Here is a 57,671-nt window from a genome sequence, read left to right as displayed (position 1 = left end):
TGAGCATGTACTGCAGCCGCGTAATCCGAAGGTCAGTCAGCTTCTGGCTGAGTTTGGTGATGTCGGCAACACGGTCGCTGCGGTAGGTCATATTGCCCAGGCTGTTCCAGCCCACCAGAGCCAGCAGGGCAGTCAGTACAAGCACGACACCGAAACCGAGGGCCAGCTTCATGTTGACGCTAATGTTCGCGAACCAGCTGTTCATTCCATTTCTCCAGATCCGTAAATATTTGAAATCGTCAGCTGGAGGGTTTTTGTTATGGAGCCAGCAAAACATTCATGTGTACGAATGCATCGGCAGATTCGCGAGAATCTGAAACCGATGTCGGAATTGTCCGACAGTCGTGTGCGAGCGGAGGTATAGGCAGGAGAAAAAACGCGGGGCCCAGAAACAATCAAGCCCGGCAAAGGCCGGGCTGGGGGAGGAGCAGAGTGTCGATCAGCTCAGGCGGCTGGCACCGACGTGGTCTGCACCGTCAGCGGCAACACGACCCAGTTGGGTGTGCGACGAACCGTTTTCAGCAACGCGATTTGCACCGACGCGGTCGGCACCGTCAGCAGCAACGCGGTTTGCACCAACGCGATCAGCGCCATCGGCAGCAACGCGGTTTGCACCAACGCGGTCGGCACCGTCAGCAGCAACGCGATTTGCACCAACGCGGTCAGCGCCGTCGGCAGCAACACGATTGATGTTGGTGTGGGAAGAGCCGTTTTCAGCAACGATTGGCGCGTTTACAAATGGGCTGGCATCAACAGCAGGGAGGGCGAAAGCGCTGATTGCCAGTACAGAGAAGGCCAGGCCAAGAATCAGTGTGTTGGTTTTCATGGGGGTTGCTCCAGTACGTTTGATGAGTGGGTGACTCGGTATGGAGCTGATGTTACTCGCCGCAAAATTAATCAGAACTCAATACGATTGGTAGCGAACATTGTCGGCGTTGATAGTTGATTCAGCGATGGCTTGCCCCGCTGCTCGTCAAACGCTGGCGTCAATCTTTGCGCTGTCCTTTGTACCGGACATGAAATATTTCAACTGTTGATAAGTCCACCATCCCCCTACCGTGTAAAGGCCGCGAGACTTCACTGCCGCCGCGGGCGTTTTCTCACTCAGGACGGGACGTTGGGCCATGGGATCAGTTCAGCGATTCACCACGCTAGATAGTTTCAGGGGCGTTTTCGCGTTGTTGGTGGTGTTCTATCACCTGCACGTGGTGGGCGCTTTCATCGAGCTGCCGTTTTTTCGCAGAGCGGACATCCTCCTCAACTTCTTCTTCGTGCTCAGCGGCTTTGTCCTGGCCCATTCCTATGGGCTGAAGCCGCAATTCGGCTTCAAGCGTTTCGTCATCTCGCGCCTGTTCCGCCTGTACCCACTGCACGTCGTGATGCTGCTGGTGTTTATCCTCTTCGAAGGGGTGCGCTGGGCGGCCTGGAAGAAAGGCTTCACCTTGAACAACGTGCCGTTCACCGGTCTCTTCGCCCCGTCGGAGATCCTGCCCAATCTGCTGCTGGTGCAAGCCTGGACGACGCTCACCGAAACCATGTCGTTCAACTACCCGTCGTGGAGCATCAGCATCGAGTTCTATATCTACATGCTCTTCGGCGGGCTGTGCCTGCTCTCACTGAGAAGCCGCTTTCTGATGTTTGCCTGCGTGGCCGTCGTCGCATTCACGATGATCTTCACCGAAAACGAACCGCTGGTCTGGCGCGCGATGCTGGGTTTGTCCTGCTTCTTCGCTGGCAATATCACGTACCTCGCCTACCTGTTGGTTCGCGACCGATTCGTGCCGGTGCGCTGGCTGATGACGGTGCTCGAAGTGGCGCTCACGTGCACAACGTACTGGATGGTGATGAACGACTACAGCGACCGCTCGCCCATTGCCAGTCTGACGTTCTGCGTGTTGGTGCTGGTGTTCGCATTCGAAGCCGGGCTGGTATCGACGTTCCTGAAAACCGCCGTGTTCAGGCTGTTGGGCAAGTTGTCGTACTCCATCTACATGACCCACGCTGCGCTGCTGTTTTGCCTGTCGACGATGTTCATCGTGGCGCAGAAGCTCACCGGCCGCGATCTGTCGCCGATGATCAACGGCCAGCGTTTCATGGACACAGGTTCCGAGCTGGGCAACAACGCGCTGGTGGTTGCCGTCACCCTCGCAGCGATCGGCCTGGCTGCTCTGGCTCATAAGTACATCGAGCTGAAGGGCGTCGAGTTGGGCAAGTGGGTCACCGGAGCCTCGAACGGCAAAGCGCCGGTCAAGCAGGGTATTGGCGGTGGCCTGAAGCCGCAGGTTGATCGCGCGGCGTGAATCCCCTTTGGTTGCGCTGAGCCTTAACTGCGGCGCAACCACTCAACCATCCCCAGCCCTGCCGCGCGGCCGCTGGCGAAGCAGGCGGTCAGCAGATAGCCGCCGGTAGGCGCTTCCCAGTCGAGCATCTCGCCAGCGCAGAAGACGCCGGGCAGCGACGGGATCATCAGGTGCTCGTTCAGTGCTTCGAATTTCACTCCGCCTGCCGTGCTGATGGCCTCATCCAGCGGGCGCGGCGTGATCAGTGTCAGCGGCAAGGCCTTGATCGCACGCGCAAGCAGGGCTGGATCAGCGAATGTCGCAGCGGGGGTAAGCTCACGTAACAGCGCCGCTTTCACCCCGTCGAGGCCCAGCTGGCTGTGCAGATGCTTGGACGTCGAGCGGGAACCGCGGGGTTTGCTCAGGGCCTTTTGCACCTCGGCAACGCTTTTGCCGGGCAGCAGATCAATCTCGACCGTGGCCGACCCCGACTGATTGATCGCCTCACGGATCTGCGCGGACAAAGCGTAAACGAGGCTGCCCTCGACACCGCCCTGCGTGACCACGCCTTCCCCCAGCCGCAGGTTTTGCCCCTCCAGGCCCATCGCGATGTTCTTCAGCGGCGCGCCGGCGAATTTGCTGCGCAGCAGTTCGCTCCAGGCCGAGACTTCGAACCCGCAATTGGCGGCTTGCAGCGGCGCGACGTTGACCCCGCGTTGTTCAAGCAGCGGTACCCACGCACCGTCCGAGCCCAGCCGCGACCAGCTTGCTCCGCCCAACGCCAGCAGCGTGGCGGCAGGGTTCAGGGTGACTTCACCTTCGGGACCGTCGACTCGCAACGTATTGTCGGCATTCCACCCCAGCCACCGATGACGGGTGTGGATAACGACGCCGGACTCGCGCAGTCGCTTGAGCCAGGCGCGCAGCAGCGGCGCGGCCTTCATGTCGGTGGGGAACACACGCCCGGAACTGCCAACGAACGTCTGGATGCCCAGGCCGTGAATCCACTCGCACAGCGCCTGGGCGCCGAAGCTGCGCAGCAAGGGCGCGATTACCGGGGCGCGTTCGGCGTAGCGGGCAACGAACGCAGGCGACGGCTCGGAGTGGGTGATGTTCATGCCGCCGACGCCCGCCAGCAGAAACTTGCGCCCGACCGAGGGCATGGCGTCGTAGAGGTCCACCTTGAAACCGGCGTGGCTCAGCACTTCAGCGGCCATCAGGCCGGCAGGGCCGCCGCCGATGATGGCGACTGTCTGGGTGCTTGAGGTGGCGGTTGACGTCATGGCTAAGCGAACACCGGTTGGGTAGGGGGCGCGCATTCTACGCGAGCTTCGTGAAACGCGGCCAGCCTGTGGAAAACTTATCGATCAAAAAACGTACAGTGCGCGCGAGCCCCATTGATATCAGGGGATCACGCCCTTGCACTCAGGTTATCCACAGGCGGTTCCACAGGGGATGTGGGTAAGTGATGTCATCACTCAAAGCCCGCGCTCTATCCACATCCGCTGCGCACTGTGGTGCAGAATCCCGTGCCGTTGAGCAAGTGCTTGCCGGTCCTTGCTGTAGCCACCGCCAATCACGCCCATCACCGGAATGTCCCGGCCCAGGCAATGACGCATCACCGCCTCGTCGCGGCGGGCAACCCCCGCATCGGTCAGCTGCAAATAGCCCAACGCGTCGTCCTTGTGCACATCCACGCCGGCGTCGTACAGCACCAGATCGGGCTGATACAGCGGCAGCAGGTAATTGAGCGTGTCGTCGACCACCTTCAGGTAGTCGTCGTCACCCATGCCCATCGGCAGCGGAATGTCCCAGTCACTTTGGGCCTTGCGCGCAGGGAAGTTCTTTTCGCAGTGCAGCGAGACGGTGATCGCGTCATCGGTGTGTTCGAGAATCCGCGCAGTGCCGTCACCCTGGTGCACGTCGCAGTCAAAAATCAGCACCCGGTCGACGCGTCCGCTTTGCAGCAGGTACTGACTGATGATCGCCAGGTCGTTGAAGATGCAAAACCCCGCCGGGTAATCGTAATGGGCATGGTGAGTGCCGCCGGCAAGGTGACAGGCCAGTCCGTGTTGCAGCGCCAGTTCCGCTGTCAGCAAAGAGCCACCTACCGCGCGTACCGTACGTCGGGCCAGATCCTGGGTCCAGGGCAGGCCAAGGCGACGTTGATCTTCCCGCGACAGCGCGCCTTCCATATAACGGCTGATGTAACCGGGGTCATGGGCCAGCACGAGGATGTCCGTTGGGCAGACCAGCGGGCGAAACAATTGAGCATCTGTGGTCAGGCCGGTGTCGATAAGGTGGTCGCGCAGAAGCCGGAACTTGTCCATCGGGAAGCGATGGTCGGGCGGAAAGTCCGGGCTGTAGTCTTCGTGGTAAATGAGGGGCAGGGGCATGGTGAGCACGCGTCTGGTTCGAAGGGGAATCTTGCCAGTTCTGACGATCACCGCACAGCGATTTGCCTGGGCGGGGAGATCGCCAGCCGGCGGGCATTTTGAGAGGCGAGGCAACAGGGAGACGATCGATGGAGCCGATTCTTGAGCTCAACAGCGCACGCTTGTTGATGCGTCAATGGCGAGATGATGATTTGCCAGCCTTCGCGAAGATGTGCGCCGATCCACAAGTGATGCGCTACTTTCCGCAGCCCTTGAGCCGCATGGAAAGCGCCAAGCTGATCGGCCGAGTGCGCGGGCATTTTGCCGAGTATGGTTTCGGCTTCTGGGCCCTTGAACGCAGGGACACCGGTGAATTCATCGGTTTCACCGGCCTGGCCGTGGTGGGCTTCGAGGCAGGATTTACGCCAGCGGTAGAGATCGGCTGGCGCCTGGCCCGCGAGCATTGGGGCCTGGGTTATGCCAGCGAAGCCGCCTGGACGGTCCTTGGCTGCGGATTCGAGCACCTGGACATGGACGAAATCGTGGCATTTGCGGCGGTCAATAATCTGCCCTCGCAGAAGGTCATGCAGGCCATCGGCATGCGCAACGATCCGGCTGACAACTTCGATCATCCGAAATTGCCCAACGGCCATCCACTCAGGCCCCACGTGTTGTATCGCATCGACCGGGCGGGCTGGTTGGCGACGCTTTAAACAGCTGCGGGAATCGGGCTACAAACCTCTGTATCATTTCGTCCCACTTCCATATGCGCCGGCCTACGGCGCCCATGGCCTGATTGATGCGATGACGGTTGGCGAGACGACCGTGTGAGGAACCCTGAATGAGTCACGTGCTGGATGATCTGGTGTCGCTGTTGAGTCTGGAGCCGATCGAAGAAAACCTCTTCCGCGGACGCAGCCAGGACCTTGGCTTTCGCCAGCTGTTTGGCGGTCAGGTACTGGGTCAGTCGCTGTCGGCGGCGAGCAAGACGGTTGAAGACGCGCGCCATGTGCATTCGCTGCATGGCTATTTCCTGCGCCCCGGCGACGCGCACTTGCCCGTGGTGTATCAGGTGGACCGGGTCCGCGACGGCGGCAGTTTCAGCACGCGCCGGGTGACGGCCATTCAGAAAGGCCATCCGATTTTCACCTGCAGCGCGTCGTTCCAGTACGACGAAGAAGGCTTCGAGCACCAGACCCATATGCCGCAGGTGGTCGGCCCGGAAAACCTGCCGTCGGAGCTTGAATTGATGCGTCAGCGCGAGCACCTGATTCCCGAGCACATGAAGGACAAACTGCTGTGCCCCAAGCCCATCGAATTCCGGCCAGTCACCGAGTCTGATCCCTACAACCCGAAGCCTGCTGATCCGGTGAAATACATCTGGTTTCGCGCCGACGGCACCCTGCCCGACATCCCCGCCCTGCACCGCTACATGCTTGCTTACGCGTCGGACTTCAACCTGCTGACCACCTCGCTGTTGCCCCATGGCAAGACGGTCTGGCAGAAAGACATGCAGATCGCCAGCCTGGATCACTCGCTGTGGTTCCACGGTGAACTGCGCGCTGACGACTGGCTGCTTTACGCCATGGACAGCCCATGGGCCGGTAATTCGCGCGGGTTCTCCCGAGGCAGCGTATTCAATCGCGAGGGCAAGCTTGTGGCGTCGGTCAGTCAGGAAGGTTTGATTCGCCACCGTAAGGATTGGTCATGAGCCTCAATCAAGTACGCCACTGGGTATTCGACATGGACGGTACGCTGACCGTTGCTGCCCATGATTTTCCGGCGATCAAGCGTGCGCTGGATATCCCTCAGGAGGACGACATCCTTGGGCATCTTGCGGCGCTGCCGGCTGATGTTGCGGCGGCCAAACATGCGTGGTTGCTGGAGCACGAGCGCGCGTTGGCGATCGAATCCAAACCCGCGACAGGTGCTGTCGAGTTGGTGAGGGAGCTGGCAGGGCGGGGTTATCGTCTCGGCATTCTGACCCGTAACGCCCGCGAGCTTGCCCACGTGACGCTGGACGCAATCGGTATTGCCGACTGCTTTGCCGTGGACGACGTGCTCGGCCGTGACGAGGCCGCGCCCAAACCCGATCCGGGTGGCCTGCTGAAGCTCGCGAGCGCCTGGAACGTGCAGCCTTCGGAAATGGTGATGGTGGGTGACTATCAGTTCGACCTGGCCTGTGGTCGAGCGGCCGGGGCCCGGACGGTGCTGGTCAATCTCCCGGAAAACCCGTGGCCGGAATTGACCGACTGGCACGCAGCGGATTGTGTGGCGTTAAAGAAGATGATTGGCGCAAAGAGCTGATTCCACTCTTTCGGTAGAACCGGCTTCAGCCGGGAGCGCGTTCGGCAATTCACCACAAAATTGATGGTGTACAGGCCGGCCTCTTCCCGGCTAAAGCCGGTCCTACGTAGTGCCGCTTCTAGACAGTAGGACCGGCGGCTGTGTTCATTTGTAGGACCGGCTTCAGCCGGGAAGGCGTCTGGCGCTACACCGCAACATTGACGCTGCCCATGCTGGCCTCTTCCCGGCTAAAGCCGGCCCTACGTAGTGCCGCATCTAGACAGTAGGACCGGCGGCTGTGTTCATTTGTAGGACCGGCTTCAGCCGGGAAGGCGTCTGGCGCTACACCGCAACATTGACGCTGCACATGCTGGCCTCTTCCCGGCCGAAACCAGTCCTACCAAACGCGCGGATATCAATTCGCCTTGAACAACGCCGTCTGCCCTTCAGGCGAAGTGAAGATCGCATCGCCGTTGTGCCCGACGTTTTTCACTTCCACCAGACGCTGATTCAAGCCTTCAGGGTGGCGCTTGGTCAGGTAATCGAAATAGTTGTGACCCCGGGCCAGGCGCTGAGGCCCCTGAGCTTCCGCGCCACAATCCTTGTCCAGCGCCGGGTGCTCCGGATCGGTGTCCAGCTCGCCCAACAGATAAGTAATGTCCCGCTTCACGTATGCGGCCTCAAGCTCAGCCGGTGTTTCCTTGCCAGCGTAGGCGGGCAGCTTGTTCAGACCATACTTCCAGGTGTCGAAAGTCGGGCAGCTCCCCGCATCAACCGGCACAGGGCGCGTCGCGTCGAAATAGGCATAAGAGGACGGGTTGGCGATCACATAGCGCAGCTTGATGCCTTCCTTCTTGAGCAAGGCATCTTCCTTGCCACCAATCATCGCGTAGCGCTGCACCACCTGCGCACCGCCGGAATGGCCCGCGATCACGATTTCCTTCAGGTTGGGGAACAGCTTACTGTCGCTCAGACGCTTGAGGATGTGGTCGATGACCACAAAGGAGCTGACCGGCTTGGGCCCCAATGACTTCTCGCCCGCCATCCAGTCATTGGTGTGCCAGCGAAGTACCGACTCAGGCAGGCGGTGTTCTGCGATGTCCTTTTCGTCGAGAAACTGCGGCGCGATCAGCAGGGTTTTCGATCGCTGCCTGGACTGGTTGGCTGCGCGCTCGACACTGCGCAGGTAGGTTTGCGCGTTACGCAGCCGACCGTGGAAAACAATGACCACCCGCTGGACCTGCGGGCTGGGACGAACCCAGTTCTGACTCAGGCCGAGGGTGGCCTGGGTCGTTCCGTTGATCTGCAGCCGGTCGGGGCTGATGGCTTTAACCGCCTGATCCGCCGCATGAGCATTGAGGCTCATCAGGGTGCCCAACAACAGGATCGAAAGCGGTTTCATCATGTGATCAGAGGCTCTTGGCGGCGAACGTATCGCATTGGTTGATTTGTCCCTGGGCAAAACCTGTCTTGAACCAGCGGACCCGCTGGGCAGAAGTGCCGTGGGTAAACGAGTCCGGCACGACCCGGCCCTGACCCTGTTGCTGCAAGCGGTCGTCGCCAATGGCATTGGCGGCGTTCAGCGCCTCTTCAATATCACCCGGCTCCAGCCAGTTCAAACGCTTTTGTGCGTTGTTGGCCCAAACGCCTGCCAGGCAGTCAGCTTGCAGCTCCTGACGCACCAGCAAACCGTTGTCACCTTCCATTTTCATGCCGCGTTGGCGGGCGGCGTCAACTTTAGCCGAAACCCCCAATAAGGTCTGCACATGATGGCCAACTTCGTGAGCAATCACGTACGCCTGAGCGAAATCTCCCGCCGCCTTGAAACGCTGACTCATCTCACGGAAAAACTTCATGTCCAGGTACACGCGCTGGTCAGCCGGGCAATAGAACGGGCCGCTCGCCGAAGACGCCGAGCCGCACGCCGATTGCACCCGGCCACTGAACAGAATCAGGGTCGGCGCCTTGTACTGGCTCCCCATTTGCTGGAACACCTGCTGCCACGTGTCCTCGGTGTCGCCCAGGATCGCGCGCACGAAGTCGGCCTGCTCGTCATTGGCCGGTGGCGCCTGGCGCGTTTGCGGATTGACCGCTGCGGTCTGCTCCGAACCCATCTGGCCGGTAATCTCGCCCAGAATTCGCATCGGGTCCTGCCCGGTCAGCAGACCGATCGCGACAATGATCACGATCCCGCCAAGCCCCAGACCCTTGCCGCCAATGCGCATCCCGCCGCCACCGCCACCCCCGGAATCGCCGCGTGCGTCCACGACGTTGTCACTGCGACGTCCTTTTTTCCATAGCATGGGGGAATCCTCTTTTGGTCGTGTGGGAAGTGTAGACGGCGGGCGTACGACGTCTGGTCTGCTGGACTAAGAGAGGAGGGGAGGGGGAATAGTTCGCGAATCGGTTCTTCAGAGGTATTGCTCACCTGCAGATCTGTCTGGTGGGGGTTGGCAGCTTGGAACCTTATTTGTGTTTTTCGAGCTGGGGAGAAGTAGACCCATGCCAAGGCAGCGCCCTTTGAGTGCGTTAATGAGGCGCGCGAAAATAGTAGAGCAGTCCGCTACTCACGCCGATGAGAATCATCGAGCCATAAATTATCCGCACTCCCCACAGCAGTCGGGGAGGCAGTTTGAGAAGTTTTTGCCTGGGAATGCGCTTCTGCCTCCAGAAGATTTCAGGTGCGACTGCGACCAGCATTACAAAGGTTTCCCTCATTCTTCGTCCGAAAAGGCTGTCTCCGTAGAAATCTCTGTTCAATGAAAACATTTCAATATCGCATAGGTAGTTTTCGATTTTTTCCAAGTTGATGTAGAAGAAGATGTAGTAGCCGGCGAGATGCAAGGCCGTGATCACTGTCAAAATGAGTGCCAGTAGTCCGGTAGGGATATCTACCATTACTGCGCCCATTCATAGAGATATTCGTCGGTCATTTCTTTCATTTCTCTCACTGTGCTGTGATAAAGGCATAAAGCCCGATCATGCATGCAAATACTGTATTTAGATTGATGTAGAGCCAGAGTATCCAGACCCTTAAATCTGGTGGCACTCTTAAGTTTGCATCTTTTGAAATATCTCCACGGAGGTACATCAAATTCGGAAAAATAAGGACGACAGTCACCATGTTCATACGCATCTGTCTTCCGATAATGCCGTCGCCCCACATCCTTCAAGCATCAGATATGCATCTGCAGTCATTCAGATAGCTTTCAATTATTACTATCTTTCTGCAGCAAAAAATTGTCATCGTCAAGATGGTCGCAAACATCCAAAAGGACATTGCCAGTGAAAGTAGGCCGATTAAGTAGTGCATTGGTGAAGCAGCTCCAAATTTCTTCCCTAATGAGGGTCAAAAGGTCTCGCAGAGCACTGTCAAGCTTGTTCAGTCTAGGGAGAAATAAACCCAAGCTAAAGCGGCGCCGTTTGCATACGAGAAAAAATAGAGCGCCTGAAGTTGAAGCCTGAGCGCCGAAGACAACCGCTTATCTGCATCGGGAGGTATCTCACCCCGCCTGCACATAAGCTTATGCATGATGATAATCATCGCTAATCCATTCAGCCTCATCTGCCTGCCAATGAGGCCCCCGCCCCACACGCTTTTGTTCCACTGCACGAGTTTTACGTCTGATAGCAGTTCCTCCATGGCGGTTAACTTATTTAGCTGGAAGTAAATCATTATGATGATATTGACGAATATGCTTCCAAACACCGCCATCACCCACCAGACTTTCTCAATCATCATTAGTGTGCGGGCTCCATTCATAAAGTTTGGTTCCTATGAACTCTCCGCTTTTCTCACCTGCCAACCCACCTCCATACCCTCCAGCAACTGCGCCCACGATCAAACAGGCAAGTGCCACCGGGCCGCTTGTTGGACCCAATACCGCGAAGCATGCAGTAGCCGCCGCTGTGCCACCTAGCGTTCCGCCTAAGGAGCCGCCGCTGACATTGCCCACCAGTTTCACGCCTTCGACGAATTTCGCTCGCGTGCAAATATCCTCCCTTCCGGTCGAGCAGGCTTCCTTAATCTCAAGCGCGGTAGATGCTAAGTTCAGCCCGATCCCAATTGCTGTCCCATGCTTCAACAACTTCGCCACCTTGGCGTTCTTCCCGACCCGCGCCGCATATCCCTGGATCTCACCTGTGTGCAGATAACTCTTGGTCGACAACCCCAGCATCTTCTTAAGCGGGCCCTTTTTCCGTAGCCCGGTACCCCAGCGAGCAATGCCTTCCAGTTGCTTATCAAGCGTGGCGAACAGCGCTCGCCGCTGGTTGATGAACTCCTGCCGGGCAATGGGTGTTCCGCGCGCCAGCGACAATTTGTAAAGCCGCTCGATCTCTTCCAGAGTTTGCTTCACGCCCTCAAGGTGCTTGCCCCAACTCCCGGTGGCAGCGCCAATACCCAGCGATCCATAACTGAGCATGTTCTGCAGCAGGTCATAGTTCTCGATGAGCTGGCTCCCCGCGCCTTTCACCTGACGATGGACGTTACGCGCCAGGTTCATCAGCTCGGTTTCTTCGGCTGTGAGAGTGCCGTTTGAACCGTCGCTGACAATAACCAGTTGGCCCGGCATCACCACAACGTTTCGGATATGCGCGTTCAGCACATCGAACTTCGCACCCCCGCTCACCCGTGCCTTGAGTGTGAAATAGGTCTGTATGCGGTCATTGATAAACACATATGGCTTGGACACGTGCTGTCCTCAACTAAAGCGCTTGTTGGCGATGCGGTCCCAGCCGCCGGTGACGTTGCCGGCTGCCGCCCCGTCGCTGCGTTTCTGCTGGGTGTACAGAATGCGAACGCGGCCGAAGTTGATTTGCACGTGTTCCAGGGGCTCGCCGCTTTCACCGCTTTGGCTGAAGTCAGAAATGATCACTTCTTCGAGGCGCACTTCGTAGTACTTCAACTTGTCTCCACCGGCCCGGTACAGACACAAAGTCAGGTCCTTTATGTGCGTACCCGCGCAACTCGCTTCAAACAACGAAGCGCTGGATTTGTCCAGGCGCTTGCTGAAGCTGAAGTCGCTGAGGCTGGCCCGACCCGAGCCTGCGCCGCCGTTCGAGCTGGCGGTGGCCGAAGTGCTTTGGCTGACGCCGAAGTCGTAGGCCACGATTTCGATCCAGCCACTGTTGCGCTCATCCAGCGACTCGCCGTCTATCCCGTCCAGCTTGATGAATCCGTCAAATGCCATGCTGCATGTCCTTGCTGAGTTCAGATGCAGCAAGGATAGGGAGCGTATTCCTGGCTTTGAAGCGTCAAGAGGGGGGGCAAAAGTACGATTCGGATCGGTCCTACGCTGGAGCCATAGCCCGTCTTACGGAAGATTCCGTAACGGGTGATGTTCGTCGCAGTAGTCGTTCAAAAGGGGCTGGAAATCGCCGTATTCGCGTGGCGCGCAGAGGGTACGCGCCAGCAGCACATACTCATGACGGCTTACATCAAACCCGCGCCGTCTGCTTCTCGGTGGTTTCGACCGGCGAGGCGTCGGCAAAGTGGTTGACCTGGCGCAAGGCCTTGAAACCCACCATCCAGGCGCCCACGACACCCAGTGTGCACAGGCCGCCGATGATCGCGGCGGGCACGGCACCCCAGAGCGCTGCGCTGCTGCCGGCGCGGAATTCGCCCAGTTCGTTGGACGAACCGATAAACAACATATTCACGGCGTTTACCCGCCCGCGCATGTCGTCCGGCGTTGAGAATTGCACCAGTGTGGAGCGAATGTAGACGCTGACCATGTCCGCCGCACCGGCGATCATCAACGCCAGCAGCGACAGCCAGAACAGCGTCGACAGGGCGAACACCAGATTGGCGATACCGAACACCGCGACGGCGATGAACATGACCAGACCGACGTGTCGATCAAAAGGTCGGAAGCTCAGGTACAGACCGGTGCTGACCTCCCCCAGACTCATCGCGCTGCGCAGCGCGCCTAGGCCTTGGGGGCCCAGGTGCAGCACTTCGTGGGCATAAATCGGCAGCAGCGCCACGACGCCACCGAGCAGCACGGCGAACAGGTCGAGGGAAATGGTGCCGAGGATGATCGGCCGCGATCGAATGAACGCGATGCCGGCGGTGAAGCGCTTCCAGGCCGTGGACTCGAGGATCTGCTTCTTCCCGGCATAGAGCACCGGCACGCGGATCAGCAGCAGCACGCCAGCGATGAAGCTGGCCATGCACACCGAGTAGGTCAATCCGCCGCCGCCCGCTGCATATAAACCGCCGCCGACCAGAGGCCCGGCGATTGTGGCAATGCGCATGATCATGCTGTTGGTGGCGATGGCCGAGGCGAGTTTTTCGCGGGGGACGACTTGCGGCAGCAGGCTCTGCAACGCCGGCCCGGTAAAGGCGCGGGCGCAGCCGAACAGGGCGAGGGTGGCGTAAATCAGCCGCGTGTCCTGATGGTGCGTGACCGAGAACAGCATCAGCATCAGGCTGCACACCGCTTGCACGGACCAACTGATGGTCAGGATCATCTTGCGATCGTAGCGGTCGATCAGATCGCCGGCCGGCATCAACAACAGCAGCATGGGAATGAACTGCGCCAGGCCCACATACGCCAGCGAAATGGGGCTGCGGGTCATGTCGTAGACCTGCCAGGCGACCACGACCGCCTGGATCTGCATGGCAAAGACGGCAGCAAGACGCGCGGTCAGGAAGGCGAAAAAGCCGGGCAGCCGCAGGGCGCTTTTAGCGGAGGATTCAGAGGACGGGGCGGGCGATTCGGAGCTCAAGGCTAGGCATCCATCGAAGCGAGAGACGGCCGAGAGTTATACACCGGTCTGGCGCAGTTCGCCGCTAGCTGTCAGGAATTTAATGATGGGTGGTGAGGGATATGCTGCGTGCGCATGGATGTCATGTGGAAAACGCGGTTGTTGAAATAAGTGAAACCCTGTTCCCGGCTGAAGCCGGTCCTACCGACGATAGTAGGACCGGCTTTAGCCGGAAATGACCGATGTCGCGCTGTCAGCGCCGAACCAGCAATACCCCCGACTCCATGTGATGGGTATACGGGAACTGATCAAACAGCGCGCAGCGCTCGACCCGGTGGGTGTCGTGCAGTTGGGCGATGTTTGCGGCCAGGGTTTCCGGGTTGCACGAGATGTACAGAATGCGTTCGAAACGTCGCGTCAGCTCGCAGGTGTCCGGGTCCATGCCGGCGCGGGGTGGGTCGACGAACACGCTGCCGAAGTCGTAGCTCTTCAGATCGATGCCGGCCAGACGACGGAACGGGCGCACCTCATTCAGCGCTTCGGTCAGCTCTTCCGCCGAAAGGCGCACCAGCGACACGTTATCCAACGCGTTGTCAGCCAGGTTACTCAGCGCCGCGTTGACCGAGGTCTTGCTGATCTCGGTCGCCAGCACCTTGCGCACGCGGGTCGCCAATGGCAGCGTGAAGTTGCCGTTGCCGCAATACAGCTCCAGCAAATCATCGTCGCGGTCGCCCAGCGCGTCATACGCCCAGCTCAGCATTTTCTGGTTCACCGTGCCGTTGGGCTGGGTGAACGCGCCCTCCGGCTGGCGATAACTGAAGGTCCGGCCGGCGACTTCCAGCTGTTCGGTCACGTAATCGCGACCGATCACCAGACGCTGCCCCTTCGAACGGCCGATCACGCTCACCTTAAGATCAGACGCCAATTGCTCGGCCTCGACTTGCCAGGCTTCATCCAGCGGGCGGTGATAGCACAGAGTGATCATGCCGTCGCCGGCCAGCGTGGTCAGAAAATCCACCTGAAACAGTTTGTGATTGAGCGTCTTGCTGGCTTCCCAACGCTCCCGCAGCACTGGCATCAGCGCGTTGATCTGCTGGCTGGCGATGGGGAAATCGTTGATCAGAATCGGCGTGTGCTTGTCGCCCGGCGCGAACATGGCGTAGTGACGCTTGCCATCGTCGCGCCACAGGCGGAACTCGGCGCGCAGGCGGTAGTGCTCGCGCGGCGAGTCGAAAACCTGAGGTTCCGGCGCCTCGAAAGGCGCCAGCAGCTCGCGCAGGCGCGCGGCCTTTTCATCGAGCTGAGCGGTGTAGTTTGCAGGGTCGAACGTAGAACTCATGGATAAAAGCCCAGCTTGATCACGAACAGAATCGACAGCACGACCAGTGCCGAATTCAGCTCGCGGCCCCGGCCCGACAACAGCTTGATCACGGTCCAGGAAATGAAGCCAAAGGCGATGCCGTTGGCGATCGAATAGGTGAACGGCATGGCCAGCGCGGTGATCACCACCGGTGCCGCTTCAGTGATGTCATCCCAGTTGATTTCGGCAAGGCCGGAGGTCATCAACACGGCCACGAACAGCAGGGCAGGAGCGGTGGCGAATGCCGGAACGCTGCCGGCCAGCGGAGCGAAAAACAGCGCCAGCAGAAACAGCACGGCAACCACGATGGCCGTCAGACCGGTCCGGCCACCGGCGCTCACGCCCGCCGCCGATTCGATGTAACTGGTGGTGGTCGACGTGCCCAGCAGAGAGCCCGCCATCGCGGCGGTGCTGTCGGCGATCAGCGCACGGCCCATTTTCGGCATGTGGCCGTCCTTGCCCATCAGGCCCGCGCGCTTGGCGACGCCGATCAGAGTGCCGGAGTTGTCGAACAGGTCGACGAACAGGAAGGAGAAAATCACGCTGACCAGACCGATGTTCAGTGCGCCCGGAATATCCAGCTGCAGGAAGGTCGGCGCCAGTGAAGGCGGCATCGACACCACGCCGCCAAACGGCGAGAACCCCATTACGATCGAGATGATGGTCACGGCCAGAATGCCTATCAGCACGGCGCCCCGCACTTTCAAAGCTTCCAGCGCCACGATCAGCGCGAAGCCCAGGGCGGCGAGGATCGGTGCCGGTTTGGCCAGATCGCCCAGGCCGACCATCGTGGCAGGGTTGCTGACCACGATACCGGCGTTGTGCAGCGCAATCAGCGCCAGGAACAGACCGATACCCGCGGCGATGGCCGAGCGCAACGGCAGCGGGATGCTGTTGATGATCCATTCGCGGATGCGGAAGATCGACAGCAGGAAAAACATCACTGCCGAAATGAACACCGCGCCCAGCGCCACTTGCCAAGTGTGGCCCATGTGCAGCACGACGGTGTAGGTGAAGAAGGCGTTCAGGCCCATGCCCGGCGCGAGGGCGATCGGGTAGTTGGCGATAAGGCCCATTACGGTGGAACCGATGGCCGCGGCCAGACAGGTGGCGACGAAGATCGCGCCCTTGTCCATGCCGGTCTCGCCAAGGATGCTCGGGTTCACGAACAAGATATAGGCCATGGCCAGAAAGGTCGTGACCCCGGCCAGAATTTCGGTGCGCACATTGGTGTTATGTGCCCTGAGTTGAAACAACCGCTCCAGCATTTAAGGCTCCCCGGTGACGCTCCGCGTCATTTATGTAGTCGACTGAAACAGCAAAGCACTGCTCACCGAAACGGCTTGCACAAATTCTGCCAGTTGCAAAAAGCCGCGCATCATACCAGCAGCTCCGGGCGATGGGGCCTGGCGCTTGTCGCCGGATTGCAAATGTCCGGATCGGCCTTGCGCCAGGCCGGCGCTACGCTGCGTCAAAACGCCCGTCATAAACCCTGAACGTTTCCGAAACCACACAAGTCGTACCCCTTAAGACGCAGATCACTGCGCTGATCGAGTACCTACCGTGAGGCTTCCCATGAGTGCAACCAATGAACAGGCGTTCGCAGGGCATTCCATCGCCCTGACGTTGAACGGCCAGACCCGACAAGTGGACGTACAGCCCTGGACCACGCTGCTGGATCTGCTGCGCGAGCAGCTCGATCTGGTCGGCACCAAAAAGGGCTGTGACCACGGCCAATGCGGTGCATGCACCGTGCTGCGTGACGGCAAACGCATCAATGCGTGCCTGACCCTGGCGATCATGTGTGACGGCGCCGAGCTGACCACGATCGAAGGGCTGGCCAACGGCGACACCCTGCACCCGATGCAACAAGCGTTCATCAAGCACGACGCCTTTCAGTGCGGCTACTGCACGCCCGGGCAGATCTGCTCGGCGGTGGGCCTGGCCAACGAAGGCCGCGCCAGCACCGATGACGAAGTGAAAGAACTGATGAGCGGCAACCTGTGCCGTTGCGGCGCCTACAGCAACATCCGTGCGGCGGTGGTTGAAGTCTTGCCATCGATGAATGCCGCACCGGATCAGGGAGGGCGCGGCCAATGAATCCCTTCAGCTACAGCAAACCGTCCGACATCGCACAGGCGGTCAATCTTGCAGGCCCTGCCAGCCGTTTCATCGCTGGCGGTACGAACCTGCTGGATTTGATGAAAGAAAACATCGCCCGTCCCGAGCACTTGATCGACATCACTGGGCTGCCGCTCAAAGACGTTCGCGCAACCGACAGCGGCGGCCTGATGATCGGCGCGCTGGTGAGCAACGCTGATCTGGCGTGGCACCCGCTGATCGAACGTGACTATCCATTGTTGTCTCAAGCCATTCTGGCGGGCGCCTCGCCGCAGTTGCGTAACATGGCGAGCACCGGCGGCAACCTGTTGCAGCGTACCCGCTGCTACTACTTCTACGACTCAACCGTGCCGTGCAACAAGCGCGAGCCTGGCACGGGTTGCCCGGCTAAAGAAGGTCTGAACCGCATCCACGCGATCCTTGGTGCCAGTGATGCCTGCGTCGCGACGCACCCGTCGGACATGTGCGTGGCCTTGGCTGCGCTCGAAGCCCGCGTGCACGTTCAAGGGCGTGCCGGTGCGCGGGTCATCGAGTTTGCCGACTTCCACCGCTTGCCGGGGGATGCGCCCCAGCGCGACAACCAGCTGGCCGACGATGAACTGATTACGGCTGTCGAACTGCCTGCGCCGCGTTTCCAGCAGCACAGCCACTATTTGAAGATCCGTGACCGCGCGTCTTACGCCTTTGCCCTGATCTCGGTGGCCGCTGCCGTCGAACTCGATGGCGACGTCATTCGTGATGTGCGCATCGCCTTGGGTGGCGTGGCACACAAGCCTTGGCGCGACACGGCGGTTGAGCAGTCGCTCAAGGGTCAGCCGGTCTCGCGTGAAAACTTCGTTGCTGCTGCCGACGCGATGCTGCGCGACGCTCAGCCGCTGGCGCACAACGCTTTCAAGATCAAGCTGGCCCGCCGCGCGATCGTTCGCGCCTTGAGCGACGCCACCTTGGGAGGGACTGTTCAATGAACGCCAACACACCAATCCCGGGAAGCTCCGCGCTGGGCCAACCGATGGACCGCGTCGACGGACGCCTGAAAGTCACCGGCCAGGCCCGCTATGCCGGTGAGTACCCAGAGGCCGGGTTGCTGCACGGCAGCGTGGTTTCCAGCACTATCGCCTCAGGCCGGGTTGTCAGCATTGATGCCTCCCAGGCGCTGGCGGTGCCCGGCGTGGTGGCGGTCATCGATCACACCAACCGCCCGCATATCGCCAGTTATGACGAGGACTATCAGGACGCCGACTCTGCGGAAGGCTCACCGTTTCGGCCGTTCTACAACGACCGCGTGCTCTACAGCGGCCAGCCCCTGGCGCTGGTGGTGGCGGACACCCTTGAGCTGGCGCGGCATGCCGGTTCCCTCGTGCGCATCGAATACGAAACCGATTCGCACCAGACCGACCTCAGCGTCGGCCAGAGTGACGCACACACCGCGCCGGCGGAAACGCCAAAGCCGCGCGGGGATTTTTCGGGCGCATTCGCCCAGGCCGCAGTGACTGTCGACACCCACTACAGCACGCCCAACGAGCACCACAACCCGATGGAGCCCCACGCGTCGACGGTGTTTTACAAGGCCGACGGCAGCCTGGAGATTCACGATAAAACCCAAGGCACGCAGAACTGCCAGGACTACCTGCACAGCGTATTCGGCCTGGAGAAAGAAAAGATTCGCGTCCTCGCCGCCTTCGTCGGTGGCGCCTTCGGTTCCGGCCTGCGCCCGCAATACCAGCTGCCACTGGCCGTGATGGCAGCGCTGAAACTTCAGCGCTCGGTACGCCTGACGCTGACCCGCCAGCAGATGTTCACGTTCGGCTATCGCCCCCAGACCCTTCAGCACATGCGCCTGGGCGCTGCCAAAGACGGCAAGCTGACAGCGATTGCCCACGACGCGATCGGCCAGACCTCGCGTTTCGAAGACTTCACCGAGCACGTCGTTGAATGGAGCGGCATGCTCTATCAGTGCGACAACGTGCAGTTGAGCTACAAGCTGGCGCCGCTGGACGTTTACACGCCGCTGGACATGCGCGCACCGGGCGCCGCTTCCGGCATGGTCGCGCTGGAATGCGCCATGGACGAGCTGGCCATTGCGGCCGGCATCGACCCGGTGCAGCTGCGGATCGTCAACTTTGCCGACAGCAACGGCAACGAAGGCAAGCCGTATTCCAGCAAGGAACTGCTGGCCTGTTACGAGCAAGGCGCCGAGCGCTTCGGCTGGAGCAAGCGCAACCCTGAGCCGCGCAGCATGCGTCAGGGCCGTCAGCTAGTGGGTTGGGGCATGGCCGGTGGTGTGTGGGAAGCCATGCAAATGCCGGCCAGCGCCAAAGCCAGTATCGACAGCACCGGCAAGATCACCGTCAGCAGTGCCACCACTGACATTGGCACCGGCACGTATACGGTCATGACTCAGATCGCCGCCGAAGCCGCCGGTGTGAATCCGGACGACGTCACCTTCGTGCTGGGTGATTCTTCGCTGCCGACGTCGCCGTTGCAGGGTGGCTCGTTCACCGTGTCGTCCGTGGGTACTGCCGTGCAGCAGGCCTGCCGTGCCTTGCGCGCCAAGCTGCTCGACGCCGTGCGAATGGCGCATCCGCAATACGCGGTGGTGGACATGGCCGATGTCGGTTACGGCGACGGTTATCTGCTCATCGACGATCAGCGTTTTGCCTATGCCGACATCGTCCGCGAGTCGTCCCACGAGACGCTGGAAGTGCAAATCGACGCCAAGCCTGACGACAAGCGCGAAGGCTATTCGACGGCGACTCACTCGGCGGTGTTCGTCGAAGTGTTGGTGGACGAAGACCTGGGCACCATTCGCGTTAATCGTGTGGTGGACGCAGTCGCGGCGGGCCGCGTGGTCAACCCGAAAACCGCGCGCAGCCAGATTCTTGGCGGCGTGGTCTGGGGCATTGGTCAGGCGCTGCAGGAAGAGAGCCAGACCGACCACAATCTCGGGCGCTTCATGAACCACAGCCTGGCCGAGTACCACATCCCGGTGAACGCCGACATCGGTGAGATCGACGTGTTGTTCGTGGAAGAGAACGACGACATCGTCAATGATCTGGGCTCCAAGGGTGTAGGCGAGATCGGCATCGTCGGCGTGGCTTCTGCCATTGCCAATGCCATCTTCCACGCCACGGGCAAACGTGTTCGGGAATTCCCGATTACGCTGGATAAAGTGCTTTAACCCACGCCGGACCTTGTAGCCTGACCGTTCCCACGCGCTGCGTGGGAATGATCATCTGCTGCTGAACCCCCCTTCATTCAATGTCGCCCCAGTGCAAGCACAGGTCGCGCTGGTGCGCTTGATGCTCAGGCCTGCTGCGTACCTTGCATCGACGCGGCAGCCATCGAATTGCCGCGGGTCTTCAAGCCTTGAAAAACTGCCGAAAAGGGCTGAATAAAATAACGAGCCGACCCGAGGAGCACCCATGAAGTCATTTATTCGTCATTTCAGTTGCGCTGTGTTGATGCTGAGCAGCACCGTCCTGCTGGCGGCGGAACCCGCCAAATGCCAGAACGTGCGCATGGGTGTGGTCAATTGGACGGACGTCGTCGCCACCAGCGCTGTCGCCGAAGTGCTGCTGCAGAACATGGGGTACGACGTGAAACAGACCAGCGCCGCCCAGCAAATCGTCTTTGGTGGCCTGCGTGACGATCGACTCGACGTCTTCATGGGTTACTGGAAACCGGCGATGGACAAGAACATCGCGCCCTTTGTGGCGGCCAATCAGGTCAAGGTGCTCGACGTGCCCAGCATGAGCGATGCCCAGGCAACGCTGGCGGTGCCGGACTATGTGGCGTCGGGCGGGCTGAAAACCTTCGGCGATATCGCCAAATTCAAGGACAAGCTCGGCGGCAAGATCTACGGCATCGAGCCCGGCACCGGTGCCAACGCCAACATCAAGGGCATGATCGAGAAGAACCAGTTCGGCCTCGGCGGCTTCCAGTTGGTCGAGTCGGGGGAAGCCGGCATGCTCGCGGCGGTGCAGCGCGCGATCAAGCGTAACGAATGGGTGGTATTCGTCGGCTGGACCCCGCACCCGATGAACATCAATATGAAGATCGCCTACCTGACCGGCAGCGAAGACGTGTTTGGCCCGGGCGAAGGCGCGGCGACCGTTTCTGTGGTCACGGCGCCCGATTACGCGGCTCGTTGCCCGAACGTCAGCAAGCTGATGAGCAACCTGAAGTTCACCGCCGCTCAGGAAAGCCAGATGATGGTGCCGATCATGGACCGCAAGGCGCCGAACGACGTTGCCCGCCAGTGGCTCAAGGATCATCCTGAAGACATGAAGCGCTGGCTGGATGGCGTGACCACCTTCGATGGCAAGGATGCAGCGGCCGCCGTGCAAGTGGCGGTGAACAAGTAAATCAACAGGCCTGGCCAAGGGCTCGGGCTGGAGCAGCCAATGCCCACGTCTTACCCGTTGTCACCCGAGATGTCGGCGTTCGTGACCAAAACGCTGAGCTTCAGCAGCGCGTCGGAGGATATCAACGAGCAGCGCCGTGCGTATGCGCGGATGAGCGAAGCGTTCACACCCGCCCGTCCGGCGAATCTCGATGTCAGGGATTTTGCCCTCGGCGGGGTGGCGGTGCGCAGTTACCGACCTCGGCGGCTGTCCCTCGAACACCCGGCGCCGTGCGTGATGTATATCCACGGCGGCGGCTGGGTGGTCGGCGATCTCGATTCCCATGACTTTCTGACCGCAGCCCTGGCGGCCGACCTCAACGCCGTGGTCGTCGCCGTGGATTACCGGCTGGCGCCCGAACACCCGTTTCCCGCAGGATTCGGTGACTGCCTGGCGGTCTGGCACGCCTTGCAGATTCAGGCGCAGCGGCTGGACATCGACCCGCGTCGCATCGCCATTGCCGGGGACAGCGCCGGTGGCAATCTCGCCGCTGCAGTGTGTCTGGCGCTGCGCGATTCCGGTGAGCGTCAGCCAGTGGGGCAGGCGCTGATTTACCCCGAGCTCGGGGGCGACACCGATCTGCCCTCGCGCCGTGAATGCGCCGACGCACCGCTTCTTTCCACCGATGAGCTGGGGTTCTACCGGCAGATGTACATGGCGCCGGACGAACAATCGGCCTATGCCCGTCCGCTCCACATAGCTGATTTCCATGACCTGGCGCCTGCGTTTATTGCCGTCGCGCAGTTCGACCCGTTGCGTGACGACGGTGTTGCCTACGAGCGCGCGCTGCGTGAAGCGGGCGTGCGCACCGAGTTCGATCCCGGTCTCGGGCTGCTTCACGGTAGCCTCAGGGCCAAAGGCCAAGTGCCGGAAGTCGACGCGCTTTATCAGCGACTGATTTCTGCGCTGATGGGCTTTATTCGCGATCCGTTGTAGGACCTTCTACTCGGGCTTTTTCAGTGCTGCGCTGCAATTCCACGCACCCTGTTCTGCTTCCCGCCAACTGCACCGCCCTGGCGGGTGAGTCAACTCGCCACGCGACAAAAGACCACGCAGAGCAAGTGCCGAAATGGGACTACTCTTTCACTGTCAGCTGACCTGGATCAATGCTCTGAACTGTATTGATCGAACTGGCCGCCTGACGCATCCCCCGGTCGCCGACCTGAGCACGAATCCAAGAGAACAAACGCCACACCTCGTACTCAATACACCGGGGGCAGTCGCTGAAGGCCCTGAGTCTGAAGCCAGTTCCACCTGATAGAGGAAGACCTATGTTCGGCTTAGAGGCGCTCGATCTCGCCCGAATCCAGTTTGCGTTCACCGTTTCATTTCACATTCTTTTCCCTGCCATCACCATTGGTCTGGCGAGCTTCCTTGCGGTGCTTGAAGGCTTGTGGCTGAAAACCCATGACAACACCTACCGCGACCTTTATCACTTCTGGTCGAAGATCTTTGCCGTCAACTTCGGCATGGGTGTGGTTTCGGGTCTGGTCATGGCGTATGAGTTCGGTACCAACTGGAGCCGCTTCTCCGATTTCGCCGGCGCGGTCACCGGGCCGCTGCTGACCTATGAAGTGCTCACCGCGTTCTTCCTCGAAGCGGGCTTTCTCGGCGTCATGCTGTTCGGCTGGAACCGCGTCGGTCGCGGCCTGCACTTCTTCGCCACGTCAATGGTGGCCGTCGGCACACTGATTTCGACCTTCTGGATTCTGGCTTCCAACAGCTGGATGCAAACCCCCCAAGGCTTCGAGATCGTCGATGGCCGGGTGATTCCGGTGGACTGGTTCGCGGTGATCTTCAACCCGTCGTTCCCGTATCGACTGACGCACATGGCAATCGCTGCCTTTGTCGCAACAGCGTTCTTCGTCGGCGCCTCGGCGGCCTGGCATCTGCTGCGTGGCCGCGACAACCCGGCGATTCGCAGAATGCTGTCCATGGCCATGTGGATGGCGTTGATCGTTGCGCCGATTCAGGCAATGGTGGGCGACGCTCACGGCCTGAACACCCTGGAGCACCAGCCGGCCAAGATCGCCGCCATCGAAGGTCACTGGGAAAACGTCGGCGACGAGCCGACCCCGCTGATCCTGTTCGGCATCCCGGACATGAAGGAGGAGCGCACCAAGTACGCCGTCGAGATTCCGTACCTGGGCAGCCTGATCCTGACCCACAGCCTGGACAAGCAGATCCCGGCCCTCAAATCCTTCCCGCCGGAGGACCGTCCGAATTCGCTGATCGTGTTCTGGTCGTTCCGCGTCATGGTGGCGCTGGGCATGCTGATGATCGCGGTCGGTCTGTGGAGCGCCTGGCTGCGCTGGCGCGGCGGCCTGTACACCAATCGCTGGTTCCTGCGTCTGGTCATGTGCATGGGGCCGGCCGGTCTGATCGCCATGCTGGCGGGCTGGTTCACCACCGAAATCGGGCGTCAGCCGTGGGTGGTCTATGGGCTGATGCGTACTGCCAATGCGGCGTCCCGCCACAGCGTTGAGCAGCTGAGCATCACGCTGGTGTTGTTCGTCGTGGTGTATTTCCTGCTGTTCGGCACCGGCTTCGGCTACATGATGCGTCTGGTACGCAAAGGGCCCAAAACCCACGAAGGGGATACTCCGGCGCACGGCGGACCTGGGCAGAAACGCACCCCGGCGCGTCCTCTCTCTGCTGCTGATGAAAGCAGCACGGACCACCGCAAAGACAGCCTGACTGAGGGGAACTGAGCCATGGGTATCGATCTTCCACTGATCTGGGCCGTGATCATCATCTTCGGCGTCATGATGTACGTCATCATGGACGGCTTCGATCTGGGCATCGGAATACTGTTCCCGTTCATGAAGGACAAGACCGACCGCGACGTGATGATGAACACCGTCGCGCCGGTCTGGGACGGCAACGAGACCTGGCTGGTGCTGGGCGGGGCCGGCTTGTTCGGCGCCTTCCCGCTGGCCTACTCGGTCGTGCTTGAGGCGCTGTATCTGCCGCTGATCTTCATGCTGTTCGGGCTGATCTTCCGCGGCGTTGCATTCGAGTTCCGCTTCAAGGCCACCGACGTCAAGCGGCACCTGTGGGACAAGGCGTTCATCGGCGGTTCGCTGGTGGCGACGTTCTTCCAGGGCGTGGCACTGGGCGCGTACATCGACGGCATTTCCGTGGTCGACCGTGCCTATGCCGGAGGCGGGCTGGACTGGCTGACGCCGTTCTCGATCTTCTGTGGTCTGGCGCTGATCGTGGCCTATGCCTTGCTCGGCTGCACCTGGCTGATCATGAAAACCGAGGGGCCGCTGCAGAAAGCCATGCACGATCTGGCACGCCCTTTGGCCCTGGCCACGCTGGTGGTCATGGCCATCGTCAGCCTGTGGACGCCGCTGGCCCACCAAGCCATTGCCGATCGCTGGTTCAGCCTGCCTAACCTGTTGTGGTTCATGCCGGTGCCGGCGCTGGTCATGCTGACGATGTACGGCCTGTTCAAAGCGGTGGCGCGCAATGCCAACTACGCACCGTTCCTGCTGACGCTGGTGTTGATCTTCCTCGGCTACAGCGGGCTGGGCATCAGCCTGTGGCCGAACATCATTCCGCCGACTGTGTCGATCTGGGCAGCGGCATCGCCGCCACAGAGTCAGGGTTTCATGCTGGTCGGTACGCTGTTCATCATTCCGCTGATCCTGGGTTACACGTTCTGGAGTTACTACGTATTCCGCGGCAAAGTCACCCACGAACACGGCTATCACTAGCAGGTAATGGCCCCGGTTTCTCCTCGGGGCCCCACTGCGGGAGAAGAGGGTTTAGCGATGTCGGTTAAAGAATCTGTTCAGCACGAAGCCCGGAATCAGAATGAGCACAGGCGCGAGGTTGATCCAGCGCAGGGCAAGCCACTGTGGCAGCGCATCGGCTGGCTAGTGGTCATCTGGACCGGCAGCGTGCTGGCCCTCTTCGTGGTCGCCATGCTGCTGCGCATGTTCATGACAGCGGCAGGCATGAAGTCCCACTGAGTGATGCTCGCTCAATAAAAAACCCGCTTCGGCGGGTTTTTTTGTGCGGTCATGTTGGCGTTGCTGCAACACTGTGGGAGCGAGTTTGCTCGCGAAGAGGTTTCTACTTACGCGCCTTGAGGATCACGAATTTCGGCGTCGCCGCCACTTGCTCCACGCCCCTGAACAACCGAGCCAGTTTGCTGTGATAGCCCAAGTGCCGGTTGCCGACGATATACAGCGCGCCGCCGGTGACCAGTGCCGAGCGCGCCTGCTGGAACATCCGCCAGGCGAGGAAATCGCCGACCACTTGCTGCTGGTGAAACGGCGGATTGCACAGGATGACGTCCAGCGAATCGGGCTCCTGCGCCGCCAGCCCGTCACCTGCGTGAATCACCGCCGGGCGCTCGCCGAAGGCCAACGCCCAGTTCTCCTGCGCCGACTGCACCGCCATGAATGACTCGTCCACCAGCGTGTAATGGGCGTCGGGGTTTTCCAGCGCGCTGGCCATGGCGAGCACGCCATTGCCGCAACCCAGATCGGCGACCCGCGCTGAGCCCAGGCCCTTGGGCAAGTACGGCAGGAAGGCGCGGGTGCCGATGTCCAGACTGTCGCGGCAGAACACGTTGGCGTGGTTGATCAACTCGATCTTCGGCTCGTCCAGCGTGTAATGGGTGGGGTAGGGCGAGGGCTGCACGGTTTTGGCTTCAGGCGTGCAAAACAGCAGCCGCGCCTTTTTTACCGCTAGCGATGCCTGCACCGGGCCGATGTACTCTTCCATCAGCTCCCCGGCGGAGCGTGGCAGGTGCTTGATCATGCCGGCAGCGACGACTCTGGCGTTCGGGGCCAATTGGCCCTGCAAACGAATCAGCTGCTCTTCCAGCAAGGCGAGGGTTTTGGGTACGCGAATCAGCACCCAGTCGAAGGGACCGGTCAACGGCGCGCTCGCCGGGATCACCGGCACCGCGTCGTAGGTCAGGCCATTGCGCACCAGGTTCTTTTCCAGGGCCTGAGCGCTGAGGTACGAATCCGTGCTGCTGACCACCGTGGCATGGGGCGCAAGGCTCGCTGCGAGCGCGCCGAAGCTGTCGTTGAGCACCAGCACCTGCGTTTGCAGCGTCACGCCCTGTTCAGCGACATGGTTGAGCAGGTACTCGTCGGCAGCATCGAAGGCCTGCAAGGGCTCATCCGACTGCTCCGGCTGGCGGATCAGGTCGAGCTGGGCAAACGGGGTGGTAAGCAGCGGCATGGGCGGAGCAGTTCCAGTCGTTGATGGCGCGACCGGCGTATCGGCGGCAGTTACACCTGCGCCGGCGTGTCCAGGTTCGCAAAGCCGGCGATTTTACGTGTTTTTGCCCGCGCGCACCGGGCTTTTCTCCCCTGCCTCACCTTGTGCCTAGATCACCCCATCTTTCGTTGCCTGGACCACTGCCGACATCTTGTTGCAGGCGCCGATCTTCTGGATGGCTTTGCCAACGTGGAAGTTAACGGTGCGCGCTGTGACATCCAGGATCAACGCGACTTCTGCCGCCGTCTTGCCAGTCGCGGACCACTTCAATACCTCTACCTCTCTGATCGTCAGGCCCTTGTAGGCGAGCGTCTGCGCGTTCGCCGTGCAGTCTTCCCCCAGCTTCCGAATACCCATCGTGTGCCTCCATGCTCAGTCTTGATCGTCCTGATCGAAGTCTAGGAAACAATTACGGCCCGGGATGGAGCGCGGTTCGTGGTCGCGTCGAAGTACCGCCCCGATTAGCTGCAGACATGATTTGTAAAAGCTAAGGGAATCATGAGGTTAGGGCGATTGTGTGCGTCTGCATGAATCACCTGGCGATAACGCCGATAGCGAAATGCTCTAAAAATCGCATCAGTCGTTGCGGATATCACTACAAACCGGTGGTGTTTATCACGGCGGGTTTGCGGGACACTGATCACCCTTTTTGTGAGACAGGAGCCAGGAGCGCCCCATGACTGCCAGTGCAGAGAAATTCACCCGGCAAACGCTGCTGGACGTTACGCCGCTGACTCCCAGTCTCTTTACCTTTCGCACCACCCGCGATCCCGGTTTCCGCTTCACGGCAGGACAGTTCGCACGTTTGGGCGTGACCAAAGCCGACGGCACCACGGTGTGGCGGGCGTACTCGGTGGTGTCTTCGCCCTTCGATGAATTCCTCGAGTTCTTCTCCATCGTGGTGCCCAACGGCGAATTCACCAGCGAGCTGAGCCGGCTTCGTCAGGGCGACACGCTGATGGTGGAAAAACAGGCGGTGGGTTACCTGACCCTTGATCGCTTCACCGATGGTCGCGACCTCTGGATGTTATCCACAGGGACCGGCGTTGCGCCGTTCCTGTCGATCCTGCAGGACTTCGAGGTCTGGGAAAAATTCGAGCGCATCATTCTGGTGTACAGCGTCCGCGAGTCCCGGGAACTGGCCTACCAGCAGCTCATCGCCGAGCTGACCCAGCGCGAATACCTGGCCGAGTACGCACACAAGTTCAGATTCATCGCAACGGTGACGCGGGAGCCGCATCCCGGTGCGCTCAACGGACGGATTACCACGCTGATCGAAAACGGTGAGTTGGAGAAGGCGGCCGGCGCCGCGCTGACACCCGAGCACTCACGGGTGATGATCTGCGGCAATCCGCAGATGATCGAAGACACCCGCGCGGTACTGAAAACCCGTGACATGCGCTTGGCGTTGACGCGCAAGCCGGGACAGATTGCGGTGGAGAATTACTGGTAGGTGTGTGCTGCGGTAGCTGCTGAAAAACCTTTGTGGGAGCGAGCTTGCTCGCGAAGGCTCACTTTCATTCACTAGAGAAAGTGGCTGAATGCCCCGGCCCCTTCGTGAGCAAGCTCACTCCCACATGTTATGACCGGCCTTAAACGAACCGGTCAGGCGTCACTGGCAGTGGCGCAGCCGGCTTGCTGTTTTGCTCTTTCAGCAGGTCGCGTATTTCGCCCAGCAGCAGCTCTTCCTTGGACGGGGTTGGCGGCAAGGTCGGTGCTTTGGCCTCTTCGCGTTTCAGGCGGTTGATCGCCTTGACGCCCATGAAGATGGCGAATGCGACGATGATGAAGTCGATCACGGTCTGAATGAACTTGCCGTAGGCCAGCACCACCGCAGGTGCAGTCCCTTCAGCAGGCCGCAGCATGATGGCCAGATCACTGAAGTCCACGCCGCCGATCAGCAACCCGAGGGGCGGCATGATTACATCGCCGACGAACGACGAAACGATCTTGCCGAATGCCGCGCCGATGATGATACCGACGGCCATGTCGACGACGTTTCCTTTTACGGCAAAGGCTTTGAACTCGCTTAGTACGCTCATGGGTGTATTCCTTTGTTACAGATGAGAGTGGTAAATGCAGTGTAAGTCAGCTACCTGCATCTCGCTTAATCCATGCAATCGACCGGGTCCGTCCCGGTAAGTTTTATTTAATCCTCCAAAAGCGTGCGTGCCCGATGGCGCTGCAACCGGCGGTTTGACGCATCGGGTATGATTGCCCCCTTTTTACATCGGGGGTGTCATGGCCAAGGCCAAACGCATGTACGGCTGCACCGAGTGCGGTTCGACGTTTCCCAAATGGGCCGGCCAGTGCAGCGAATGCGGTGCCTGGAATACCCTCGTTGAAACCGTGATCGACAACAGTACGGCGGCTGCGCCCAGCGGTCGTTCCGGCTGGACCGGCCAGCAGGCGCAGATCAAAACCCTGGCGGAAGTCAGTGTTGAAGAAATCCCGCGTTTTTCCACCAACTCCACTGAGCTGGACCGCGTTCTCGGCGGCGGCCTGGTGGATGGCTCTGTGGTGTTGATTGGCGGCGACCCCGGCATCGGCAAATCGACCATTCTGTTGCAGACCCTCTGCGCCATCGCCGAGCGCATGCCGGCGCTGTACGTCACTGGCGAAGAGTCGCAGCAGCAGGTCGCGATGCGCGCCCGTCGGCTTGGCTTGCCCCAGGACAAACTGCGGGTCATGACCGAAACCTGCATCGAAACCATCATTGCCACGGCGCGCATCGAGCAGCCGAAGGTCATGGTGATCGACTCGATCCAGACCATCTTCACCGAACAACTGCAATCAGCGCCCGGCGGCGTATCCCAGGTTCGCGAGAGTGCCGCGTTGCTGGTGCGATACGCCAAGCAGAGCGGCACCGCGATCTTTCTGGTCGGCCACGTCACCAAGGAAGGCGCCCTGGCCGGGCCTCGGGTGCTGGAGCACATGGTCGACACCGTGCTGTATTTCGAAGGCGAGTCCGATGGCCGCCTGCGTCTGCTGCGCGCAGTGAAAAATCGCTTCGGCGCCGTCAACGAATTGGGCGTCTTCGGCATGACCGACAAAGGCCTGAAAGAAGTCTCGAACCCCTCGGCAATCTTTCTCACACGTGCGCAGGAAGAAGTCGCGGGCAGTGTGGTCATGGCCACGTGGGAAGGCACCCGGCCGATGTTGGTCGAAGTGCAGGCGCTGGTCGATGACAGCCACCTTTCCAACCCGCGTCGCGTGACCTTGGGGCTGGATCAAAACCGGCTGGCCATGCTGCTGGCGGTACTGCACCGCCACGGCGGCATCCCCACCCATGACCAAGATGTGTTTCTCAACGTCGTGGGCGGGGTGAAAGTGCTGGAAACCGCTTCCGACCTGGCCTTGATGGCCGCCGTCATGTCCAGCCTGCGCAACCGTGCGCTGCCGGGAGACTTGCTGGTGTTTGGCGAAGTAGGCTTGTCCGGCGAAGTGCGCCCTGTGCCGAGCGGTCAGGAGCGACTCAAGGAAGCGGCCAAGCACGGCTTCAAACGCGCCATCGTGCCCAAGGGCAACGCCCCGAAAGAGTCGCCGCCGGGCCTGACGGTGATTGGCGTGACTCGCCTGGATCAAGCACTGGACGCGTTGTTCGAGTAAGGACAGCGCGTTCTATAGATGTATGAGTGCGCCCAGCTCACGCTCCAGTTCATCGTGATCGGCAATATTGAGTTCGATCAGTCGACGCAGGTGCGTCACTGAATCGAGCTCGATGTGCTTGCAGACAAACCCCAGGTGATTGTGATCATCGTGGGTCAGCAGCACTTCCATCACGACATCAATACCGTCCTGCAACTCAATGTCGACCATGAAGCGTTCATCGGGATCGCCCTCCCAGGGTGACGGCTTTTCGATCAGCAGCCCCTTGAGCGACAGGTCGATCAGCTGAACCGTCCAGGTTTTGCCGCCTTGTGTGAGTTTCGTTTTCGCGTCGAATGCAACACGTTTGAAGCGACGACGATCTTTGTGGTTCTCGGTCATTACGCTACTACTCCTTCAGCGCCTGAAGCGCCCGCTGCGTTGACTATAGGACAAATATCGCGCTAGACCATCGTGGGGGTAGCCTTTCGCTCCGGCGGCGCTAAACTCCGCTTGCTGAACAACAATAAGTCCACTCAGTTGGAAACAAAAAAAATGAAAAACAATAATGGTCTGCTGCGCCACGTGCCCTGGCTGATTGTTGCGATCCTTGGGGCCTGGGCTCTGGGTGTGGTTGCATTGCGTCGCGGGGAGGCGATCAATGCACTCTGGATTGTGGTCGCCGCAGTGGCCATTTATCTGGTCGCTTATCGCTACTACAGCCTGTTCATCGCAACCAAGGTCATGCAACTCGACCCGACCCGGGCCACCCCCGCGGTGCTCAAGAACGACGGGCTCGACTACGTTCCCACCAATAAACACATTCTCTTCGGTCACCACTTCGCTGCCATTGCCGGCGCTGGTCCGCTGGTCGGTCCGGTGCTCGCCGCGCAGATGGGCTATCTGCCCGGCACGCTGTGGCTGATCGCCGGCGTCGTGCTGGCGGGTGCGGTTCAGGACTTCATGATCCTGTTCCTTTCCACGCGCCGTAACGGTCGCTCCCTGGGCGACATGGTGCGCGAAGAAATGGGCCGCATCCCCGGCACCATCGCGTTGTTCGGCTGTTTCCTGATCATGATCATCATCCTCGCGGTGCTGGCGCTGATCGTCGTCAAGGCGCTGGCCGAGAGCCCATGGGGCATGTTCACGGTCATGGCGACGATTCCGATCGCGATGTTCATGGGCATCTACATGCGCTTCATCCGCCCGGGCCGCATCGGCGAGATCTCGGTGGTGGGCGTCGTGCTGTTGCTGCTGTCGATCTGGGTCGGTGGCCTTGTGGCAGCGAGCCCTGAGTGGGCGCCGATGTTCACCTTCACCGGCGTGCAGATCACCTGGATGCTGGTCGGTTACGGTTTTGTCGCGGCCATGCTGCCGGTCTGGCTGGTGTTGGCGCCTCGCGACTACCTGTCCACGTTCCTGAAAATCGGCACCATCATTGCGCTGGCGATCGGCATCCTGATTCTGGCGCCTGAGCTGAAAATGCCTGCGCTGACGCAGTTCACCGACGGCACCGGTCCGGTCTGGAAAGGCACCCTGTTCCCGTTCCTGTTCATCACCATCGCCTGTGGCGCCGTTTCCGGTTTCCACGCGCTGATCTCTTCGGGCACCACGCCGAAACTGCTGGATAACGAAGTCAACGCCCGTTACATCGGTTACGGCGGCATGCTCATGGAATCGTTCGTGGCGATCATGGCCATGGTTGCGGCCTCGGTCATCGAGCCAGGCGTGTACTTCGCGATGAACAGCCCGGCGGCCATCGTCGGCTCCGACGTCGCTTCGGTCGCGCAGATGGTCAGCAGTTGGGGTTTCCTCATCACACCGGATCAATTGACCGCTGTGGCGAAGGACATCGGCGAAAACACCGTGCTGGCCCGTGCCGGTGGTGCACCGACTCTGGCGGTGGGTATCGCGCAGATCCTGCACCAGGCCTTTCCGGGTCAGAACACTATGGCGTTCTGGTACCACTTCGCGATTCTGTTTGAAGCGCTGTTCATCCTGACGGCAGTCGATGCCGGTACCCGTGCTGGCCGCTTCATGCTGCAGGACCTACTGGGCAGTTTCGTGCCTGCGCTGAAACGCACCGAGTCCTGGACCGCCAACGCCATCGGTACCGGTGGTTGTGTCGCGCTGTGGGGGTATCTGCTGTATCAGGGCGTGATCGATCCGCTGGGCGGGATCAACACGTTGTGGCCACTGTTCGGTATCTCCAACCAGATGCTCGCGGGTATCGCGCTGATGCTGGCGACGGTTGTGCTGATCAAAATGAAGCGTCAGCAGTACGTCTGGGTCACCATCCTGCCGGCTTCATGGCTGCTGATCTGCACCGTGACCGCGGGCTTCATCAAGCTGTTCGACCCGAGCCCTGCGGTAGGCTTCCTGGCGCTGGCGAAGAAATACAGCGCGGCGGCAGACGCCGGTCAGGTGCTGGCCCCGGCCAAGACCATGGATCAAATGCAGCATGTGATCTTCAACGCCTACACCAACGCCACCCTGACCACGCTGTTCCTGTTCGTGGTCCTGAGCATTCTGTTCTATGCGTTGAAGGTCGGTCGGGCGGCGTGGGTCAAGAAAGAGCGTACCGACAAGGAATCGCCGTTCCAGGCTTTCCCGGAAACCCACTGAGTGCGCTGTAACGCGAGGAGTTGCGTATGTTCAACGATCTGAGTCGCCTGGGTAAGTATCTCGGTCAGGCCGCCCGCCTCATGGTGGGCATGCCGGATTACGACAACTACGCTGAGCATATGCAGAAGACCCACCCGGACAAGCCGGTGATGTCCTACGAGGCGTTCTTTCGGGAACGCCAGGACGCACGTTACGGCGGGAAGGGCGGGCCCAAGTGTTGCTAATGATGTGACCCTGGGTCATGTAGGAGTGAGCTTGCCCGCGATGCGCTGATTCAGTCGCCGCTGTACTGACTGACATTTCGAATCGCCAGCAACTTCACTCCTGTTTTTTTTCAGCGAATCGAGGTCTTTTTTTTGTTCACACCTATCCCCGTCACGATCCTCAGCGGCTTTCTCGGCGCCGGCAAAACCACTTTGCTGCGCCATCTGCTCAAAGAAGAGCACGGCCTGAAGATCGCCGTGATCGAGAACGAATTCAGTGACGCCGGCGTCGACGCCCAGCTGCTGGGCGATGAGCCCGTGCAGGTGATGACCCTGTCCAACGGCTGCGTCTGCTGCACCATTCACACCGACCTCACCAAAGCGCTGTATCTGCTGCTGGAACGCCTCGACAGTGGCGAGATCGCCTTCGATCGGCTGGTCATCGAATGCACCGGCCTGGCAGACCCCGCACCGGTGGCGCAGACCTTCTTTATCGACGAGGAGCTGCGCGAGCGCTACATCCTCGACGGCATCATCACGCTGGTTGACGCCGCCCACGCCGACACGCACCTGGAGCAGACCATCGCCCAGGCGCAGATCGGCTTCGCGGATCGTCTGCTGGTGAGCAAGACCGATCTGGTGGATGAGGCGACCGTCACCGCGCTAAGCGAGCGACTGACCCGCATCAACCGACGTGCGCCGATTCGTGTGGTCGAGCACGGCAAGATTGATCTGGCCGAGTTGCTGGATGTGCGCGGCTTCAACCTGAACGCTGACATCGGCGGGATGACACTGCGCCCGGCAGCCCCCGCAGGCCGTTCCATCGACCGGATCAGCAGCCTGGTCCTGCGCAGTGACCAGCCGCTGGATATCGACAGGCTCAGCACCTTCATGAACGAGTTGCTGGAAGAGCACGGCAAACAACTGCTGCGCTACAAAGGCGTGCTGAACATCGCTGGCGAAGACCGCAAGCTGGTGTTTCAGGGGGTGCTGAAGCTGTACGGATTTGATTTCGATGTGGAGTGGGCGGATGGCGAAAAGCGCGAAAGCGTGATCGTGTTCATTGCCGATGAACTGCCGGAAGAGAAGATCCGGGCCGGCTTTGCAGGCGTTGCTGCAGATTAGATATCGCGTGCGGGAATGGTCCGTAAGACGAGCTATGCCGCCTGCGTAGGACCGTTCCGAATCGTACTTTCAATCCCCCTCCCTACGCTTCTAAACCCTACATCCCGTCCCTATCCTTGCTGGATCTGAAGTCAAGCAAGGACGGGCAGCCTCATGTCCAAGCCCTACGTGTTCATCAATGACCGCATACAAACCTACTTCACGCTCAAAGCTCGGGTCGGCGGCAGCGCAAAGTTTGATGTGCTGAATGCGCACATTCGCAATGTGGTGGTTATGCCGGGCCAGCTGGTGATTGTCAGCGACGGTTCGATGGGCAGCCTCACGGCAGAAGAAACCGAGCTGATGAACCTGGCGTGGAACGTCCATCGACAGGTTAAAGGCTCGGGCAGCGAACTGATCAAGAACTACGACCTGATGCAGAACATGCTCAGTTACGGATCGCTGGGCGTCGGCGCCGCCACAGGCAGTTGGAGTAAGCACCTTAACGGCGTGCAGAAAACCCTCGAAGAAATCGAGCGGCTGTACAAGCTGTCGCTGGCACGCGGGACGCCCGTTGCCCGGCAGGAATTCATCAATCAACGGCGAGTGCTATTTGCCAGGCTGGATGTTCAGCTGGAAGGTATCGCCCGCTGGGGGACCGGGTTGACTAAAAAAGGCCCACTGAAAAAGATGCTGGGGCTATCGACCAAAAGTTACCTGCGCACCGGGGAGATACAGGGCTACGCCGCGCGAATTGCGAAGATCGCCAAGGTGGCGAAGTTGCTGAAGCATGGGACGCCAGTGGGCATTGGGCTGAACGCAATTTCCGCGGGCCTTGAGGTAAAGGAAGCTTGCTCTGTGGGCAGGACGGAAACGTGCACAAGAGCCAAATATACAGAAAGCGGGAAATTTATTTATGGCGTTGCCGGAGGGATTGTAGGTGGCTCCTTAGGAGCCTCAACACTCACTCCAATCTGCATCGTCGTGATGGGAGCTTTGACAGGAGGGGTCGGTGCGCTTGGGTGCGGCATCGCAACCAGCGCACTAGGGGGATACGCTGGGGGGGCTGATAGGTGAAAGCATCGGGAAATATCAGGGAGAGCTAATCTACGAGTGGATTCCGTAATGCATTCCATAGCCTTGGGCATATCGAGTCTTATCCTATGTTTTTCGATGTGGATCAACATTGTACTAATGGCGTGGTTTACCTACAGAAACATAGAGTATCTCGAATACCAATTATCTGACTGCAGGTGCATCAGGGACTTCCGAAATATCTGGCAAGGCGGGTTTATAGGCAGGCACATGAGATTCAATATGGTAATGACGGTTATTACCTTCCCAAACGCCATGTACCGGCGAGGCGATACAGATAAAGACGCTCACAAGCGCATTTCCCTTCGCCTGAAGCGCTGCATATGGGGGATCTATGTTTTTCTTTACATCAATGGTTTCTGCCTCGCCCTGTTGGGCTACTTGATAAAAGTGTCACAAGAGTCCGCAATCTGACAGTCATACATCCGAATCCATATCGCACTGGGAAATACGGTGTATGCATCGCGAACTGCACGGATCGCCAAAGCAGCGAAATTTTTAAAGCACGGGACGGAGGTTGGAATTGTACTGAACGTGGCATGCACCGCGCTGGAGATTAAGGAGGTCTGTTATATGGGACGTGAAGAGTTATGTCGACAGGCTCATTACCTTGAAGGATCAAAATTAGCGGGGGGGCGTGCTCCTGGGACTTGCCGGAGGTGATTCAGGCGCTTACGCCGCGCCGGTCGTTTCCTTTGCAGAGTTTAGTGCACCTACCTTGGGGCTGGCTGCGTCAGGTTGCGGGATTATTGCCGGCGGAGCTTTAGCTTACGGAGGCGGCGCCTTGGGCGAGATAGTCGGTGAGTCGTTTGGGGAGATGGTCTACGAATGGCTGTCCTGATCTCTTACAACGTAGCTGTATGGTTGGGGTTCATTGATTTCGTTTTGACCTTAATTCACCTGGTTTCGTCTTATATCTTTTTCCTGAAATACATGGAGCGCATTGAAGATTATCTTTCTGATATCGAAATGATCGGTCTGCATGCAGACTATTACGGTGATACAAGGCTTGGACGAAGAATGCGCGAGTCGTTCATAACAATGATCTTGATCGTTCCGGGTGCATTTAAGAAACAGGAAGTCATTCCGAAGCACAAGCTTCAAAAACTTCCGAGGCACTTTCGGTTTTGGATTAAGTTTTTCTTTTATTCGGCGCTAACTCTTCTCGGTGCACTCGGGCTGATTTGCTTGCGTCTGAAAATGGGGCGGCCATAGAAACTGTTCGCGTGTTAGCGCATCGAATTTACCACCCTGACTTCCAGTGGCTTTAACCCTTCGCCTTCGGCCACTATCAGCTCGGACAGCAACACCCAACAAAAAGCCCGGCTAACAAGCCGGGCTTTTTCACATCAACCAACCGCTATCAAGCGCCGTAAACCGGCAGCTTGGCGCAGATGGCCTGGACCTTCTCACGTACGGCGTTGATCACCGCTTCGTTGTTCAGGTCTGCCAGGATGTCGCAGATCCAGCCGGCCAGTTCCTTGCACTCTGCTTCCTTGAAGCCGCGAGTGGTCACGGCCGGGGTGCCGAAGCGCAGGCCGGAGGTGACGAACGGGGAGCGTGGATCGTTTGGCACCGAGTTCTTGTTCACGGTGATGAACGCTTTGCCCAATGCGGCATCGGCGTCTTTGCCGGAGATGTCCTGCTTGATCAGCGACAGCAGGAACAGGTGGTTTTCAGTACCGCCGGAGACCACGTCGAAACCGCGCTCGATGAACACGCCGGCCATGGCCTTGGCATTTTTCACCACTTGTTCCTGGTAGGTCTTGAACTCAGGCTGCAGTGCTTCCTTGAAGCAGATCGCCTTGGCCGCGATGACGTGCTCCAGAGGACCGCCCTGGCCACCCGGGAAGACAGCGGAGTTCAGCTTCTTCTCGATGTCGGCGTTGGCGCGCGCCAGGATCAGGCCACCGCGCGGGCCGCGCAGGGTTTTGTGGGTGGTGGTGGTAACGACGTCAGCGAACGGAACCGGGTTTGGGTAAACGCCTGCAGCGACCAGACCGGCCACGTGGGCCATGTCGACGAACAGGTAGGCGCCGACTTTGTCAGCGATGGCGCGGAAACGCGGGAAGTCGAGGATCTGCGAGTAGGCCGAGAAACCGGCGACGATCATCTTCGGCTTGTGCTCGACGGCCAGACGCTCGACTTCGTCGTAATCGATCAGGCCGTTGCCGTCGATGCCGTACTGAACGGCGTTATACAGCTTGCCCGACGAAGAAACGCTGGCGCCGTGGGTCAGGTGACCGCCGTGGGCCAGGCTCATGCCCAGGATGGTGTCGCCAGCATTGAGCAGCGCCAGATATACCGCGCTGTTGGCTTGGGAGCCTGCGTGTGGCTGGACGTTGGCGTAATCGGCGCCGAACAGTTGCTTGGCGCGATCAATGGCCAGTTGCTCGACGATGTCGACGTATTCGCAGCCACCGTAGTAACGCTTGCCTGGGTAGCCTTCAGCGTATTTGTTGGTGAGAACCGAGCCCTGGGCTTCCATGACTGCCGGGCTGGTGTAGTTCTCCGAGGCGATCAGCTCGATGTGATCTTCCTGACGCTTGGCTTCCTGTTCCATGGCGGCGTACAGGTCGGCGTCGTACTTGGCGATGGTCAAATTGCGGCTGAACATGGCGGTCCTCGGGGATCGGGCAGTAGAAAAGGGGGGCATTCTAACCCATCGGGTTTTATCTGGCATATGAAAGCGGGTCATGTGCGTGATGAGCGCGATGCAAGCCTCAAGCCTCAAGCCGTAAGCTTCAAGCCGAATGCGGGGCGGCTTCTGCTTGTAGCTTGCCGCTTGAAGCTTGCAACTCGAGTCAGTCGAGCATAAACAGCGCATCGTTGCTGAACTGAGCCTCGAACCGCGTCGCCGGCATGGGGCGGCCGAACAGGTAGCCCTGAACTTCGTCGCAGCCATGTTCACGAAGAAACTCCAGCTGCTCGTGGGTTTCCACGCCCTCGGCAATCACCGACAGATTGAGGCTATGGGCCATGGCGATGATTGCCCGGGCGATTTGCGCGTCCTGCTCGCCGGACGGCAGGCCATCGACGAACGTGCGATCGATCTTCAACACGTCGATGGGGAACTGCTTCAGGTAATTCAGCGACGAGTAGCCGGTGCCGAAGTCATCGACTGCGATGCTCAGGCCCAGCCGCTTGAGCCCGGCCAGAATCTGCATGGCTTCGCTCACCTCACGCATCAGGATGCTCTCGGTCAGTTCCAGCTCGAGGCAGGCGGGCGGCAGGCCGATTTCCTGCAGAATACTGGCGATGCGCGTGCCCAACTGGCCGTCCGAAAACTGCCGTGCAGAAATGTTGACCGACACCTTCGGCACGCGGACCCGCGCCAGATGCCACTCGCGCAACTGGCGGCACGCCTCCTTGAGCACCCACTCGCCGACTTCGACCACCAGCCCGAGCTCCTCGAGCACCGGGATGAATTCCACCGGCGGCACCAGGCCGCGACGCGGGTGACGCCATCGCAGCAAGGCCTCGGCGCCGGTCAGACGTTTGCCGTCGCCACTGAACTGCGGTTGGTAATACAGCGTGAACTCGCCCTGCTCCAGGGCATGGCGCAGGTCACTTTCCAGCTCCAGACGCTCAAGGGCGGTGGCGTTCATGTCGGCCTGATAAAACTGGAAGTTGTTCTTGCCGCGTTCCTTGGCGTGGTACATCGCCGTGTCGGCGTTCTTCATCAACTGGCTGAGTTCGTTACCATCCTGCGGGCTCAGCGCGATGCCGATACTGGCCGTGACGAAGAACTCGCGGCCCTCCAGCACGAAGGGTTTCACCAGGCTGGCAAGAATCTGTTCGGCCACATGAATCGCCCGGTTCAGCGCGGCCTGTTGGGTGGGGCGAGGTTGCAGCAGCAGGGTGAATTCGTCGCCGCCCATGCGCGCAACAGTGTCGTCTTCGTCAACGCATCCAAGCAGGCGCAAGGCCATTTCCTTGAGCATGCGGTCGCCGGCGGCGTGGCCCAACGAGTCGTTGATCGGCTTGAAGCGATCGAGGTCGAGAAACATCAACACCACCCACGTGTGTTGACGCTCGGCATGTTGCAACGCGCTGTGCAAACGGTCCTGAAACAGCGTGCGGTTGGGTAGATGCGTCAGTGCGTCGTAATAAGCCAGCCGATGGATGCGCTGCTCGCTCGCCTTGCGCTCGCTGATGTCGCTGAAGAAGCACACGTAGCTGGCCAGGTCGCCTTCATCGTCGAGCACGGCGGTAATCCCGACCCATGCCGGGTAGTGCTCGCCGTCGCGACGCTTGAGCCACAATTCACCCTCCCAACTGCCGCGCTGGCTCAGCTGTTTGAGGATGTAACCCAGGTGCGCTGCCTGCTGATTTTCGACGGTCAGCATCATCGGCAGTTGATCCAGCACCTGCGACACGGCGTAGCCACTGACCCGCGTAAAGGCGTCGTTGGCCTGCACGATATAACCCGCAGGGTCAGTGATCAGAATGGCCGACGTCGAGTGTTCGAATACCGTGGCCGCCATGCGCAGGTCTTTTTCGGCGCGCCGCTGCTGACTGACATCACGTGCTACGCCCAGAACGCCTTCAAAAGTTCCGGATTCATCCCACACCAGAACCAGACGCAGCTCCACAGGAATCTTGCGGCCATCCGCGCGCAGGCAATCGAACAGGAACAATTGCGTAGGGATCTCGCTGCGCAGGTCCGCCAGCGCTTCGGGCTTTTTCAGCGCTTTACTGATCCGCTGCAGCAGCGCATAAAAGCCGCTGAGCTGCTGCGGGTTGGCGATGATCGCCTTCCAGCCATTCTGCAGAATCCACTCGGCGCTGTAACCCAGCACCGTATTGACCGAGGGGCTGATGTAGTTGGCCAGCAAAAGGCGATCGGTCGAGAAAATGACGTCGCTGATGCTCTCTGCCAGCATCCGGTAACGCTGCTCGCTTTCGCGCAGGGACTGGCTGGCGTCCACTTGATCGGTGATGTCCTTGGCGACGCCGACAATGCGTCGGATCTGACCGTCACTGTCCGCCGCCAGCGCCTGTTCACGGATCTCGAAACGACGCCAGTCGCCGCGTCGGGTGCGGAACCGCAGCTGGCACTGGATCAGGTCGCTGCGGCCATGCTCGGTGCGTACAAGGCGCAACTGCTCATACGCACCGATATCGTCCGGGTGCAGCAGCGTTTCCCAGAAAAGCTCGCCCATCTCATCCAGCTCGGCCGCCTCATAGCCCAGGGCGAGGCCCAGGTTATGGTTGCTGTAAATGATCCGCCGCGTCACCGCATCCAGAACGCAAAGATAATCCGGGACGGTACGCACGACATCCGACCAGAACTGCTCCCGCTCCTGCAACGACAGCTCGGCCTGCTTGCGGTTGGTGAAATCGCTGATGCTGAGAATGACGGCATTCAAGTCTTCGAGCTGCTCGGGCAGGCGCATGACCAGCCACACGTGTTGGTCACCGCCCTGCGCACCAGGGAGCAGAATTTCGAGCTCCAGCTGACGTTGCCCGTCGAGGACGGCCTGGAGTATCTGCAGACCGATGCCGTTTCGAGCGCGAGGGCAACCTTCGATCAGTTGCTGCCAGACATGCTGTGCCGATTCTGCGCGCAACAGTTGAGCGGCGACCTGATTGACCTCGGTGATGCGCAACTGCTGAAGCAGGCCGCTGATTTGCTCGGGCTGGCTGATCAGGCGCGCGTTCAGTTCTTCGCCGCTGTTCACTTGCAGGTGCCTGAGATGAGCCGGCAGACCGGAGAGGTCCAGTACGCATAGCGCAACGCCGGTGCCTTCAAATATGTCTTTGTAGCGGCGACGGCTTTGATGCAACTGAAGTTGGCGGCGGCGCAGGCTGCGCAGCGCAAACAACGGAATGATCGAACAGAACAGGGCGAGCAGGCATTTCCCGATCAGCGGGAAGAGCAGCGTCTGGCGGGCTTTCTGCGGGTCGAACAAGCCGCGCAGTTGCCAGTCGCTGTGGGCCAGCGGTTGCAGCAGCACTGTCTGCAATTGACGCTCGGTGGACTGATCGGCATCAAGCAGGTTTTTGTAGAGGGGGCGGCGATTGCTGATGTCTTCCAACAGCCAGACGGGCTGGTAATCCAGATCGCTCTGGCGGGTCAGTGATTTCAGTAGTTCAGGCCTAAGCCGCAGCGCCCAGTAGCGTTCATTGCCGGCGCCGGGCTGACGGATGAACAGATAGAACGTCGCTGCCCCCGGGTCGTTGGCATAAAAGTGTGGGTGACCCTGAATGACCGAATGCATCTGGGTCAAAAAGCCTACGTCACGGGTCTCGCCATCGCTGTCGGCGGTGACATTCCCATCGCTGTCGAGCCAGACCAGGCTTTTCACTGCTGGCATGGACTGACGCAGACTCGCCAGCACTGCCGCTGATTCGTCTGCGGATTGCGAAGGGGCGCGTGCTCCGTCCAGCACATTCAGCGCGACCTGCGCGTTGAGGGCCATGTTCAGGCTCAACCGGTCGGCGAGCTGCACGCTGTAGTCGATGCTGCGCTTGTGCTGACGTTCCTGAGACTGCTGGAACTGTTCGATCATCTGCCATAACAACAGCATCAACATCATCAGGACCAGGACCGCGAGCGCACCTCTGAGCACGCCTCGCAAAGGCACGGTCGTTGCGCTATCGGATGGGCGCAGGGGTGAGATGGGGGTCGGTTTGAGCAAACTGTGATCCTGACTACTGGACTGAATCAACATGTGCGAAACGCACTATAAGCCCGGTGCGCAAAAGGCGGCTAGCATGCCACCGAGCTGTGGCTAAGTGCCAGCGCTAATGGGCCGGACGGTTTGCCCTGTTGCGTGCATTCGGGTAGCTTTGCGCCACGCGCGACGCGCCGGTTTCTGCACGGCATGCTTGCATGATTCAAAAGGCCTGCAAGCATTGCTCCAGCTTTAATACCGGCCCTCGGAAGTTTGTCCCTGCCGCGCCGGTCTGGCTCTGATCAATTCAAGGCCCGGAATCGCGCTACGGCAAGTTGCGGCGCGAAGATAAACGCATTTTTTGCGACGCAGCACCAAGCTCGCGCCTTTATTCACAGTCTCACTCCAGGTTTTCATTCCATGGCTCAATAACGGTATCTGCCCTATTAATTTTTAGTCATGTTTTGCAATCTGCAGTTGAGGCCTGATGGTTACTGGGTTTCCAGCCTGTCCAGTCTAATTTTTTCCCTCGCTCCTGTGGTCGCGTAGAGCTTTTTGTTAGCTTTTGCAGATTTCAGGTCAAATTTGGGCATCGAAACTTAACTTTTTGAAAAATTCCCAAGTTGCTCGGGACCGTGAGTGGACCAAACCCCGGTTAGCTTGTCACGAGACGTAGTAATCCCACTCTCCGCTGAAATACAAGCGCTGGTAAAAAGCAGTGTTTTTCGCCGCCTTCAACTCAGCGACTGCCCAATCCGTATCAGGCATACAGCCGCGTCTTTCAAAAAAGTGGAATGGGTTACTTGATTGTCTTTCGGCTGCATCTACACGTATACCCCGTGTTGAATCTGCGTGAGGTAACGCTCAACCGTAATGAACCCAACTGACGTTTCGATGAGCTCAACTGGAGTGAGTCCCGATAAATGCCTAGATGATCGGCACAGCCAGTCTTCCGCCATCGCTTGTGTACCTAAAACCGCAATCGCGTGCTCTAGCGTCTTGGCGAACTGGAATGCCATTGCGCTTTGTTGGGCATTGAGCCGATCCATTCCTAGGCCAGAATTTAGCAGCTGATTGACCTTCCGCTGAGACTTCCCTGTTATCAGCCCGATTACATTCCGCTTCGTGTACAGGGTTGAACTGGAAAGCATCATCTGTACGTCCTGCAGCGCAAACCCCTGCAAGACGAGTATCACGAGGTCCAGGCCTCCAAGGTCCTGAAGAGGGCGCTTTGTCAGCGTCTCTGTCGGTCCCCGAGCCTGGCTAGGTCTGGGATTAGAGTCCGGTATTAGATCTTTCATCGCACATCAACGCCGGTTTAAACGGGGTAGCCTGCCACAGGATCTAGCCGATGCGGCTTATATGCTGATGGCGAGCAACGCTATCGGGAATTCTTAAGATCGGTTGCGGCGTCGAAGATCACCTGTATCAAGGTGGCATTCTCTAAAACCCCCGATCCAGAAAGGCTATAGCAGTTCCCCCCATCGACCTCGAATGCCTCGCATGGTCCGCCTAGGCTGGGGGATTCGAGGACAGATATTTTTTTAACGGGCTCCATAAGCCAGCGATCAGTACCGTTCACGTGTGCAGGGGTAACAATTTGGACCCCCTCAACCCTCATCCGAGGGGTTTCACGACGCACTAGCGAAACGACGTCCCGTGCATGTTGAATCATAAGCATGTACGTATCCGACTCGGTCGCGCCTACCCGAACTACGCTTAGGTAAAACCACGGATACATGAGTTCCTGCTCAACGTATGGCCAGATCTGCGTGTCGCCATATCGAGGATAGCCGAGGTCGGGTAACTGAATCTCAGAGCTTCGGTAGGTAGTGAACATAAGCCCCTCCAAAATGAACACTATAGATTGTAGCTCTATAGGACTCAAGAAGGCTTGATCGTTCCTTTTGTGAGCCTGAAAATTGGAACTGAACATCGCGTTTGGGCAGGTCCTTCGGGACATCCGCAAGCAAAGGGGCCTCACCCAAGAAGACTTCTCAGAAGTTAGTAGCAGGACGTATCTGAGCACGCTGGAACGTGGGTTGAAGTGCCCGACCATTGACAAGGTAACGCAGCTGGCTGAGGTACTTAGCGTCCACCCTGCCACGCTCATCACGGCAGCATTCCTAGTCCAAGAACGTGCGGTCGCGCGTAAGGCGCTGCTCCAACAAATCGACATGGAGCTGGAGAAACTCGGCATGCTTTAGCAGTGGACACAGCAATTCGTCAGACGCGTGTCGGCGTTGATTGAGCATTGACCCACCCTGTGGGTTGAATGACCCAAGGCTGCTTGCCGATTTTGAACTTGGCGATCATGCATAAGGCTGCAAGCAAAGTTCTGATCCTGAGCTCAGCAAAGCCGGCGGCATGAGATCAAAACGGGTCGTCCTCCTTATCCTCGATAGCCACCTAGGCCCACTCGCCTGAATCTTGGTGCTGGCCACCATAATGCGTTTTTGCAAGCGGTACGATTCGTTCCCCCTCTCAACTATCTATCAGTATGGCCCTACTGCTGGCATCATCCATGGACTGATCAGCGAGCACCTTGCTACCGGCGAAGACCTGTAGGTTGACCAGCACGCGATTGTGATCACTTCGGGATGCCAGGAAGCAGTCCTTTTCTGCCCTTATCCATTGTAAAACGACTGCTTTGGGTCGATAGCTGCCACTCAGTGAAGGTGGAAAAGCCTCAAGATCAAGCGTGAGGCTTTATCACCGTCGGCCTCATGTAGAACGTGTAATCCGGCCTGATAGGTGAGTTTGTGTAGATTGAAGTGGTTGTAAAACGCTTGGCCCAGTCGCTGATGCTCGAAGCTTCCTTGACTCCAAAGCCGAACGAACTCCTCATGAGCGGCGCGTTCGATCTGCAACGAGGAATCATGTCCCATGTCAGGTTCCTATCATTAGAGAGACTCAAGCGTACTAGCTGCCTATCAGCCCTTCCAGCTCGGCCTTTCCAATCAGAAAGTCAGTTATCGGCCAAATGCGGTCAATCGACAGACCAGAACAACTCCAGCCTTGAATAGTCATTTCGTGTTCTGCTTGCCATTTCGAATGTAGCAGTCATGTCGTAGTCACCGGCCTCCACAACAAGCTCAACCAAGTCGTGCTGTAGGTCTTCCTCCAAATAATCGATCAAATTACAGGCAGCTAGGACAGTGCAGTCTGTCGGTGCGTCCTTAGTGTAACCTCCAAGAGCACGCTGAAAAAACTAGCCAAGTCGTTCGCTGCCTGTTCAGTTATTTCGGAATACTTATTCAGACCAACGTTGTACAAAGCATTCCGCATGTCCCCCTTCAGGCAGCAATGCGCTCGCTTGTAGGGATATTGGTAGCTGAACAACAAACCTCCTTCAGGATAAACGAGGTGAGATGAGATGAGTCCGCCGACTCCTCAAGGAAGGCTACCATCCGATGTGAGAGCATTTTTTCTACCTTGAAACTTTGACTGTCCGGATTGCTGAGTGCACATAAGCACGGCTTGAGGAGCAGGATACACTGCCGGCCAGAATGGACGGTGGCGAGAGACAGCAAGTGGCCGACAGCAGTCGCTTGCCGATGTCCGCTTTTGGCCGATAGCAGCCGCTTTGGACCGTCGGCTACTGGCTGCAAGGCAGATATTGGTGTCGCTGGCCACCCATGTAGCGAATGCTGAACACAGCATCCTGGTTATGCTCAGACCGGAATAACTTGTGCGAGCGCAACGCCGGCAAGTTGTGCAGTGGCCAATAGTCGATCCAAGCTTTGGCCGTGACGTGCGCTGGCCGACAGGCCCGCCATCGTAGTGCTGACGAAGTCTGCCAGCCGGTCAGCCTCTTGTGGGTAGCGTTCGGCGATAGTGTTTCTAATCACATCTTGCGCAGCGATATGGAAGCCGCAAGCGGCCCCCCGCGCCTCCATGTCGTTGCATCGAGTGCCTTCAAGCACCATACAGCCAGTGGCTGAATGATCAGCGGCGTAAGCACGCGCGGCTTGCTCCAATATTTGAGCGAGCGAGACAGCCAACGGCCGCTCTGCCCCAAGTATCTCCAATAATGGGACGGCGCCCGTGAGGGCGTACCGATCCAGCACACGCTTGTATAACTTGGCTTTACTGCCGAATGCCGCATAAAAACTCGGTGGGTTTATACCCAGCGCATGCGTGAGGTCAGCAACGCTTACGTCATCGTAGCCCTTGGCATGAAACAGCTGCTGAGCCGTGGCGACCGCATGGTCTGGGTCGAACTGTCGAGGGCGTCCACGTGCTGGCTTATCTGTAGTCACTATTACAAAATCCTTTGACAGTGTGCTGATCGATAATTGTATCATGCGCTACACTAATCAAGGGGGAGGTACGTTCATGTCGAATTTTAAGAACAAGTCGGTGCTGGTGCTTGGTGGCAGCCGTGGAATTGGCGCGGCGATAGTCAGGCGGTTTGCAGCTGATGGGGCCAACGTTGCTTTTACGTACTCGGGTTCGCCGGAAGCGGCACGTTCTCTGGCTACCGAAACCGGCGGCAGAGCCTACTCAACCGACAGTGCCGACCGTGATGCGGTCATTGCTCGTGTCCGCGACAGCGGCCCGTTGGACGTACTAATAGTAAATTCAGGCATCGCCATCTTCGGCGACGCGCTAGAGCAGGATCCGGACGCGGTTGATCGTCTGTTTCGCATAAATGTGCAAGCGCCTTACCACGCCTCCGTGGAGGCGGCGCGACAAATGCCTCAAGGCGGTCGGATTATCGTGATCGGTTCAGTGAACGGTGACCGCATGCCCATCCCCGGCATGGCATCTTACGCTTTGAGTAAATCCGCGCTTCAAGGAATGGCACGGGGGTTGTCCCGTGATTTCGGCCCGCGTGGAATCACGATCAACATTGTGCAACCAGGGCCAATTGATACTGAAGCTAATCCAGCGGACGGCCCGATGAAAGAGCTCATGCACAGCTTCATGGCGATCAAGAGGCATGGTCGTTCTGAAGAGGTAGCGGGACTGGTCGCCTGGTTAGCCGGTCCGGAAGCAAGCTTCGTCACCGGAGCAATGCACACCATTGATGGTGCGTTCGGCGCTTGAAATACAGCCGGGCAGGTTTTTCCACTGCCCGGCCCACGCTCAGGGCAGTGATTAAAGCAGACCTCAGGTGAGAATTAATGACTACCATCGGGATTATTGGGGCAGGCGAAGTCGGCAGCCAGATTGCCCGAGCGGCCGTTGCGTGCGGCTATAACATCGTTATCGCCAACTCGCGCCACCCGGACACGCTAACCGAACTGGTAGCCGAATTGGGCCCGCGGGCGCGCCCGAAAACTGCAGCGGGGACCGCGATGGCAGGCGACGTAATTGTTATTGCAGTCCCGCTGAAAAGGATCAACGACATACCGATAGAAGGGCTCGCGGGTAAGATAGTGCTGGATACCAACAATTATATGGCGTGGCGGGACGGCGCATTCGACCTCGTAGATGGCGGTCAGAAAACTATTCACGAGATTCGTCAAGAACACCTTCCGAAAGCGAAAGTCGTCAAGGCATTTACGCACATCCAGGCTCCACGAATCACCACACGGGGCAGGCCGGCCGGGTCACCAGATAGGTTAGCTCTTGTGGCTTCTAGCAACTTTCAGGAGGCGATTGAATTTGCGACACGACTCTATGACGATTTTGGGTTCGACACGGTCAATAACAGTCCGCTTCTCGAGTCTTGGCGCAGCGCTCCGGGCCAACCCGCATGGAAGCAGGAGCGGCAGACTGCGGCTGAGCTGAAAGTCAATTTACTACGCGCCAAACGTCCGAACCCGCCAGCGAGGGGGTAGGCAACCGGTGCGGTCATGGCGGTCTTAGATGACCGCTTTGAAGGGGAGGTCAACTTTTTAGAAGCGGAACCTCGCCACAATACTGACCTATTGAGGGGGTTCAGATGGTCCAGATAAATGGGACACTCGCGCCGCGGTTGCCTAAGCTTTGCCGCTCATAGACTTGCCAGCAAACGCGGTCGTCTCAACGGCACCGAACGCCTCAACTGCAGCTTCCTTGAAGAAACTATTGTAGCCGGGCGATTGCTGGATTTTTTTTAGCTTTGCACGAGCCGCCGACTTTACGTTTTCACTTTCTTTCGTAGCCATGCCCATTACCCAGGGTCGCTCCACTTGTGCTTAGGTTAACCTTCGCGGCCGGCATGTCAACGTGTTAGGGCGTTAGTGATACCGAGTCCCGACTTTGCGCCAGCAGCTCACTCTGGGCTTTGTACGTAAAGTATCGGCTTGATCGCTGTGTGCTGGCCAATCGACGAGATACTCATCGCATCAGTAGAAATAAGGTTCATGCTTTCGAGGTCGTCGGAATGAAGTCCCAGTTACCATCCTGCGGTCCTGACATTTTAGAGGGGTCTGCGCAACTCCAGTCATTGCGACAGATTCGCTCTCGGCTGACGACTGAGGCTCACGCTACGCTCACTGATGCCCTACCAACATCAATACGCCATCAATTCGTATCTGACATGTATTGGTTGAATGCGTCCGGGTCGAATCGGATAGGTTCGCCGCTTTCCTCGCCGGCTATCAGTGCAGAACGGATAGCCTCGGTAATATCAGATCGCTCCTGATCACGGTGGATGAGCGCGCGGATGCATTCGCTGTAGCTCGCGTACCGGCCTGACTCGATCTGAGTCTTAATCCAGCGGTCTTGTGCATCTGATATGACGATGTTTTTGCGCACAGCAGCCATGCCATAGCCTCCTGGTGCGGTACTAAGATGCTAACCCAATCATACGAGTGGCGTCATTCGGCGATGTTCCCTCTTTGATGCCGTGCTCAAAAGCTGCGCCATCACTATCCGTGCGCGACGCTCTCGCTTTTCGAACGATCAATTTTGGCCGACAGCTGGCGGTGACGAAGGCGTGCTGAGCGCAATGTCTCGTGTTTTGAGGATAGCGGCATTACTCCCAAATAAGGATACGTTTTTGAGCGTATCAATGCGGCTGTCCCGAATGTATCGTCGGTTCTCTAGAGCGTACACGGAAGAGATCCGGCTACGGACAATGAGGGGGAGGATTGAAGAATGGAGCACCCGGTGGATGATTGTTGCAGGACGAGCGGTTTGCAGTGATTGCCTGGAAAGCCAAGCACTGGAAGATTGTGAGAGGCCGTTTTCTCATGCTCGGATATGCGCGGCCAAGGGAGAAAAATCCGAGTCTCCGTGGGTTGCGCTCCACGAGATCCTAGACTTCGCGCGAGGGTAAAGGTGCCAGTCAGGTTTGATAGGGCTGCTCGCCAGACAGGCTGTATGGCTTCGTGGAGGGGCCATGCTGGCGTAGGATGAGGCCTTTCCCATCAGTCCAGACCTTTTCCCTTATGACTCAATCCGTGCGGACAATCGTGAAGTGCCAAGATCTAGGTGATGGTAGCGGAGACGTAATCATCGATCTCCCACCTGATGTCCTTGCAGCAATAAACGTCGGTTTGGGTGATTCTTTGAGCATCGAATTGGTTAACGGGGCGATAGTGCTCAGACCGATTCTTGATGCGAATACCCAGTCCTGAGGCAGCTCACGGCCAAAAGCGGTCTTTCACGACGGCCGTTTAAGACGTGCGGACGACCCATCAATGCCAGAGCTCGAGATTGTTCCAGCAAGGCAAACCACCTATTGGATAGTGCCCCAAAAATTTTTGGGTCACTTCAACATCACGAGTACTCGGAAATGTCAGCTTTCGCTTACATCCGGTGATGTTCCAGTAAGAAGTCCACGAACAATCGCACCCGCACCGGCATTGCCGCCCCGCCGACGAACACCGCATGAATCGGTTCCTGGTCTCCAGGGTTCTAGGTTTCCAACAGCGGAATCAGGTCGCCGCGCTGCAGATCCCTGCTCACGCTGAACTCACCGATACGTGCAATGCCGGCACCTACTCGCGCGAGTTGTGCCAGCGCTTCACCACTGCTGCATTCGATGTTGCCGCTGACCTTTAGGGAAAACTCTTTTCCATCGCGGATGAACGGCCAGTTGGGTTCGGCACGCCGGAAGTTGAAGCGCAGGCAGTTGTGCTGTAGCAGGTCTTCCGGTTCTTGGGGGATGCCGTGGCACTGCAGATACTCGGGCGATGCCACCACTACCTGGCCGGTGTCGCCGATCCTGCGCGCGGTCAGCGGGCTGTCGGGCAGATGGCCAAAGCGGACCGCGACGTCGGCCTGTCCGCCGAGAATGTCGACCACTTCGTCGCCAAGGGTGAGGTCTACGACGATGTTCGGGTAACGGGCGCTGAATGCGGCGACCAAGGGAACGATGGCCAGCCGTCCATGGCCGAGGGCGGCACTGACCCGCAATCGCCCCCTGGGTACACCCTGGTCGGCGATGGCTTCTTCGACCTCGTCCATGTCGGCCAGGATACGCCGGGCGCCGCGCAGGAACGCTTCGCCCTCGGCAGTGAAGGTGATCGCTCGAGTGGTGCGCAACAGCAGGCGGGTGCCAAGACGTTGCTCGGTACGCGCGATTATCCGACTGACTGTCGAGGGTGTCAGGCCCAGTGCACGCGCTGCGGCCGACAGGCTGCCCTCCTGCGCCACGGTGGTGAACACACTCATTTCACCTGACCTGCCGTTAAAGTCCACTTGTGCGTCCTGCGCAAAGGTGATTGCCAAAAATGCTATCTACCGCCTGAAAAAACCGGATCGTAGCATTAGCGGCATAGATAAGGAGCTTTCCATGCGCATTAATCCACCACTTGTCGCGCTCGCCATCGGTGCCTTCGGTATTGGCGTAACAGAATTCGCCCCCATGGGTATGTTGCCGGGTATTGCTGCGGATCTGGGCGTTTCCATTCCCGCCGCCGGTTTGCTGGTCAGTGCTTATGCGCTGGGAGTATTGCTCGGCGCACCTCTGATGACCCTGACCACCGGCAAGATGCCCCGGCGCTATCTGCTGATCGGGCTCATGGCGATTTTCACCTTGGGTAATTTGATGTCAGCCCTGGCCACCGATTACTACAGCCTCATGGTCGCCAGGGTGGTGACCTCACTGAACCATGGTGCATTTTTTGGCGTTGGCTCCATCGTCGCCGCCAGCGTGGTCGCCCCGGAAAAACGTGCCGGGGCGGTTGCGGCGATGTTCATGGGCCTGACCCTGGCGACCATTGGCGGTGTACCGCTGGCCGCCTGGTTTGGTGAACTGTTCGGTTGGCGTACCGCTTTCTGGGGAATTACCGGCCTCGGGGTGGTGACCATGGCCGCGTTGTGGTTCGCCCTGCCTAACCTGAAGACGCCGCAAAGCGTCGGTGTAATGGCCGAAATCCGGGTACTGGGGCGTGGTCCGGTGCTGGGCGCGTTGGCCCTGACCATAGTGGGGTCTAGCGCAATGTTTACCGTCTTCACCTACATCGCGCCGATCCTCAGCAGCGAGACCAATGGTTCCACCACCTACATCACCGCCATGCTGGTGCTTTTTGGGGTGGGGTTGACGCTGGGCAACGTGTGGGGCGGCAAGTCCGCCGACCGCTCGATAGATCGCACCTTGATCGTCTCGCTAAGCGTTCTGATTCTCGTCTTACTGGCGTTCACCCTGCTGATGCGTTGGACGGTGCCGGCTGCTCTAGCCATCCTTGTATGGGGTATCGCTAGTTTTGCCCTAGTACCGCCGCTACAGATGCGCGTCATGGAAGCAGCGAAGGACGCGCCAAATCTTGCCTCTGCGGTGAACATTGGCGCCTTCAATTTTGGCAACGCGATTGGCGCAGCGCTGGGCGGAGCGGTGATCAACGCTGGTCTGGGTTATCCGGCGATTTCCCTGGCCGGAGCAGCGGTGGCTGCTCTGGGATTGCTGATGGTGTTGGCTTATGCCTGGCGTTCCAGAAGGATTGAAGCAGCAGTGGTGTGACAAAGATGAGGGGGAGTGGTTTGTTACCATCGATAACTGGGGGCAAGTGGTAGAATTGCTGCCCTTGGCGAGGGGAGACAAGCGGTCAATTTTAACCATTGCTGACCGGCAGCTTTGGGTCGATAGCTGCCGTTCCACACAGAGGGACGGGTCAACCCCGAGGCGCTGGATCAAAACTTCAGCCAAGCAGTGCTCATTTTCAACGGGTAAATACTGAACCTTGTTTATGCGTCTCCTTCCGAGATCTGCAAAACCTGTCTCATGCCTTGGTGGGTCAATTATTGGTGATAACGTATTTCTTGCCCTTATAAGCATCCTGAGTCGCAGGCCATACTATTGGATCAGGACATTGAATAATTGGGCGCGAGCACTGGTCCGGAAGGCCTGCGCACGCGGTAGAATTTAGTACTTCTGAACCCCGCTCATTGGACTGAACGCTTGAATGTAAGCTTGGCGTGTCCAATCAGTTACATGCACTCAAATGCTCAGACACCGCTCAGGCAGGTCTGATCGTCACGACAGGAATTACCTCATGAGCACCATCATTCTTGTCGAGGATGAGCAGGACATATTGACCATCATGGTCGAAATTCTGGAAATGGAAGGCCATAGGGTCAGAGCATTCTGCGAGGCAGATTCTGCCTGGAGTCACATTCAGCACAATGGTTTCGATGCAGATCTGCTGATCACTGACCTGAGAATGCCTGGCAGTATCGACGGGCTCGAGCTGGTCCAAAGGCTGCATGATTTGGTACCGCAGGTGCCTGTAGTCGTCGCCTCAGGTTTCCATGCTGCGGTAAACACGCTGGACTATGATCAGGTGCATTGGTTGAACAAGCCATTCACGTTGATTCAGCTGCAAGCGATTTGCCAAAGACTGACCGCACACTGATCAACTGGCTTTGCCCGGAGCCTCGGAAATTTCCTCCAGATAACGGGGCAGGTAGATACAGACTGTCGTGCCTTCACCTACGCTCGACCAGACTCGCACCTGACCACCTGATTGCTTGGCAAAGCCATAGACCATCGAAAGGCCAAGTCCGGTGCCCTGGCCGACGGGCTTGGTGGTAAAAAACGGCTCAAATATATGAGCCAGGGTTTCGGGCGGAATGCCCGACCCTGTGTCCTTGACATAAATGCACAAATACTGGCCTTCAGCGAGACCTTCACTTTGCGCTGCGGATTGATCTATCTGCTGGTTGGTCGTATTGAGCGTGATGCGACCGCCGTCCGGCATTGCATCCCGAGCGTTTATGCATAGATTTAAAAGTGCATTTTCAAGCTGGCTGGAATCGACATAAGCCTGCCACAGATTTGGATCGCCATGAGCATCGAGCTCGATGCCTTGCCCCATCAGACGCCGAGCGAAATCGACTATTTCGTGCATCAAGATGTTGACGTCGGTGGGCAGCGGCTCCAAGGTTTGACGACGTGAAAACGCAAGCAGTCGATGCGTTAGTGCAGCAGCGCGATCGGTGGATCTCTGTGCCATCGTGATGTACCTGTCGAGGTCCAACACTCGGCCCTGTGCCACACGCAATTTCAGCAAGCCCAGGGAGCCTGAGATACCCGTGAGCAAGTTACTGAAGTCGTGAGCGATACCTCCAGTCAACTGACCCACTGCTTCCATTTTTTGAGACTGGCGCAGCTTCTCTTCCAGCTCCATGAGCAGGACTGTACGGCTCACCTCCCGCTGCTCCAGAGCTTCGTTGAGCAGCCTCAGTTTCGCCTCGGTGTCACGGAGCGTATGGCAGGTGCGTTCGAGGTCCTGCTCGCGCGCGCGCAGCGCTTCTTCAGCAATGGTACGTTCGAGCAGGTCAGCTGCCTGTCGCGCCAGAATATCCAGCAGTTTCAGGTCCTGCTCGGAGGGATGATGCGCATCGCGCCAGTGAGTCGATATCATCCCTAACAACTGACCAGAGCGTGAGAGCAGTGGGGTGCTCTGCGCCGATCGTATCCCCGTTTTGCGAAAAGCCGACAAGTCTTCGGTCCCGGCGATTTCTGCCCATTCCTCGAAATCCGGAATGATGGCCCGCTTACCCAGCTTGAGCGCTTGAGTACAACTGCTATGAGCCGTTGGGCTGACCCACTGCCAGAAGTTGATCGCCTCTGGAGACAGTCCTAGCGAGCAAAGCAACTGAAGTTTGCCACCGTGGCCCGACGCGTGGCCCTCGGGGCAAAGCAGTTGCATTGTTCCGAATTGGGAGCCGGTGATGGACACTGCCGCGTCCACAATCTTGCCGTATAGTGCCTCCAGATGTTGTTCACCGATCAACTCGGTACTGATCGCGTGCAGTAACGCGATATCTGATGGTACATCTGTCGCGGTGACCGAAGAGGCGGGGTGAGCCTCCAGCTGACGGGGAGCAGATTGAGCGGGCATGACGACCTCTGCCGGAGCTGGAGTAGACGCGAAGTCTAGCATTTGCAGTACTTTCCGCGATAGCCGCCTTTGCCTTTGTACCTCAGCCCAAGAGTGGAATGGCTGCTTTGCCCATTGCCGTCTGCAGGTAAGGAGATGACCGTTCTCTGCCATCGTCTGACAGGGTGGGAGCACCCATGCGAGCAGGCTGCGCTCGATAATTACATTGATTTGTTTGCTGAAGAATTACCGACTAAACCATCACGCGATTTTTTGAAAATCATGAACCATTGTTTGATGTTTCGGCATAGAAAAGTCTGAGGCAACCTAGTAGGACCTTGGAATACTCAAGCAGAGAATTCCAGAGTAAAGCGTGAACCAGGAAGAGCATTCTCCCATTGAGGTTCACCTCCCAGCTGTCTGCTCAAGCGAGAAATGAGTTTCATGCCTAGGCTAGCGGGTTTCCTCTGCTGCCAATCCTCAGGTAACCCCGGGCCACGATCGCGTACTTCCAATCGTAGACGGTCGCCGTTGGGCTTGATGCTGATGCTTACATCGCCTGGTTTCTGTGGAGAGGCATATTTCACTGCATTGGTGACCAGCTCGTTCACCAGCAGGCCTAGAGGAATCGCGTCATCTGTGGGAATCATTACAGGAGGAGCGTCGTACGTCAGGATTTTGGTCGACGCGGAGCTGCTGAATTTCTCGCAGAGTTCCCTCAGAAAATCCTCCAGGTTCAGGCTTCGCACTTCGCCCGTTTGCCACAAACGGTCATGCAGTTGCGCAATGGTCAATACCCGCGTTTCTGCATCGCCGAGTGCCTGCCGAAGTTCTGAGGATGATGAGCTGTTGCTCTGCACGCGCAGCAACCCCGCCACAATCGTCAAGCCGTTCTTGACCCTATGGCTGACCTCCTGCGTCAACACATGCTGGTATTCAAGGGCTTGCCGTAAGTGCTCTTCGTTAGCCCGCAGTGCGTCTTCATAGCGCTGACGTTGCAACGCAACGCCCAGGAGATTTGCAAAGGCCTGCATAAATGCCAGGTCAGCTTCGGTGAATCGGCCATCGAGCGGACTGTCCACTTCGAGTACGCCATAGGGCTCTTCCGCGACTAGTAAAACCACGTTGATCGCCCGCTTCACGTTGTGGTCAGCCAGGATTCGTGGTGTGCGAAAACGCGCTTCTGCCTGCAGGTGGTTGGAAATGACCGCTCGTCTTGTCTGAAAAGCGAAACCCGCCGGGCTTTCCAGATCGGCTCCTGCTCGTGCATGCCCTACGTATCCAGGTTTCCAGCCCACACCGGCGATCATAAGAAAGTCCCCCTCTTGCGGCTGAAACGCCATGACCTTGCAAAGCAGGGTGGACATGCCCTCTGCACACAGACGGGTAGCCTCCTGAAGCAATAACTGTGCATCGTGGGTTTTTAAGGCGAGCAGTCCAAAATCTGCCGTCAGCTGCTGTTGACGGAGTCGGTAAGCCAGCTCTTCGGCGTTGGCTGCTCCTTGCTCTGGGGGGACGGGCGCAGCATTGTAATGATCAGCGGACATCAATGACCTCTATGACTGGGTTCCCTTCGTTTTGACTGAGAGCCTTTGTCATGGCCGTCCAGATCCGTCCTGGGAGTTAGCAGTGAAGCCTTACGAATACGAGGTATTTTAAAGTGATGGGCTTGGGCCGTAAATCCAGGAAAATAGCTTTTGCTCGAACCCTGGCGTCTAGAATGGGTCTGATAGCGGGCCTTCGACGATCGCCTTGTAATGCTGAGCAACCGGCGCATTTCTTGACCAATATTCTGGTGCTGGCCGGGAAAGGAGAAACTCATTTGATGATGGGATATTCCCGCGCGTAACGAAGCAGTGTTCCGATGGGTTTGACATCCATTTCGCGAAAGCTAACAGGCCAGTCAGCCTCGACCCTCCACCTGCCGCAGCTGTCGATGTCAATTCAGGGTGATGGACCTTGTGACCGTAGCAGCAGTTTGAGTCGTGCCCGGAGGCTCAAATTCCACTCTTGGGCGTCTCAAATTATTAGGCCTGAGACCATTGTACTTCGGCGATTCCGTGCCGCTCGGCGAGGGTTTTGCTGACCACCTGGACGTTGTCACGGCGGTATTTCGGGATCTGTGCAACCCCTGAGTCTACAGCAGCCCAGTGCCACGCCTCGGCATTGGTCATCGTCTCGGTGCTGACGTAAAAGCTCTTGTACGTGCCGTTATGGATGTAGTCGATTCGATAATGGGCAGAGTGTGCCATGGGTTGTTCCTTTTCCCGGAAAGCTACGGATTACACTTATTCCGAAAGTCGCACGCCACCATAGTTCCAGCAGCCCGTCTCGGTGGAGCAATGTCATCAAGCGCAGCTCGTCGCGACTCTTACTCAGGAGCGTCCACCAGTCTCTTGAGACAGCCGCTCAGAGTGTGTCGCCTAGCGCTATGCTAAAGCCGCCACACTGCAATACACGGAGTCCACATGAGCTTTGCGTATTACACATGGCGGGCAATAGCCGGGCGGTGAGTAATGGCAAATTATCAGATAAGCTTCCCGCCTTCCCCCCTGCAGGATTTTCGACATGCCGACTGGAGCTGTTGACGAGCGTAATTTCCGTAAAATTTTGCGACGCAATGTCGCAGCGCCAGTGATGCTTGGCCTTTTTGGTATCTTGCTGTTCGTTTCCTTGATTGCCTATCTTCTCGATCAAATCGACTGGGTCGAGCACACGGATCGTGTGATCAACAATGCCCATGAAACGCAGAAACTCGCCGTGGACATGGAGAGTGGTGTTCGAGGGTATCTTCTTAGCGGTGATGACCGTTACCTCGATACCTATGAGCTTGCCCGAGTCCGTGTTCCTGAGAATATCAAGGCGCTTCAGGCCCTGGTGTCGGACAACATTTCTCAAGTAGACCGGTTGCAGCGCATCGGAGCGCTGCAAGCGGCCTGGGCAGATCGGGCGCAGCGGATCATTGAAATACGGCGTAGCAACGGCGATGTCGAAAGTATCTTGCGAATGGGTAAAGGTAAGCAACTCGGTGATGAGATGCGTTCGGAGTTCAGAGACCTGATCGCGATGGAGCAGGGGCTGAGAATCTTGCGAACTGAATCGGTACGTCGCACGACGTTCATTACGATTAGCACGTTCGTGTTATTCACCTTGGCTGCAAACCTTATTCTTGCCTATTTCGGTCGTAGAGAGCTCATACAGCTCTCCACTTCGTATACCACTATCGTGGACGCCCAAAATCAAAGCAAAACCAGATTGGAACACGACGCTTGGCTCAAAAACGGACAGAGCCAGCTCGCCCAGCGCGTGCTAGGCGAGCTATCCGCGGATTCGGTTGGAAAAAATGTCCTGGAGTTTTTCGCCGAATACTTGGGCGCTGTGGTCGCTGCCGTTTATGTCCGGCAGCCGTTCGGCGATTTTGTACGCGTGGCGAACTTTGGGTTTTCACGCG

General features: G+C 58.6%; 50 protein-coding genes and 2 pseudogenes (1 of these 52 running past the window's edge). 26 read left to right on the top strand and 26 right to left on the bottom strand.

The genetic code is table 11. The annotated features are described in order from the left end of the window. On the bottom strand, positions 1-205 hold the 5' portion of the coding sequence (locus ABEH28_RS04125) for a methyl-accepting chemotaxis protein (RefSeq protein ID WP_192173284.1). 1,718 nt of this gene lie to the left of the window's left edge; the window shows 205 of its 1,923 coding nt (coding positions 1-205); the start codon lies at positions 203-205; the stop codon falls past the left edge of the window. Positions 206-439: 234 nt separating this feature from the next. Beyond that, entirely contained in the window at positions 440-826 is a 387-nt protein-coding gene (locus ABEH28_RS04120) for a hypothetical protein (RefSeq protein WP_192173283.1), read from the bottom strand. A 298-nt stretch (positions 827-1,124) separates the two neighbouring features. On the opposite strand from ABEH28_RS04120, the gene ABEH28_RS04115 reads away from it, so the two are divergent. Next, positions 1,125-2,300, top strand: a complete 1,176-nt coding sequence (locus ABEH28_RS04115) for an acyltransferase (RefSeq protein WP_192173282.1) — start codon at positions 1,125-1,127, stop codon at positions 2,298-2,300. A 23-nt stretch (positions 2,301-2,323) separates the two neighbouring features. Here the strand turns inward: ABEH28_RS04115 and ABEH28_RS04110 are convergent, their stop codons facing one another. Together ABEH28_RS04110 and ABEH28_RS04105 are read right to left on the bottom strand one after the other, a co-directional pair. Then, the gene (locus ABEH28_RS04110) at positions 2,324-3,562 is read right to left on the bottom strand and encodes a TIGR03862 family flavoprotein (protein WP_192173281.1); all 1,239 of its coding nucleotides are present in this window, start codon (positions 3,560-3,562) and stop codon (positions 2,324-2,326) included. A 195-nt stretch (positions 3,563-3,757) separates the two neighbouring features. Next, positions 3,758-4,675, bottom strand: a complete 918-nt coding sequence (locus ABEH28_RS04105; RefSeq protein ID WP_192173280.1) for a histone deacetylase — start codon at positions 4,673-4,675, stop codon at positions 3,758-3,760. A 128-nt stretch (positions 4,676-4,803) separates the two neighbouring features. On the opposite strand from ABEH28_RS04105, the gene ABEH28_RS04100 reads away from it, so the two are divergent. The 3 genes from ABEH28_RS04100 to ABEH28_RS04090 all read left to right on the top strand — a co-directional run bounded on the left by ABEH28_RS04100 (position 4,804) and on the right by ABEH28_RS04090 (position 6,961). Further along, on the top strand, positions 4,804-5,367 hold the full coding sequence (locus ABEH28_RS04100) for a GNAT family N-acetyltransferase (protein ID WP_346629218.1): 564 nt from the start codon (positions 4,804-4,806) through the stop codon (positions 5,365-5,367). A 128-nt stretch (positions 5,368-5,495) separates the two neighbouring features. Beyond that, positions 5,496-6,365 carry an acyl-CoA thioesterase II gene (gene tesB, locus ABEH28_RS04095; protein WP_192173278.1) on the top strand — a complete coding sequence of 290 codons (870 nt, stop codon included), beginning with the start codon at positions 5,496-5,498 and terminating at the stop codon, positions 6,363-6,365. Continuing rightward, positions 6,362-6,961, top strand: coding sequence for an HAD family hydrolase (locus tag ABEH28_RS04090; RefSeq protein WP_192173277.1), 600 nt, complete (start codon positions 6,362-6,364; stop codon positions 6,959-6,961). The genes tesB and ABEH28_RS04090 overlap by 4 nt, the downstream gene beginning before the upstream one ends. 394 nt (positions 6,962-7,355) lie before the next feature. Here ABEH28_RS04090 and ABEH28_RS04085 read toward each other — a convergent pair whose 3' ends face one another. The 9 genes from ABEH28_RS04085 to ABEH28_RS04045 form a co-directional block, all read right to left on the bottom strand. Next, a complete protein-coding gene (locus ABEH28_RS04085; RefSeq protein ID WP_192173276.1) occupies positions 7,356-8,345 on the bottom strand; it encodes an alpha/beta hydrolase in 990 nt (329 codons plus the stop codon). A gap of 4 nt (positions 8,346-8,349) precedes the next feature. Beyond that, complete coding sequence (locus ABEH28_RS04080; RefSeq protein WP_346629217.1) at positions 8,350-9,243, bottom strand: neutral zinc metallopeptidase; 894 nt, start codon at positions 9,241-9,243, stop codon at positions 8,350-8,352. Between the two features lie 226 nt (positions 9,244-9,469). Next, a complete protein-coding gene (locus tag ABEH28_RS04075) occupies positions 9,470-9,850 on the bottom strand; it encodes a hypothetical protein (protein WP_192173274.1) in 381 nt (126 codons plus the stop codon). Positions 9,851-10,322: 472 nt separating this feature from the next. Further along, positions 10,323-10,682 (bottom strand): hypothetical protein, encoded by a 360-nt coding sequence (locus tag ABEH28_RS04070; protein WP_192173273.1) that lies wholly within the window; start codon positions 10,680-10,682, stop codon positions 10,323-10,325. Next, on the bottom strand, positions 10,672-11,634 hold the full coding sequence (locus tag ABEH28_RS04065) for a hypothetical protein (RefSeq protein ID WP_346629216.1): 963 nt from the start codon (positions 11,632-11,634) through the stop codon (positions 10,672-10,674). Before ABEH28_RS04065 ends, ABEH28_RS04070 begins: the two co-directional genes overlap by 11 nt. Before the next feature lie 9 nt (positions 11,635-11,643). Beyond that, positions 11,644-12,132: a type VI secretion system tube protein Hcp gene (locus tag ABEH28_RS04060; protein WP_192173271.1), complete on the bottom strand. Its 489-nt coding sequence runs from the start codon at positions 12,130-12,132 to the stop codon at positions 11,644-11,646. A 247-nt stretch (positions 12,133-12,379) separates the two neighbouring features. Further along, positions 12,380-13,672, bottom strand: coding sequence for an MFS transporter (locus ABEH28_RS04055; RefSeq protein ID WP_192173270.1), 1,293 nt, complete (start codon positions 13,670-13,672; stop codon positions 12,380-12,382). Between the two features lie 232 nt (positions 13,673-13,904). Then, on the bottom strand, positions 13,905-14,990 hold the full coding sequence (trmA, locus tag ABEH28_RS04050; protein ID WP_346629215.1) for a tRNA (uridine(54)-C5)-methyltransferase TrmA: 1,086 nt from the start codon (positions 14,988-14,990) through the stop codon (positions 13,905-13,907). After that, positions 14,987-16,279 (bottom strand): NCS2 family permease, encoded by a 1,293-nt coding sequence (locus ABEH28_RS04045; protein WP_192173268.1) that lies wholly within the window; start codon positions 16,277-16,279, stop codon positions 14,987-14,989. Before ABEH28_RS04045 ends, trmA begins: the two co-directional genes overlap by 4 nt. 307 nt (positions 16,280-16,586) lie before the next feature. Here ABEH28_RS04045 and ABEH28_RS04040 point away from each other — a divergent pair, with 307 nt between their 5' ends. From ABEH28_RS04040 to ABEH28_RS04005, 8 genes are all read left to right on the top strand, one after another. Further along, positions 16,587-17,111, top strand: coding sequence for a (2Fe-2S)-binding protein (locus tag ABEH28_RS04040; RefSeq protein ID WP_122536674.1), 525 nt, complete (start codon positions 16,587-16,589; stop codon positions 17,109-17,111). After that, a complete protein-coding gene (locus ABEH28_RS04035; protein ID WP_346629214.1) occupies positions 17,108-18,097 on the top strand; it encodes a xanthine dehydrogenase family protein subunit M in 990 nt (329 codons plus the stop codon). The genes ABEH28_RS04040 and ABEH28_RS04035 overlap by 4 nt, the downstream gene beginning before the upstream one ends. Beyond that, positions 18,094-20,310, top strand: coding sequence for a xanthine dehydrogenase family protein molybdopterin-binding subunit (locus ABEH28_RS04030; RefSeq protein ID WP_346629213.1), 2,217 nt, complete (start codon positions 18,094-18,096; stop codon positions 20,308-20,310). Before ABEH28_RS04035 ends, ABEH28_RS04030 begins: the two co-directional genes overlap by 4 nt. 244 nt (positions 20,311-20,554) lie before the next feature. Continuing rightward, positions 20,555-21,496 (top strand): choline ABC transporter substrate-binding protein, encoded by a 942-nt coding sequence (gene choX / locus ABEH28_RS04025; protein WP_346627921.1) that lies wholly within the window; start codon positions 20,555-20,557, stop codon positions 21,494-21,496. 39 nt (positions 21,497-21,535) lie between these two features. After that, positions 21,536-22,471, top strand: a complete 936-nt coding sequence (locus ABEH28_RS04020; RefSeq protein ID WP_346629212.1) for an alpha/beta hydrolase — start codon at positions 21,536-21,538, stop codon at positions 22,469-22,471. Between the two features lie 335 nt (positions 22,472-22,806). Next, positions 22,807-24,246 carry a cytochrome ubiquinol oxidase subunit I gene (locus ABEH28_RS04015; RefSeq protein WP_192173262.1) on the top strand — a complete coding sequence of 480 codons (1,440 nt, stop codon included), beginning with the start codon at positions 22,807-22,809 and terminating at the stop codon, positions 24,244-24,246. Between the two features lie 3 nt (positions 24,247-24,249). Next, positions 24,250-25,257 (top strand): cytochrome d ubiquinol oxidase subunit II, encoded by a 1,008-nt coding sequence (gene cydB, locus ABEH28_RS04010; RefSeq protein WP_346629211.1) that lies wholly within the window; start codon positions 24,250-24,252, stop codon positions 25,255-25,257. Positions 25,258-25,314: 57 nt separating this feature from the next. Next, a complete protein-coding gene (locus ABEH28_RS04005; RefSeq protein WP_346629210.1) occupies positions 25,315-25,515 on the top strand; it encodes a DUF2474 domain-containing protein in 201 nt (66 codons plus the stop codon). Between the two features lie 103 nt (positions 25,516-25,618). Here the strand turns inward: ABEH28_RS04005 and ABEH28_RS04000 are convergent, their stop codons facing one another. After that, the gene (locus ABEH28_RS04000; protein ID WP_346629209.1) at positions 25,619-26,743 is read right to left on the bottom strand and encodes a methyltransferase; all 1,125 of its coding nucleotides are present in this window, start codon (positions 26,741-26,743) and stop codon (positions 25,619-25,621) included. Between the two features lie 147 nt (positions 26,744-26,890). Further along, positions 26,891-27,139 (bottom strand): helix-turn-helix transcriptional regulator, encoded by a 249-nt coding sequence (locus ABEH28_RS03995; protein ID WP_192173259.1) that lies wholly within the window; start codon positions 27,137-27,139, stop codon positions 26,891-26,893. 319 nt (positions 27,140-27,458) lie between these two features. On the opposite strand from ABEH28_RS03995, the gene ABEH28_RS03990 reads away from it, so the two are divergent. Further along, positions 27,459-28,235, top strand: coding sequence for a ferredoxin--NADP reductase (locus tag ABEH28_RS03990; RefSeq protein ID WP_346629208.1), 777 nt, complete (start codon positions 27,459-27,461; stop codon positions 28,233-28,235). 139 nt (positions 28,236-28,374) lie between these two features. Here the strand turns inward: ABEH28_RS03990 and mscL are convergent, their stop codons facing one another. Further along, the gene (gene mscL, locus ABEH28_RS03985; RefSeq protein WP_192173257.1) at positions 28,375-28,824 is read right to left on the bottom strand and encodes a large-conductance mechanosensitive channel protein MscL; all 450 of its coding nucleotides are present in this window, start codon (positions 28,822-28,824) and stop codon (positions 28,375-28,377) included. A gap of 199 nt (positions 28,825-29,023) precedes the next feature. On the opposite strand from mscL, the gene radA reads away from it, so the two are divergent. Next, positions 29,024-30,391, top strand: coding sequence for a DNA repair protein RadA (gene radA, locus ABEH28_RS03980; RefSeq protein ID WP_074888638.1), 1,368 nt, complete (start codon positions 29,024-29,026; stop codon positions 30,389-30,391). 12 nt (positions 30,392-30,403) lie between these two features. Here the strand turns inward: radA and ABEH28_RS03975 are convergent, their stop codons facing one another. Beyond that, the gene (locus tag ABEH28_RS03975; protein ID WP_346629207.1) at positions 30,404-30,772 is read right to left on the bottom strand and encodes a PilZ domain-containing protein; all 369 of its coding nucleotides are present in this window, start codon (positions 30,770-30,772) and stop codon (positions 30,404-30,406) included. Positions 30,773-30,925: 153 nt separating this feature from the next. On the opposite strand from ABEH28_RS03975, the gene ABEH28_RS03970 reads away from it, so the two are divergent. From ABEH28_RS03970 to ABEH28_RS03950, 5 genes are all read left to right on the top strand, one after another. Next, positions 30,926-32,995, top strand: a complete 2,070-nt coding sequence (locus ABEH28_RS03970) for a carbon starvation CstA family protein (RefSeq protein ID WP_192173254.1) — start codon at positions 30,926-30,928, stop codon at positions 32,993-32,995. A gap of 26 nt (positions 32,996-33,021) precedes the next feature. Beyond that, positions 33,022-33,219, top strand: coding sequence for a YbdD/YjiX family protein (locus ABEH28_RS03965; protein WP_346629206.1), 198 nt, complete (start codon positions 33,022-33,024; stop codon positions 33,217-33,219). Positions 33,220-33,351: 132 nt separating this feature from the next. Beyond that, the gene (yjiA, locus tag ABEH28_RS03960; protein WP_346629205.1) at positions 33,352-34,323 is read left to right on the top strand and encodes a GTPase; all 972 of its coding nucleotides are present in this window, start codon (positions 33,352-33,354) and stop codon (positions 34,321-34,323) included. 153 nt (positions 34,324-34,476) lie between these two features. Beyond that, a complete protein-coding gene (locus ABEH28_RS03955; RefSeq protein WP_346629204.1) occupies positions 34,477-35,379 on the top strand; it encodes a hypothetical protein in 903 nt (300 codons plus the stop codon). An 846-nt stretch (positions 35,380-36,225) separates the two neighbouring features. Continuing rightward, on the top strand, positions 36,226-36,612 hold the full coding sequence (locus ABEH28_RS03950) for a hypothetical protein (protein WP_346629203.1): 387 nt from the start codon (positions 36,226-36,228) through the stop codon (positions 36,610-36,612). Between the two features lie 148 nt (positions 36,613-36,760). On the opposite strand, the gene glyA is transcribed toward ABEH28_RS03950, so the two are convergent. After that, positions 36,761-38,014 (bottom strand): serine hydroxymethyltransferase, encoded by a 1,254-nt coding sequence (gene glyA / locus ABEH28_RS03945; RefSeq protein ID WP_192173251.1) that lies wholly within the window; start codon positions 38,012-38,014, stop codon positions 36,761-36,763. Positions 38,015-38,201: 187 nt separating this feature from the next. After that, positions 38,202-41,939 carry an EAL domain-containing protein gene (locus ABEH28_RS03940; RefSeq protein ID WP_346629202.1) on the bottom strand — a complete coding sequence of 1,246 codons (3,738 nt, stop codon included), beginning with the start codon at positions 41,937-41,939 and terminating at the stop codon, positions 38,202-38,204. Positions 41,940-43,939: 2,000 nt separating this feature from the next. Between ABEH28_RS03940 and ABEH28_RS03935 the strand changes: the two genes are divergently transcribed. After that, positions 43,940-44,224: a helix-turn-helix transcriptional regulator gene (locus tag ABEH28_RS03935; protein ID WP_346627930.1), complete on the top strand. Its 285-nt coding sequence runs from the start codon at positions 43,940-43,942 to the stop codon at positions 44,222-44,224. Between the two features lie 1,467 nt (positions 44,225-45,691). Here ABEH28_RS03935 and ABEH28_RS03930 read toward each other — a convergent pair. After that, a complete protein-coding gene (locus tag ABEH28_RS03930) occupies positions 45,692-46,279 on the bottom strand; it encodes a TetR/AcrR family transcriptional regulator (RefSeq protein ID WP_032703333.1) in 588 nt (195 codons plus the stop codon). Between the two features lie 76 nt (positions 46,280-46,355). On the opposite strand from ABEH28_RS03930, the gene bdcA reads away from it, so the two are divergent. Further along, a complete protein-coding gene (gene bdcA / locus ABEH28_RS03925) occupies positions 46,356-47,069 on the top strand; it encodes an SDR family oxidoreductase (RefSeq protein WP_346627931.1) in 714 nt (237 codons plus the stop codon). A gap of 77 nt (positions 47,070-47,146) precedes the next feature. Then, positions 47,147-47,806 carry an NAD(P)-binding domain-containing protein gene (locus ABEH28_RS03920; RefSeq protein WP_346627932.1) on the top strand — a complete coding sequence of 220 codons (660 nt, stop codon included), beginning with the start codon at positions 47,147-47,149 and terminating at the stop codon, positions 47,804-47,806. 141 nt (positions 47,807-47,947) lie between these two features. Here ABEH28_RS03920 and ABEH28_RS03915 read toward each other — a convergent pair whose 3' ends face one another. Beyond that, positions 47,948-48,115, bottom strand: a complete 168-nt coding sequence (locus ABEH28_RS03915; protein WP_187292090.1) for a hypothetical protein — start codon at positions 48,113-48,115, stop codon at positions 47,948-47,950. A gap of 358 nt (positions 48,116-48,473) precedes the next feature. Next, entirely contained in the window at positions 48,474-48,716 is a 243-nt protein-coding gene (locus ABEH28_RS03910) for a type II toxin-antitoxin system ParD family antitoxin (protein WP_346627933.1), read from the bottom strand. A 626-nt stretch (positions 48,717-49,342) separates the two neighbouring features. Between ABEH28_RS03910 and ABEH28_RS03905 the strand changes: the two genes are divergently transcribed. Beyond that, entirely contained in the window at positions 49,343-49,531 is a 189-nt protein-coding gene (locus ABEH28_RS03905; RefSeq protein ID WP_346627934.1) for an AbrB/MazE/SpoVT family DNA-binding domain-containing protein, read from the top strand. Positions 49,532-49,703: 172 nt separating this feature from the next. Here the strand turns inward: ABEH28_RS03905 and ABEH28_RS03900 are convergent. Further along, positions 49,704-50,597 (bottom strand): annotated as a pseudogene (locus ABEH28_RS03900) (LysR family transcriptional regulator). 94 nt (positions 50,598-50,691) lie between these two features. Between ABEH28_RS03900 and ABEH28_RS03895 the strand changes: the two are divergent. Both ABEH28_RS03895 and ABEH28_RS03890 read left to right on the top strand, forming a co-directional pair. Then, on the top strand, positions 50,692-51,858 hold the full coding sequence (locus ABEH28_RS03895) for an MFS transporter (RefSeq protein ID WP_346627935.1): 1,167 nt from the start codon (positions 50,692-50,694) through the stop codon (positions 51,856-51,858). Between the two features lie 532 nt (positions 51,859-52,390). Next, positions 52,391-52,750, top strand: a complete 360-nt coding sequence (locus ABEH28_RS03890; RefSeq protein WP_346627936.1) for a response regulator — start codon at positions 52,391-52,393, stop codon at positions 52,748-52,750. 39 nt (positions 52,751-52,789) lie between these two features. On the opposite strand, the pseudogene ABEH28_RS03885 reads toward ABEH28_RS03890, so the two are convergent. The 3 genes and pseudogenes from ABEH28_RS03885 to ABEH28_RS03875 all read right to left on the bottom strand — a co-directional run. Then, positions 52,790-54,241 (bottom strand): annotated as a pseudogene (locus ABEH28_RS03885) (ATP-binding protein); the annotation flags it as partial. Between the two features lie 326 nt (positions 54,242-54,567). Further along, complete coding sequence (locus ABEH28_RS03880; RefSeq protein WP_346629201.1) at positions 54,568-55,767, bottom strand: histidine kinase dimerization/phosphoacceptor domain -containing protein; 1,200 nt, start codon at positions 55,765-55,767, stop codon at positions 54,568-54,570. A 480-nt stretch (positions 55,768-56,247) separates the two neighbouring features. Further along, on the bottom strand, positions 56,248-56,472 hold the full coding sequence (locus ABEH28_RS03875; RefSeq protein ID WP_346627938.1) for a DUF6555 family protein: 225 nt from the start codon (positions 56,470-56,472) through the stop codon (positions 56,248-56,250). Positions 56,473-56,788: 316 nt separating this feature from the next. Between ABEH28_RS03875 and ABEH28_RS03870 the strand changes: the two genes are divergently transcribed. Then, the coding region (locus ABEH28_RS03870; protein ID WP_346629200.1) for a CHASE3 domain-containing protein at positions 56,789-57,671 on the top strand (883 nt) is incomplete at its 3' end.

Source organism: Pseudomonas sp. Ps21-P2, from assembly GCF_039672565.1.
GTDB lineage: Bacteria > Pseudomonadota > Gammaproteobacteria > Pseudomonadales > Pseudomonadaceae > Aquipseudomonas.
This window is presented reverse-complemented; position numbering and strand designations above follow the sequence as displayed.

Bases quoted from the DNA above. Each gene is read 5' to 3' on its own strand.
- ABEH28_RS04120 (WP_192173283.1), bottom strand. From the start codon at position 826: ATGAAAACCAACACACTGATTCTTGGCCTGGCCTTCTCTGTACTGGCA.
- ABEH28_RS04115 (WP_192173282.1), top strand. From the start codon at position 1,125: ATGGGATCAGTTCAGCGATTCACCACGCTAGATAGTTTCAGGGGCGTT.
- ABEH28_RS04110 (WP_192173281.1), bottom strand. From the start codon at position 3,562: ATGACGTCAACCGCCACCTCAAGCACCCAGACAGTCGCCATCATCGGC.
- ABEH28_RS04105 (WP_192173280.1), bottom strand. From the start codon at position 4,675: ATGCCCCTGCCCCTCATTTACCACGAAGACTACAGCCCGGACTTTCCG.
- ABEH28_RS04100 (WP_346629218.1), top strand. From the start codon at position 4,804: ATGGAGCCGATTCTTGAGCTCAACAGCGCACGCTTGTTGATGCGTCAA.
- tesB (WP_192173278.1), top strand. From the start codon at position 5,496: ATGAGTCACGTGCTGGATGATCTGGTGTCGCTGTTGAGTCTGGAGCCG.
- ABEH28_RS04090 (WP_192173277.1), top strand. From the start codon at position 6,362: ATGAGCCTCAATCAAGTACGCCACTGGGTATTCGACATGGACGGTACG.
- ABEH28_RS04085 (WP_192173276.1), bottom strand. From the start codon at position 8,345: ATGATGAAACCGCTTTCGATCCTGTTGTTGGGCACCCTGATGAGCCTC.
- ABEH28_RS04080 (WP_346629217.1), bottom strand. From the start codon at position 9,243: ATGCTATGGAAAAAAGGACGTCGCAGTGACAACGTCGTGGACGCACGC.
- ABEH28_RS04075 (WP_192173274.1), bottom strand. From the start codon at position 9,850: ATGGGCGCAGTAATGGTAGATATCCCTACCGGACTACTGGCACTCATT.
- ABEH28_RS04070 (WP_192173273.1), bottom strand. From the start codon at position 10,682: ATGATGATTGAGAAAGTCTGGTGGGTGATGGCGGTGTTTGGAAGCATA.
- ABEH28_RS04060 (WP_192173271.1), bottom strand. From the start codon at position 12,132: ATGGCATTTGACGGATTCATCAAGCTGGACGGGATAGACGGCGAGTCG.
- trmA (WP_346629215.1), bottom strand. From the start codon at position 14,990: ATGAGTTCTACGTTCGACCCTGCAAACTACACCGCTCAGCTCGATGAA.
- ABEH28_RS04045 (WP_192173268.1), bottom strand. From the start codon at position 16,279: ATGCTGGAGCGGTTGTTTCAACTCAGGGCACATAACACCAATGTGCGC.
- ABEH28_RS04040 (WP_122536674.1), top strand. From the start codon at position 16,587: ATGAGTGCAACCAATGAACAGGCGTTCGCAGGGCATTCCATCGCCCTG.
- ABEH28_RS04035 (WP_346629214.1), top strand. From the start codon at position 17,108: ATGAATCCCTTCAGCTACAGCAAACCGTCCGACATCGCACAGGCGGTC.
- ABEH28_RS04030 (WP_346629213.1), top strand. From the start codon at position 18,094: ATGAACGCCAACACACCAATCCCGGGAAGCTCCGCGCTGGGCCAACCG.
- choX (WP_346627921.1), top strand. From the start codon at position 20,555: ATGAAGTCATTTATTCGTCATTTCAGTTGCGCTGTGTTGATGCTGAGC.
- ABEH28_RS04020 (WP_346629212.1), top strand. From the start codon at position 21,536: ATGCCCACGTCTTACCCGTTGTCACCCGAGATGTCGGCGTTCGTGACC.
- ABEH28_RS04015 (WP_192173262.1), top strand. From the start codon at position 22,807: ATGTTCGGCTTAGAGGCGCTCGATCTCGCCCGAATCCAGTTTGCGTTC.
- cydB (WP_346629211.1), top strand. From the start codon at position 24,250: ATGGGTATCGATCTTCCACTGATCTGGGCCGTGATCATCATCTTCGGC.
- ABEH28_RS04005 (WP_346629210.1), top strand. From the start codon at position 25,315: ATGTCGGTTAAAGAATCTGTTCAGCACGAAGCCCGGAATCAGAATGAG.
- ABEH28_RS04000 (WP_346629209.1), bottom strand. From the start codon at position 26,743: ATGCCGCTGCTTACCACCCCGTTTGCCCAGCTCGACCTGATCCGCCAG.
- ABEH28_RS03995 (WP_192173259.1), bottom strand. From the start codon at position 27,139: ATGGGTATTCGGAAGCTGGGGGAAGACTGCACGGCGAACGCGCAGACG.
- ABEH28_RS03990 (WP_346629208.1), top strand. From the start codon at position 27,459: ATGACTGCCAGTGCAGAGAAATTCACCCGGCAAACGCTGCTGGACGTT.
- mscL (WP_192173257.1), bottom strand. From the start codon at position 28,824: ATGAGCGTACTAAGCGAGTTCAAAGCCTTTGCCGTAAAAGGAAACGTC.
- radA (WP_074888638.1), top strand. From the start codon at position 29,024: ATGGCCAAGGCCAAACGCATGTACGGCTGCACCGAGTGCGGTTCGACG.
- ABEH28_RS03975 (WP_346629207.1), bottom strand. From the start codon at position 30,772: ATGACCGAGAACCACAAAGATCGTCGTCGCTTCAAACGTGTTGCATTC.
- ABEH28_RS03970 (WP_192173254.1), top strand. From the start codon at position 30,926: ATGAAAAACAATAATGGTCTGCTGCGCCACGTGCCCTGGCTGATTGTT.
- ABEH28_RS03965 (WP_346629206.1), top strand. From the start codon at position 33,022: ATGTTCAACGATCTGAGTCGCCTGGGTAAGTATCTCGGTCAGGCCGCC.
- ABEH28_RS03955 (WP_346629204.1), top strand. From the start codon at position 34,477: ATGTCCAAGCCCTACGTGTTCATCAATGACCGCATACAAACCTACTTC.
- ABEH28_RS03950 (WP_346629203.1), top strand. From the start codon at position 36,226: ATGGCTGTCCTGATCTCTTACAACGTAGCTGTATGGTTGGGGTTCATT.
- glyA (WP_192173251.1), bottom strand. From the start codon at position 38,014: ATGTTCAGCCGCAATTTGACCATCGCCAAGTACGACGCCGACCTGTAC.
- ABEH28_RS03940 (WP_346629202.1), bottom strand. From the start codon at position 41,939: ATGATGTTGATGCTGTTGTTATGGCAGATGATCGAACAGTTCCAGCAG.
- bdcA (WP_346627931.1), top strand. From the start codon at position 46,356: ATGTCGAATTTTAAGAACAAGTCGGTGCTGGTGCTTGGTGGCAGCCGT.
- ABEH28_RS03920 (WP_346627932.1), top strand. From the start codon at position 47,147: ATGACTACCATCGGGATTATTGGGGCAGGCGAAGTCGGCAGCCAGATT.
- ABEH28_RS03915 (WP_187292090.1), bottom strand. From the start codon at position 48,115: ATGGCTACGAAAGAAAGTGAAAACGTAAAGTCGGCGGCTCGTGCAAAG.
- ABEH28_RS03910 (WP_346627933.1), bottom strand. From the start codon at position 48,716: ATGGCTGCTGTGCGCAAAAACATCGTCATATCAGATGCACAAGACCGC.
- ABEH28_RS03905 (WP_346627934.1), top strand. From the start codon at position 49,343: ATGACTCAATCCGTGCGGACAATCGTGAAGTGCCAAGATCTAGGTGAT.
- ABEH28_RS03895 (WP_346627935.1), top strand. From the start codon at position 50,692: ATGCGCATTAATCCACCACTTGTCGCGCTCGCCATCGGTGCCTTCGGT.
- ABEH28_RS03890 (WP_346627936.1), top strand. From the start codon at position 52,391: ATGAGCACCATCATTCTTGTCGAGGATGAGCAGGACATATTGACCATC.
- ABEH28_RS03880 (WP_346629201.1), bottom strand. From the start codon at position 55,767: ATGTCCGCTGATCATTACAATGCTGCGCCCGTCCCCCCAGAGCAAGGA.
- ABEH28_RS03875 (WP_346627938.1), bottom strand. From the start codon at position 56,472: ATGGCACACTCTGCCCATTATCGAATCGACTACATCCATAACGGCACG.